The sequence below is a fragment of the Methylomonas sp. BG-2 genome, assembly GCF_057766305.1.
The window spans coordinates 1-55,522 of the sequence record NZ_JBYMAP010000001.1 but is presented as its reverse complement, the minus strand read 5'-3'; the positions used below and the strand labels follow the sequence as shown (position 1 = coordinate 55,522).

At 57.5% G+C, this 55,522-nt stretch carries 61 protein-coding genes and 2 tRNA genes (1 of these 63 cut by a window edge); 15 read left to right on the top strand and 48 right to left on the bottom strand.

Annotated elements, in window-relative coordinates:
• From AC3B8H_RS00315 to AC3B8H_RS00265, 11 genes are all read right to left on the bottom strand, one after another.
• Positions 1-645: the 5' portion of an AI-2E family transporter gene (locus AC3B8H_RS00315; RefSeq protein ID WP_488439634.1), read on the bottom strand. The gene continues 450 nt to the left of window position 1, outside the view; only the first 645 of its 1,095 coding nucleotides appear in the window; its start codon is at positions 643-645; the stop codon falls past the left edge of the window.
• 103 nt (positions 646-748) lie between these two features.
• Positions 749-1,804 (bottom strand): protein-glutamate methylesterase/protein-glutamine glutaminase, encoded by a 1,056-nt coding sequence (locus tag AC3B8H_RS00310; RefSeq protein WP_488439633.1) that lies wholly within the window; start codon positions 1,802-1,804, stop codon positions 749-751.
• 6 nt (positions 1,805-1,810) lie between these two features.
• Complete coding sequence (locus tag AC3B8H_RS00305) at positions 1,811-2,452, bottom strand: chemoreceptor glutamine deamidase CheD (RefSeq protein ID WP_488439632.1); 642 nt, start codon at positions 2,450-2,452, stop codon at positions 1,811-1,813.
• Complete coding sequence (locus AC3B8H_RS00300) at positions 2,449-3,291, bottom strand: CheR family methyltransferase (RefSeq protein WP_488439631.1); 843 nt, start codon at positions 3,289-3,291, stop codon at positions 2,449-2,451. The genes AC3B8H_RS00305 and AC3B8H_RS00300 overlap by 4 nt, the downstream gene beginning before the upstream one ends.
• Positions 3,292-3,324: 33 nt before the next feature.
• Positions 3,325-3,798 carry an STAS domain-containing protein gene (locus tag AC3B8H_RS00295; RefSeq protein WP_488439630.1) on the bottom strand — a complete coding sequence of 158 codons (474 nt, stop codon included), beginning with the start codon at positions 3,796-3,798 and terminating at the stop codon, positions 3,325-3,327.
• Positions 3,798-4,559 (bottom strand): ParA family protein, encoded by a 762-nt coding sequence (locus tag AC3B8H_RS00290; protein WP_488439629.1) that lies wholly within the window; start codon positions 4,557-4,559, stop codon positions 3,798-3,800. Before AC3B8H_RS00290 ends, AC3B8H_RS00295 begins: the two co-directional genes overlap by 1 nt.
• Entirely contained in the window at positions 4,556-5,047 is a 492-nt protein-coding gene (locus AC3B8H_RS00285; protein ID WP_488439628.1) for a chemotaxis protein CheW, read from the bottom strand. Before AC3B8H_RS00285 ends, AC3B8H_RS00290 begins: the two co-directional genes overlap by 4 nt.
• A gap of 39 nt (positions 5,048-5,086) precedes the next feature.
• Entirely contained in the window at positions 5,087-7,420 is a 2,334-nt protein-coding gene (locus AC3B8H_RS00280) for a methyl-accepting chemotaxis protein (protein WP_488439627.1), read from the bottom strand.
• A gap of 33 nt (positions 7,421-7,453) precedes the next feature.
• Positions 7,454-7,960, bottom strand: a complete 507-nt coding sequence (locus AC3B8H_RS00275; RefSeq protein WP_488439626.1) for a chemotaxis protein CheW — start codon at positions 7,958-7,960, stop codon at positions 7,454-7,456.
• Positions 7,961-7,990: 30 nt separating this feature from the next.
• Positions 7,991-10,045 carry a chemotaxis protein CheA gene (locus AC3B8H_RS00270; RefSeq protein ID WP_488439625.1) on the bottom strand — a complete coding sequence of 685 codons (2,055 nt, stop codon included), beginning with the start codon at positions 10,043-10,045 and terminating at the stop codon, positions 7,991-7,993.
• A 21-nt stretch (positions 10,046-10,066) separates the two neighbouring features.
• Positions 10,067-10,429: a response regulator gene (locus tag AC3B8H_RS00265; protein WP_488439624.1), complete on the bottom strand. Its 363-nt coding sequence runs from the start codon at positions 10,427-10,429 to the stop codon at positions 10,067-10,069.
• 612 nt (positions 10,430-11,041) lie between these two features.
• On the opposite strand from AC3B8H_RS00265, the gene AC3B8H_RS00260 reads away from it, so the two are divergent.
• Together AC3B8H_RS00260 and AC3B8H_RS00255 are read left to right on the top strand one after the other, a co-directional pair.
• On the top strand, positions 11,042-11,212 hold the full coding sequence (locus AC3B8H_RS00260) for a hypothetical protein (protein WP_488439623.1): 171 nt from the start codon (positions 11,042-11,044) through the stop codon (positions 11,210-11,212).
• Between the two features lie 47 nt (positions 11,213-11,259).
• Positions 11,260-11,334, top strand: a tRNA-Gly gene (locus AC3B8H_RS00255).
• 69 nt (positions 11,335-11,403) lie between these two features.
• Here AC3B8H_RS00255 and AC3B8H_RS00250 read toward each other — a convergent pair.
• The 4 genes from AC3B8H_RS00250 to AC3B8H_RS00235 all read right to left on the bottom strand — a co-directional run bounded on the left by AC3B8H_RS00250 (position 11,404) and on the right by AC3B8H_RS00235 (position 13,788).
• On the bottom strand, positions 11,404-11,682 hold the full coding sequence (locus AC3B8H_RS00250; RefSeq protein WP_488439622.1) for a hypothetical protein: 279 nt from the start codon (positions 11,680-11,682) through the stop codon (positions 11,404-11,406).
• 94 nt (positions 11,683-11,776) lie between these two features.
• Positions 11,777-11,853: transfer RNA gene (locus AC3B8H_RS00245), tRNA-Met, on the bottom strand.
• 50 nt (positions 11,854-11,903) lie between these two features.
• Complete coding sequence (gene ychF / locus AC3B8H_RS00240; RefSeq protein ID WP_488439621.1) at positions 11,904-12,995, bottom strand: redox-regulated ATPase YchF; 1,092 nt, start codon at positions 12,993-12,995, stop codon at positions 11,904-11,906.
• 199 nt (positions 12,996-13,194) lie between these two features.
• The gene (locus AC3B8H_RS00235) at positions 13,195-13,788 is read right to left on the bottom strand and encodes a tetratricopeptide repeat protein (RefSeq protein ID WP_488439620.1); all 594 of its coding nucleotides are present in this window, start codon (positions 13,786-13,788) and stop codon (positions 13,195-13,197) included.
• 166 nt (positions 13,789-13,954) lie between these two features.
• Here AC3B8H_RS00235 and AC3B8H_RS00230 point away from each other — a divergent pair, with 166 nt between their 5' ends.
• Positions 13,955-14,818 (top strand): hypothetical protein, encoded by an 864-nt coding sequence (locus AC3B8H_RS00230; RefSeq protein ID WP_488439619.1) that lies wholly within the window; start codon positions 13,955-13,957, stop codon positions 14,816-14,818.
• A gap of 59 nt (positions 14,819-14,877) precedes the next feature.
• On the opposite strand, the gene AC3B8H_RS00225 is transcribed toward AC3B8H_RS00230, so the two are convergent.
• The 3 genes from AC3B8H_RS00225 to AC3B8H_RS00215 are packed head-to-tail and all read right to left on the bottom strand — an operon-like array spanning position 14,878 to position 17,380.
• The gene (locus AC3B8H_RS00225) at positions 14,878-16,080 is read right to left on the bottom strand and encodes a sensor domain-containing diguanylate cyclase (RefSeq protein ID WP_488439618.1); all 1,203 of its coding nucleotides are present in this window, start codon (positions 16,078-16,080) and stop codon (positions 14,878-14,880) included.
• Positions 16,080-16,934: an HDOD domain-containing protein gene (locus AC3B8H_RS00220; RefSeq protein ID WP_488439617.1), complete on the bottom strand. Its 855-nt coding sequence runs from the start codon at positions 16,932-16,934 to the stop codon at positions 16,080-16,082. The genes AC3B8H_RS00225 and AC3B8H_RS00220 overlap by 1 nt, the downstream gene beginning before the upstream one ends.
• A 14-nt stretch (positions 16,935-16,948) precedes the next feature.
• Positions 16,949-17,380: a protein YgfX gene (locus AC3B8H_RS00215; RefSeq protein WP_488439616.1), complete on the bottom strand. Its 432-nt coding sequence runs from the start codon at positions 17,378-17,380 to the stop codon at positions 16,949-16,951.
• Between the two features lie 63 nt (positions 17,381-17,443).
• On the opposite strand from AC3B8H_RS00215, the gene ygfZ reads away from it, so the two are divergent.
• The 4 genes from ygfZ to AC3B8H_RS00195 all read left to right on the top strand — a co-directional run bounded on the left by ygfZ (position 17,444) and on the right by AC3B8H_RS00195 (position 22,057).
• On the top strand, positions 17,444-18,373 hold the full coding sequence (gene ygfZ, locus AC3B8H_RS00210) for a CAF17-like 4Fe-4S cluster assembly/insertion protein YgfZ (protein WP_488439615.1): 930 nt from the start codon (positions 17,444-17,446) through the stop codon (positions 18,371-18,373).
• A gap of 11 nt (positions 18,374-18,384) precedes the next feature.
• Complete coding sequence (locus tag AC3B8H_RS00205) at positions 18,385-19,227, top strand: HDOD domain-containing protein (protein WP_488439614.1); 843 nt, start codon at positions 18,385-18,387, stop codon at positions 19,225-19,227.
• 7 nt (positions 19,228-19,234) lie between these two features.
• Positions 19,235-20,209 carry a COX15/CtaA family protein gene (locus tag AC3B8H_RS00200; protein WP_488439613.1) on the top strand — a complete coding sequence of 325 codons (975 nt, stop codon included), beginning with the start codon at positions 19,235-19,237 and terminating at the stop codon, positions 20,207-20,209.
• A gap of 120 nt (positions 20,210-20,329) precedes the next feature.
• Complete coding sequence (locus AC3B8H_RS00195; RefSeq protein ID WP_488439612.1) at positions 20,330-22,057, top strand: DEAD/DEAH box helicase; 1,728 nt, start codon at positions 20,330-20,332, stop codon at positions 22,055-22,057.
• A 27-nt stretch (positions 22,058-22,084) separates the two neighbouring features.
• Here AC3B8H_RS00195 and nirD read toward each other — a convergent pair whose 3' ends face one another.
• Entirely contained in the window at positions 22,085-22,420 is a 336-nt protein-coding gene (gene nirD / locus AC3B8H_RS00190) for a nitrite reductase small subunit NirD (RefSeq protein WP_488439611.1), read from the bottom strand.
• Positions 22,420-24,960, bottom strand: coding sequence for a nitrite reductase large subunit NirB (nirB, locus tag AC3B8H_RS00185; protein ID WP_488439610.1), 2,541 nt, complete (start codon positions 24,958-24,960; stop codon positions 22,420-22,422). The genes nirD and nirB overlap by 1 nt, the downstream gene beginning before the upstream one ends.
• A 488-nt stretch (positions 24,961-25,448) precedes the next feature.
• Between nirB and AC3B8H_RS00180 the strand changes: the two genes are divergently transcribed.
• Both AC3B8H_RS00180 and AC3B8H_RS00175 read left to right on the top strand, forming a co-directional pair.
• Entirely contained in the window at positions 25,449-26,927 is a 1,479-nt protein-coding gene (locus AC3B8H_RS00180; RefSeq protein WP_488439609.1) for an MFS transporter, read from the top strand.
• 2 nt (positions 26,928-26,929) lie between these two features.
• The gene (locus AC3B8H_RS00175; protein WP_488439608.1) at positions 26,930-27,538 is read left to right on the top strand and encodes an ANTAR domain-containing response regulator; all 609 of its coding nucleotides are present in this window, start codon (positions 26,930-26,932) and stop codon (positions 27,536-27,538) included.
• Between the two features lie 5 nt (positions 27,539-27,543).
• Here AC3B8H_RS00175 and AC3B8H_RS00170 read toward each other — a convergent pair whose 3' ends face one another.
• Together AC3B8H_RS00170 and AC3B8H_RS00165 are read right to left on the bottom strand one after the other, a co-directional pair.
• On the bottom strand, positions 27,544-27,744 hold the full coding sequence (locus tag AC3B8H_RS00170) for a hypothetical protein (RefSeq protein WP_488439607.1): 201 nt from the start codon (positions 27,742-27,744) through the stop codon (positions 27,544-27,546).
• Between the two features lie 48 nt (positions 27,745-27,792).
• Positions 27,793-27,969 (bottom strand): hypothetical protein, encoded by a 177-nt coding sequence (locus AC3B8H_RS00165; protein WP_488439606.1) that lies wholly within the window; start codon positions 27,967-27,969, stop codon positions 27,793-27,795.
• A 134-nt stretch (positions 27,970-28,103) separates the two neighbouring features.
• Here AC3B8H_RS00165 and AC3B8H_RS00160 point away from each other — a divergent pair, with 134 nt between their 5' ends.
• Entirely contained in the window at positions 28,104-28,418 is a 315-nt protein-coding gene (locus tag AC3B8H_RS00160) for a glycine zipper 2TM domain-containing protein (RefSeq protein ID WP_488439605.1), read from the top strand.
• Between the two features lie 222 nt (positions 28,419-28,640).
• Here the strand turns inward: AC3B8H_RS00160 and AC3B8H_RS00155 are convergent, their stop codons facing one another.
• From AC3B8H_RS00155 to AC3B8H_RS00100, 12 genes are all read right to left on the bottom strand, one after another.
• Positions 28,641-29,285, bottom strand: a complete 645-nt coding sequence (locus tag AC3B8H_RS00155) for a HEAT repeat domain-containing protein (protein ID WP_488439604.1) — start codon at positions 29,283-29,285, stop codon at positions 28,641-28,643.
• A gap of 40 nt (positions 29,286-29,325) precedes the next feature.
• Positions 29,326-30,126, bottom strand: a complete 801-nt coding sequence (locus AC3B8H_RS00150; RefSeq protein WP_488439603.1) for a GlcG/HbpS family heme-binding protein — start codon at positions 30,124-30,126, stop codon at positions 29,326-29,328.
• Positions 30,127-30,230: 104 nt separating this feature from the next.
• Complete coding sequence (locus tag AC3B8H_RS00145; protein WP_488439602.1) at positions 30,231-30,746, bottom strand: phosphatidylglycerophosphatase A family protein; 516 nt, start codon at positions 30,744-30,746, stop codon at positions 30,231-30,233.
• Positions 30,730-31,671 carry a thiamine-phosphate kinase gene (thiL, locus tag AC3B8H_RS00140; RefSeq protein ID WP_488439601.1) on the bottom strand — a complete coding sequence of 314 codons (942 nt, stop codon included), beginning with the start codon at positions 31,669-31,671 and terminating at the stop codon, positions 30,730-30,732. The genes AC3B8H_RS00145 and thiL overlap by 17 nt, the downstream gene beginning before the upstream one ends.
• 31 nt (positions 31,672-31,702) lie before the next feature.
• Positions 31,703-32,146 (bottom strand): transcription antitermination factor NusB, encoded by a 444-nt coding sequence (nusB, locus tag AC3B8H_RS00135; protein ID WP_488439600.1) that lies wholly within the window; start codon positions 32,144-32,146, stop codon positions 31,703-31,705.
• Complete coding sequence (gene ribH, locus AC3B8H_RS00130) at positions 32,146-32,619, bottom strand: 6,7-dimethyl-8-ribityllumazine synthase (RefSeq protein ID WP_488439599.1); 474 nt, start codon at positions 32,617-32,619, stop codon at positions 32,146-32,148. Before ribH ends, nusB begins: the two co-directional genes overlap by 1 nt.
• A 124-nt stretch (positions 32,620-32,743) precedes the next feature.
• Positions 32,744-33,850 carry a bifunctional 3,4-dihydroxy-2-butanone-4-phosphate synthase/GTP cyclohydrolase II gene (gene ribBA, locus AC3B8H_RS00125; RefSeq protein WP_488439598.1) on the bottom strand — a complete coding sequence of 369 codons (1,107 nt, stop codon included), beginning with the start codon at positions 33,848-33,850 and terminating at the stop codon, positions 32,744-32,746.
• Positions 33,847-34,503, bottom strand: a complete 657-nt coding sequence (locus AC3B8H_RS00120) for a riboflavin synthase (RefSeq protein WP_488439597.1) — start codon at positions 34,501-34,503, stop codon at positions 33,847-33,849. The genes ribBA and AC3B8H_RS00120 overlap by 4 nt, the downstream gene beginning before the upstream one ends.
• 4 nt (positions 34,504-34,507) lie before the next feature.
• Positions 34,508-34,771 (bottom strand): hypothetical protein, encoded by a 264-nt coding sequence (locus AC3B8H_RS00115; RefSeq protein WP_488439596.1) that lies wholly within the window; start codon positions 34,769-34,771, stop codon positions 34,508-34,510.
• A gap of 2 nt (positions 34,772-34,773) precedes the next feature.
• A complete protein-coding gene (ribD, locus tag AC3B8H_RS00110; protein WP_488439595.1) occupies positions 34,774-35,868 on the bottom strand; it encodes a bifunctional diaminohydroxyphosphoribosylaminopyrimidine deaminase/5-amino-6-(5-phosphoribosylamino)uracil reductase RibD in 1,095 nt (364 codons plus the stop codon).
• Complete coding sequence (gene nrdR, locus AC3B8H_RS00105) at positions 35,855-36,316, bottom strand: transcriptional regulator NrdR (RefSeq protein WP_488439594.1); 462 nt, start codon at positions 36,314-36,316, stop codon at positions 35,855-35,857. The genes ribD and nrdR overlap by 14 nt, the downstream gene beginning before the upstream one ends.
• Positions 36,317-36,385: 69 nt before the next feature.
• The gene (locus tag AC3B8H_RS00100) at positions 36,386-39,766 is read right to left on the bottom strand and encodes a mechanosensitive ion channel domain-containing protein (protein WP_488439593.1); all 3,381 of its coding nucleotides are present in this window, start codon (positions 39,764-39,766) and stop codon (positions 36,386-36,388) included.
• Positions 39,767-39,805: 39 nt separating this feature from the next.
• On the opposite strand from AC3B8H_RS00100, the gene AC3B8H_RS00095 reads away from it, so the two are divergent.
• A complete protein-coding gene (locus AC3B8H_RS00095; RefSeq protein ID WP_488439592.1) occupies positions 39,806-40,456 on the top strand; it encodes a class II aldolase/adducin family protein in 651 nt (216 codons plus the stop codon).
• Positions 40,457-40,492: 36 nt separating this feature from the next.
• Complete coding sequence (grxC, locus tag AC3B8H_RS00090; RefSeq protein ID WP_488439591.1) at positions 40,493-40,747, top strand: glutaredoxin 3; 255 nt, start codon at positions 40,493-40,495, stop codon at positions 40,745-40,747.
• An 8-nt stretch (positions 40,748-40,755) separates the two neighbouring features.
• On the opposite strand, the gene AC3B8H_RS00085 is transcribed toward grxC, so the two are convergent.
• From AC3B8H_RS00085 to smpB, 14 genes are all read right to left on the bottom strand, one after another.
• Positions 40,756-41,331, bottom strand: a complete 576-nt coding sequence (locus AC3B8H_RS00085; RefSeq protein ID WP_488439590.1) for a PilZ domain-containing protein — start codon at positions 41,329-41,331, stop codon at positions 40,756-40,758.
• A 48-nt stretch (positions 41,332-41,379) separates the two neighbouring features.
• Positions 41,380-42,612 (bottom strand): O-succinylhomoserine sulfhydrylase, encoded by a 1,233-nt coding sequence (locus AC3B8H_RS00080; protein WP_488439589.1) that lies wholly within the window; start codon positions 42,610-42,612, stop codon positions 41,380-41,382.
• Entirely contained in the window at positions 42,612-44,120 is a 1,509-nt protein-coding gene (gene purF / locus AC3B8H_RS00075) for an amidophosphoribosyltransferase (protein ID WP_488439588.1), read from the bottom strand. Before purF ends, AC3B8H_RS00080 begins: the two co-directional genes overlap by 1 nt.
• A gap of 12 nt (positions 44,121-44,132) precedes the next feature.
• The gene (locus tag AC3B8H_RS00070) at positions 44,133-44,651 is read right to left on the bottom strand and encodes a CvpA family protein (RefSeq protein ID WP_488439587.1); all 519 of its coding nucleotides are present in this window, start codon (positions 44,649-44,651) and stop codon (positions 44,133-44,135) included.
• 23 nt (positions 44,652-44,674) lie between these two features.
• Entirely contained in the window at positions 44,675-45,529 is an 855-nt protein-coding gene (locus tag AC3B8H_RS00065) for an SPOR domain-containing protein (RefSeq protein ID WP_488439586.1), read from the bottom strand.
• 2 nt (positions 45,530-45,531) lie between these two features.
• Positions 45,532-46,806 (bottom strand): bifunctional tetrahydrofolate synthase/dihydrofolate synthase, encoded by a 1,275-nt coding sequence (gene folC, locus AC3B8H_RS00060; protein ID WP_488439585.1) that lies wholly within the window; start codon positions 46,804-46,806, stop codon positions 45,532-45,534.
• 11 nt (positions 46,807-46,817) lie between these two features.
• On the bottom strand, positions 46,818-47,741 hold the full coding sequence (accD, locus tag AC3B8H_RS00055; RefSeq protein ID WP_488439584.1) for an acetyl-CoA carboxylase, carboxyltransferase subunit beta: 924 nt from the start codon (positions 47,739-47,741) through the stop codon (positions 46,818-46,820).
• Positions 47,742-47,767: 26 nt separating this feature from the next.
• Positions 47,768-48,571 (bottom strand): tryptophan synthase subunit alpha, encoded by an 804-nt coding sequence (trpA, locus tag AC3B8H_RS00050; RefSeq protein ID WP_488439583.1) that lies wholly within the window; start codon positions 48,569-48,571, stop codon positions 47,768-47,770.
• Complete coding sequence (trpB, locus tag AC3B8H_RS00045; protein ID WP_488439582.1) at positions 48,568-49,770, bottom strand: tryptophan synthase subunit beta; 1,203 nt, start codon at positions 49,768-49,770, stop codon at positions 48,568-48,570. The genes trpA and trpB overlap by 4 nt, the downstream gene beginning before the upstream one ends.
• Positions 49,767-50,396: a phosphoribosylanthranilate isomerase gene (locus tag AC3B8H_RS00040; protein ID WP_488439581.1), complete on the bottom strand. Its 630-nt coding sequence runs from the start codon at positions 50,394-50,396 to the stop codon at positions 49,767-49,769. Before AC3B8H_RS00040 ends, trpB begins: the two co-directional genes overlap by 4 nt.
• A gap of 120 nt (positions 50,397-50,516) precedes the next feature.
• Positions 50,517-51,203, bottom strand: coding sequence for a DUF2231 domain-containing protein (locus tag AC3B8H_RS00035; protein ID WP_488439580.1), 687 nt, complete (start codon positions 51,201-51,203; stop codon positions 50,517-50,519).
• Positions 51,204-51,256: 53 nt separating this feature from the next.
• On the bottom strand, positions 51,257-52,279 hold the full coding sequence (locus AC3B8H_RS00030) for an FAD:protein FMN transferase (protein ID WP_488439579.1): 1,023 nt from the start codon (positions 52,277-52,279) through the stop codon (positions 51,257-51,259).
• 35 nt (positions 52,280-52,314) lie between these two features.
• Positions 52,315-52,890 carry an isochorismatase family protein gene (locus tag AC3B8H_RS00025; RefSeq protein ID WP_488439578.1) on the bottom strand — a complete coding sequence of 192 codons (576 nt, stop codon included), beginning with the start codon at positions 52,888-52,890 and terminating at the stop codon, positions 52,315-52,317.
• A 4-nt stretch (positions 52,891-52,894) separates the two neighbouring features.
• Complete coding sequence (smpB, locus tag AC3B8H_RS00020; RefSeq protein ID WP_064026282.1) at positions 52,895-53,377, bottom strand: SsrA-binding protein SmpB; 483 nt, start codon at positions 53,375-53,377, stop codon at positions 52,895-52,897.
• Positions 53,378-53,473: 96 nt separating this feature from the next.
• Between smpB and AC3B8H_RS00015 the strand changes: the two genes are divergently transcribed.
• The 3 genes from AC3B8H_RS00015 to AC3B8H_RS00005 form a co-directional block, all read left to right on the top strand.
• Positions 53,474-54,832, top strand: a complete 1,359-nt coding sequence (locus AC3B8H_RS00015) for a sodium-dependent transporter (protein WP_488439577.1) — start codon at positions 53,474-53,476, stop codon at positions 54,830-54,832.
• Positions 54,832-55,266, top strand: coding sequence for a type II toxin-antitoxin system RatA family toxin (locus AC3B8H_RS00010; protein WP_082885402.1), 435 nt, complete (start codon positions 54,832-54,834; stop codon positions 55,264-55,266). The genes AC3B8H_RS00015 and AC3B8H_RS00010 overlap by 1 nt, the downstream gene beginning before the upstream one ends.
• Positions 55,259-55,522: RnfH family protein (locus AC3B8H_RS00005; protein ID WP_488439576.1), on the top strand; the 264-nt coding region annotated here is incomplete at its 3' end. The genes AC3B8H_RS00010 and AC3B8H_RS00005, both read left to right, overlap by 8 nt.

The following is a 55,522-nucleotide window of genomic DNA, read 5'->3' as shown; positions in this document are numbered from 1 at the left end:
CTGCCTATCGACCTCTCGCCATACTCGCAAGCTTAAATGGCGATCTTTCGGCAAAAACTGTTGAAACCAATTCAGCAAGACTGCCTTATCCTTGAGCAGAAAAAACACCATCATCGGCACCAGAAACAGATAGATCACCAGCGCCACTAAGCCGACGAAGGACTGAGCCGACCCGGAAATTAAGTCCTGACTGTATTTCAGCAAGTCCTGCTGAACCGAAAACATCAGTTGGCGTATCCGCGCCTCGGTAATCAACTCCGGGTGACGCTCGGGAAACCGCATGATTTCGGTTTCAGCGCTGTGTATGAAGTCGGGAATATGCTGGACCAGTTGCACGGTTTGTTCAGAGACGACCGGAACGAGCACGAACAAGACGAAGCCGAATACGGTCAGAAACGTGAAATACACCAGATGCACCGCCACGATGCGGCTGACTTTCCGCTCGGCCTTCACCACCATGCCCTCGAGCAAATACGCCAATACGATTGCGACGAACACCGGCATCAACAGGCCCAACAGGCTGTAGATCAAGACCGAGCCGACCAGTAAGATGATGGCCAACGATACGGCTTGAGAATTGGGCAAAATCCGCTTTAATAACCGCGTCAGCAGCCGGGAATTGGCGTGGTCGCCGTATATCATCATTCAAAATCTCCAGGTGGCGGCCGCAACCGCCACCGCGGTCGGACACCGCCAAGTAAAGCGGAAAAGAAACACGATGGCCGATTTGGCGCTGGTCGAAACTCGGTCAACGCGTCAAGGCCAAGATTTGCGCGGCGATCCGTTCCAGCGGCACCACGTGGTGAGCCGCTCCCAAGCGATAGGCTTCGCCGGGCATCCCCCAAACCACGCTAGTGGCTTCATCCTGTACGATATTGACAGCGCCGGCGTCGCGCATCTCCACCATGGCCTTGGCGCCGTCCGCTCCCATGCCGGTCAACATCACGCCGATCGCGGCCGAGCCGGCCTGCTCCGCGACCGACCTGAACAAGACCTCCACCGACGGTTTATGCCGATTGACCGGCGGCCCATCCAACAAGCGGCAAACCCAACCTTGCCGCTCCAACGCCAAGGCCAGATGCCGATCGCCTGGCGCGATGTAGATATGGCCCGCCATCACCGGTTCGCCGTCGCTGGCCAGACCCGCCCGCATCTCGGTCGCGTCGTTGACATGTTTGGCAAACGAAGCACTGAAGGCAACCGGCAAATGCTGTACGACCAGAATGGCGGGCGCGGTGCTGGGCAAACCGCCCACCAGCAAACGCAAGGCTTCGGTACCGCCGGTTGACGAGCCTAACGCGACAATTTTGCGAGACGATGCCGTAAACCGCCGGCCGGTCTCCGAGGCAGGCGCAGTCGCGGACTCCGCCGCGCGCGCTCGATTGACATCCCACACCTTCATGTTCGCTTTTGCAGCTGTTCTTATTTTGTTAACGATTTCATCGGCGTATTGCCGCAGGTTTTCGGCGCTGTTCAATTGCGGCTTGGTAACAAAGTCCACCGCGCCCAGAGCCAACGCCGCCATCGTCGCCTCCGCGCCCCGCTCGGTCAAAGTCGAAACCATCAATACCGGCATCGGCCTTAGCCGCATCAAATTGCCCAGGAAGGTCAAGCCATCCATCCTGGGCATTTCAATATCTAACGTTAACACATCCGGATTCAGCGCCTTGATTTTTTCCCTGGCTTCGTAAGGGTCGCCGGCGGTTCCAACCACTTGGATATCATCAACTTCTTCGACGATTTTTACCAATAGCTGCCGAATCAATGCAGAATCGTCGACGATCAATAATTTTATTTTCTTCATCCCATATTACCCCGTGAACAGTTCGACACTACCTTCCGACACCGTGCCGTTGACAATTTGCTGGTAACTGGACTCGCGCCGCACGATCGTATCGTTGTTCAATTGTTCGAGCGTTTTAAGCTTCACCGAACCGGTGCGCGGATCGAAGATAATCTTGCGCGGAAAAACACCGCCCAAGTCGCAGGACACCAATGTCAGGCCTTCCCGTTCGACATAGGCCAACACGAATTCGACATTGCTGACGCCGACCCCACCTAGGTTCGCAACGACGCTGGCGCCGCCAAACAACTTGATTTCCAGGTCCTGCCGACATCCACCAAAATGCAAAACGCCGTTGATCAAGAACTCCATCGCGAAATTCCCGTAACGCGAGGCCTTGCCGAGGAATTCTTCCTCGGGCGTGGCAAAACGGCCGTGGCCGGTGCGCGGCAACATGAAATGATTCATGCCGCCGACGCCGGTGCCTCGATGATAAACGCAAGCCGCGACACAGGAACCCAAGACTGTCGTGATCAGCTCCGCCCGGTCGGTAACATAATAGTCACCGGGCAACAGCTTGGCGGCCAGTATCCCGCGCTGGCGGTCCCAGTAGCGATTGATGTGTTCGAATCCTTGAATCGGCGGCTCCTCGAAAGTACCCGCCGTCATCGCTCCGACTTGCGGTAAACCGTCTGCCCCAACGCTTCGAATCCAGTATCGAGCTGGTGTAGCGACTCCGAATGACCGATGAACAAATACCCGCCGGGTCGTAGCGCTTGCCAATAACGCTTCGCCAACGTTTCCTTGGTGGTCCGATCAAAGTAAATCAGCACGTTTCGGCAAAAAATCAAATCGAAGCCGCTCAGCTCCGGCCAATCCCGCATCAGATTAAGCTGGCGAAACTCAATGGCTTCGCGCAACGCGGCTTTGACTCTCACTCTGCGATCTTGCCGACCGACACCCTTTTGAAACCACTGCCTCAGCCGCCGTTCGTCCACGCTCGCGACCGCTTCGAGCGGATAAACTCCGTCGGCGGCCGTCCGCAGAACTTGAGTATCCAAATCGGTTGCCAGTATTTGACACCGCCAATCCGTCGGCAAATGTTCTTGTAACGTCATTGCCAACGAATAGGGCTCCTCGCCGGTCGAGCAACCGGCCGACCACGCCCTCAGAGTCTTTCGCCCGACGGATTGCCGACAAATTTGCGGCAATGCCTGTTTTGCCAGAAATTCGAAATGATGGTTCTCGCGAAAAAAAGCCGTGAGATTGGTCGTCACCGAATTGATAAATTCGGTAAATTCGCGGTCGGGATGGGCGCTCAAATAGTCGGCGTAGGACCGAAACGACGATAGGCCCAAAGTGCGTAAGCGTTTGACCAGACGGGAATAAAACATGTCGAACTTGTCGTCGGATACCTGAATGCCGGAATAGTCGCGAGACAGCTGTCTAAGCCGGTCGAAATCGGCGCGCGTGTAGGCGAATTCGCGCTGGCTATCGCGCACGGACATTGGACTGTCGGTCAAATCCGGCACCCGACCCGCTTAGAAAAAACCGGCGTAAGTCTGATCGACTTCCAACAACTCGGCAATGCCGAGCAATTGGGCAGCCTCGACAAAACGGTCCGACGGGAAATCGAAACTGACTCGCTTGCCGGCTTCCAGCGCGGCCCGCTTCAACACCAACAGTAGTTGCAAGGTCGCGGTATCGACCAGGGTCACCGCCGACGCATCCACTTCGATGTCCCCGGCTTCCGCCATCGCCGTTATCAGCCGTTCGCGCAAATCGCAAACGTTCTGGATGTTTTGTACCGCCTCCAAACTGATGCGCGCGACACCGGCCGTCGTCTTTGGCGACGTTCCGGCGGCGTTTTCGGCTTCCGCTTCCGCCAAGACCGGCGCGCTGGACAGCGGGATAGCCAAAGCCTGGCTCGGATCGGGCAAGTTCTCGGCGCCAGACTCGCGCAACCAAGCCAAGGGGTCGTAACCGATCAAACTGGGTTCGCGTTTATCCGCCATCAGATCACCGTTCCGGTCAAAAAATCACGCGCCAACGCGTTGAAATCCCGCGCCGAGCGACAACCCGGCCGGTACTCGAATATCGTCTTGCCAAAACTCGGGCATTCCGCCAGAAATGCGGTTTCGCGTATTGGTGTCGCCAATATCTTGCCGCTGAAATACTCGCGCAGGGTCCGCAACACATCTTGCGACAAACGCCGCGTCGGCACGTAGCGGGACATGATCAAGCGCAGCAAATAGCGTTTGTTTAGAGCCGCCTCGAATTTCAGCAAGGTCCCCATCAAATGCGACAAACCCTGCAAGGCGAGATAATCGCTGGTCATCGGGATCAAAATCTCGTCGGCGGCCATCAATGCGTTCGCCACCAGAATGCCGGACGACGGTGGGCAATCGATGACCACGAAGTCGACCTCCATCAAACTGCCGGCCAGCGCGATGGCCAACAAGTCGCCCCGGTGAGTTTCGCCCTGACTGAGTTGTTCGATTTGCTGCAAACGCGGCCCCGGCGGAATCAACAACAAGTTTTCCCGAGCCGTGACCGCGCAAGCATCCAGCTTGGCGCCGCCAAGCATCGCTTCGTCCACGCCCAGCGGATTGTTGGCGGTGACACCCAACGATACGGAGAGATGGCATTGCGGGTCTAAATCGATCACGGCTATCCGATTCCCCATCCTAGCCAGGGCATGGCAAAGATTGACCGCCGTCGTGGTTTTGCCAACGCCACCTTTCTGATTCAGAATCGCGATGATGCGCCGGCTCATGGCGCGGCGCCGAGATCGACAAATTCTTCCGGATTCAGCAATTTATCGACATCCAGGACCATCACCATTTGCTGTTTGGCCACGTAAATACCACGCATGTAGCGAGTGTCAATCCTGGTCCCCAGATTCGGCGCCGATTTGATATCGGCGGGATCGACATCCAGCACATCCGAAACCGCGTCGGCAATAACACCCATGACCGCTTGCTCGCCTTCGGCTGTCTCCACGCACGTCACAATCACCACCGTGGTCGGCGTATATTCGACTCGCTCAATTCCGAAGCGTATCCGCAAATCAAGAACCGGCACAATGGTCCCGCGCAAGTTGAGCGCCCCGACGACACACGCCGGCGTATCAGGTAATTTACGTACCGGCTCCCAGCCGCGAATTTCCTGGACTTTCAAGATGCTCAGCGCATAGGCGTCGCCGGCCAATTCGAAAGTCAAAAATTGTTCGATGTTTCGGTCGACTACGTTATTGTCGTTCATGGGGAATTACCCGGTTGATTCGGCGATCACTGCTTTCGATTAGAAATCTTGCCACTCGTCATCGCTGGTCGCCGACTTGAATACCGGGGAACTGGGGCGCTTGCTGATGCCCGACGCGGCGCTTTTCGTGATTGATTCAATACTTGCCGCCGGCTTTTGCGGTACGCCGACCTGCCGTTCGTCCAGCTTAAAAAACGATAACAGCTCCACCATATTCATCGACAAATCGCTCATCGATACGCTGGCCGCCGAGGCTTGTTCGGCCAACGCGGCGTTTTGTTGAGTGATCTCGTCCATTTGCGCCACCGCCTGATTGACCTGAGCAATGCCGGCCGATTGCTCGGCACTGGCGTTCGCGATTTCAGCGACGATATCGCCGACTTTTTTGACACTGGCGACAATCTCGACCAGCGCCTTACCGGTTTGATTGACAAAATCGGTCCCAACCCGAACTTTTTGCACGCTGGACTGAATCAGCTCCTTGCTTTCTCGCGCGGCGGTAGCGCTGCGTTGCGCCAAATTTCTCACTTCGGTCGCGACCACCGAGAACCCGCGGCCTTGTTCGCCGGCTCTGGCCGCTTCGACCGACGCATTCAGCGCCAGCAGATTGGTCTGAAAGGCAATTTCGTCGATAACGCCGATGATGTCGGCAATTTTATTGCTGCTTTCATTGATATCCTGCATGGCCTTGACGGCGGCAGTGACGACACTTCCTCCCTTCTCGGCGAGTTCTCTGGCATTGTCCGCCACCTGATTCGCCTGCTGGGCATTCTCGGCGTTGTTTTTGACGGTGCTGGTCAACTCTTCCATGCTGGCCGCGGTTTCCTCCAGGTTGGCGGCCTGTTGTTCGGCGCGTTGCGACAGATTGTTGTTGCCGCTGGCGATTTCCCGCGACGAATTGTTAATGAAATTCGCCGATTCGGTGACCTCGCCGAAGATGTCGCCCAGCTTGTCGATCGTACTATTGATATCGTTTTTGCACGCCAGGTAGACGCCCTGATAATCGCTGGTAATTCGATTGCTCAGATTGCCTTCGGCCATGCTTTTCATCGTGCTGCCGACTTCTTCGAAGACCCGCTCGATCACATCGGTCAGGTCATTGATTTCTTGACTTAGCTTGGCGAAAAAGCCTTGTTTGTCGTCGAGCGCCAAACGCTTGTCCAATTGCCCGATCTTGACGCTTTGGACGATGGCCTCGATTTCCCGTTCTACCTTGACCTCGCGCGTGCGATCGAGCCACTCGACCACGACGCCAATACGAGAGCCTTCGTCGTTGACGACCGGGTTGGCGACGATATTCATATGCCGACCACCGATAACCAATTGCGAGCTAAAGGTTTTTGCCAAACCGGCCATTAATCCGCGCTGATGCGCCGGGTTTTGGTGGAACTGATCGATATTGGCGCCAAGCAAGGCGTCGGCGTCGAAATTCGGGAGTTGCCGACGAATGTCGGCCTCGGCGTTTTTGAACATGGCCTTGACGGTGTTATTCATGTAAATGATGTCCAAATCGTTATTGGCCACCATCACGCAAGACTCGACATTGTCCAACGCCTGTTTGATTCGCGTGGCTTCGTAGGCGACCTGTTTCGAATAGGCTAAATCGGCGATCAGTTTGACTTGGGTGGTGTACAACGCCCGGTTGAACGCGCCGATCTGATCGTTGCAGTTTAATTCGATCGAATTCCTGAATTGATCGTCGGCCAAGCGGTAACAAATCCGGGTGGATTCGCGCAAATGTTCGCGGATGCGGCGTACCACCGATAGGCCTATCCAACCCCCAACCGCCATCGTGGCGCCGGCCGCGACCGCCATCTGATATGCATGGTCGGCAATCGCCAACGCAATCCAAATCAACGAGGGCAATGCCAATAGCCCCCCGGCGATCGCCAATTTGGTACCGATGCCAATGTCGGCCAATTTCGCCCACGCCGCCCGCGCCCCCACCGGTCGGATCGTGGCCTGTTTGTTCGCCAATTTTTCGTAGAATGCTTCGGCATGACTGATCTGTTCGCGGCTGGGCGCGTAGCGGACCGACAAATATTCGTAAACCTTACCGTTTTTTTGAACCGGCGTGACGTTAGCCTCGACCCAGTAAAAATCGCCGGATTTGGTGCGATTCTTGACCGGCGCGGTCCAGGGACGCCCCGCCTTGAGGCATTGCCAAAGATCGGCGAACGCCGCCTCCGGCATGTCGGGATGGCGGACCAGATTGTGGTTGGCGCCAATCAATTCGTCCTTACTGAAACCGCTGATTTCAATGAACGCTTCGTTGGCGTAAGTGATGATGCCCTTCAAGTTGGTCCGCGTCACCAGCACCGTACCCGGTGTCATCGTGACTTCGCGGTCGGTCACAGGTTGGTTCACTCTCATTGCAATTTCTCCGTTGAAATTCGGCCTTACGCATCACTGAGTCCGACTTTCGTCGGCGGCATCTAAAACTTCGAGCTTTAACAAGCGATCGACGTCGAGCAACATCACCATCTCGTTGCGCACCGACGCAAGTCCCGATAGAAATTCGGTACTGACCTTGGTGCCAAAATGCGGCGCGCTTTGGATTGTGCTTTTTTCGACGTCGACGACATCGGAAACCGCATCCACGACCACGCCCATGACTTTTACCGATGCCCCGGCATTGACCTGCAACACCACCACAACGGTCATCGGACCGACTTGACCTGTACCCAGCTGAAAGCGCTCGCGCAAATCGATGATGGGTACGATGGCGCCCCGCAAGTTGACAACACCCTTTTCGTAAGACGGTACGTTGGGTATCCGCGACACCGGCTCCCAGCAACGTAGCTCCTGCACCCGCAGAATATCGACGCCGTAGAGCTCCTCGCCCAAAACGAAAGTCAGAAATTGCCGAATATCGCCGGACTTATTGGCGACTGCTGGCGCTGCATCGCTCATATTGCCTCCGTTACCATTCGCAAGTTTCGTTCATTGATTGGCCAAGGCCACCAATCCCGGAATATCCAGAATTAGCGCCACCGAACCGTCGCCCAGAATCGTCGCGCCGGATACGCCGTCCACCCGTCGATAATTGGCTTCCAGCGACTTAATCACCACTTGTTGCTGGCCGAGCAGATCGTCGACGAATAGACCGCAACGCACGCCATGGCTTTCCACGACCACCAACAGCCCATCGGTCAATTTCGTCGCTTTGGCGCCCGGCACCTGAAAAATTCGATGCAGGCGGATGATCGGCAAATATTGGCTGCGCAGGTGGAAGGTCTCGCCCTTACCAGCCACCCGATTGACTCTGTCGTCGCTGATATTCAACGACTCGACAATCGCGCCGAGGGGCAGGATATAGGTCTCCTCTCCCACCGCAACCGATTGGCCATCCAGTATCGCCAAGGTCAGCGGCAAATAGATCGCGAAGGTGGAACCCTTGCCCAATTCCGAAACAATTTCGATATTGCCGCCCAAGGCTTGAATATTGCGCCGCACCACGTCCATGCCGACGCCGCGTCCGGAAATGTCGGTCAGCTTGTCCGCGGTCGAAAAGCCGGGCAGGAAGATCAGTTCGTACAACTGCCGTTCGGATAAAACGGCGTCCGCGCTAATCAAGCCTTTTTCAACCGCTTTCGCGCGCAACTTGGTGCCATCCAAACCCTGACCGTCGTCCTTGACTTCGATGACGATATTGCCGCCGCGGTGGTAAGCCTGCAACGTCACGGTACCGATCTCCGGCTTGCCAGCCGCCTGACGAACCTGGGGCATTTCGATGCCATGATCCAAGCTGTTGCGAACCAAATGGACCAAGGGATCGGCCAATAATTCGACCACGGTCTTATCAACCTCGGTGTGTTCGCCAATCAGCTTCAATTCGATTTTCTTGCCGAGTTTAGTACTGAGATCATGCACCAAACGCGGAAAACGGCTGAACACAAAACTAACCGGCAACATCCGGATGTTCATGACGCTTTCCTGCAATTCGCGAGTGTGGCGCTCAAGTTGGGTCAAACCGTTGCGTAATTGGTCCAGTTTGCCGGCTTCGAAACGCTCGCCGACCAAACTCAGCATCGATTGGGTGATGACCAGTTCGCCAACCATGTTGATCAAATGATCGATTTTCGCGATATCCACTCGAATCGAACCGGTGTTTTTCGCGGCTGGCTTGGCTTCTTCGTGAACCGACACCGGCTCGGCGCTTTTAGAGGGGACTGGAGTAAATGGCGGCTGGGCGGGTGTCGCGGCCGCACCCACTTCGCCCTGCCGATCCTCGGCCATGGTGGGCACCGAATCGCGTTTTGCTAACGGGTAGATCGCAAGATCGCAATCATTTTCCACCCAGTCGAACACCTCCGCGACATCATCGCGCCCCAGATTGCCTGTTAAAGCCAATGTCCAGGACAGGTAGCATTCCTCGGGATCCAAATCGAAAAAGCTCGGTACGCCCTGCAAATCGACAGTAACCTTCATATCGCCCAAGCCGGCCAGTTCGCGGAACATCCGTACCGGTTCGTTGCCGGTTTTCAGTAAATGCCGATGCGGGCTGAACGCGATCGCCCACCCGCTTGCCGCGAAATCGCTCGTGTCGGCCTCATTGGGTTGAGGAGCGGCAGCAGAGTCACTGCCGCCTTCTAGGGTATCGGAATGCTCGCCGGCTAGTTCGGCTGCCAACACGGCTTTGGTTTGACCGATGCGCGTTTGATTCAACGGCTCGGCATTTTTCAAGCATCCAAGCATGTCTCTGAGGCAATCTACCGATTCCAGCAAAGCCCTCACGGTCCCTTCGGTCACTTGCCGACGACCGTCGCGCATTTCGTCAAGCAAGGTTTCCATGCCGTGAGTAAAGTCGGAGACTTCGGCAAAGCCGAATGTCCCGCTGCCACCCTTGATCGAGTGTGCAGCCCGGAATAAGGTATTGATCGATTCGGCATCCACCGAACCAACATCAAGGCTTAACAACCCGGATTCCATCACATCAAGCCCTTCGAAACTTTCTTCGAAGAAGACTTGATGAAACTGGGACATGTCGATAGTCAACGGCGCCTCTCAAGCAGTGGCTTAACCCAATACCTTTTGGATCGTTTTCAACAACTGCTCCGGATTAAACGGCTTGACGATCCAGCCGGTTGCCCCAGCCTCCTTACCCTGTTGCTTTCTATCCATGCCGGCCTCGGTGGTCAGCATCAGCAACGGCGTGAATTTGTAGTTCGGCAGAGCGCGCAAATCCCTGATCAGTTGTATACCATCCTTGTTCGGCATGTTGACATCGGTGACAACACAATCGAAGGCTTGGCTTTTCGCTTTATTGAGCCCGTCGACGCCATCGACGGCCTCCACGACGTCGTAACCCGCTCCTTTCAAGGTAAAACACACCATTTGGCGCATCGACGCGGAATCGTCCACTGCAAGTATCGTGGCCACTGAGATCTCCCCCATAAATACTGAATTTGACATCCGCCGCTGGCAAACCGGCGAAGCGTTTTATTGCCTGGAATAGACAAACTGGCGATATCAACCTAGGTTAATCGCCAGTATAGTTAACTGTAACAAGATTTCCGGCGAAGCTCATGCGCCCCTCAGGCCCATGACCCGAATTTTGCGAAGCAGTCGTCAGATACATAATCAAAACTGGTCATTGGCCTCCTTGCTGCCTTCAAAAAGGCCGCTTGCCATCGAAGTAGACTCCTCAAGCGGACTCACTCGATCGTATCCGTTAGCATTGATGCACTCGGGGTAAAAGCCATTCATCGCGTCTAAAGCCTGAGGAAGGCGTCCGCTGGCGAAAGGCCCCTGATCCGCCAAACCATTAAAACTCCGGTAATCACTTATAAAGTCCGCCGTATCAATCGCACTACTCGTTCTACCATTCGGCATAAAGACCATGCCTTAACTAACTGATTGAATTAACGTTACAATTTCGCTACTTTTGTTGTAAATAAACATATTGAAATCCTCAGCGAAAGTCTTGAAACTGGCAGCCCACCCCCTGAAAGTCGGTCGTTTCTAATCTAACCAAGCCCAACGGAGGACAATATGAAAGTCGTTTTAATGCTGTTTGCCGGATTATCGATCGGCGCAATCTTAGCGGTTGCCACAATTCAATTATTTCGGGCACTTTATCTGGAACTCAGCTCCTTTTTCCTTGAAGCGTGGCATAGCGCCGATACGCAGTCGCCACGATCAACGACTTGCGATAGAATCTAATAAAGGCGGCTTGCGGACTGACATGCCGGCCGGTTGCTTACTGTCTAGCGGGCGTCGTATAACGGCCATTACCTTGGCTTCCCAAGCCAAAGACGTGGGTTCGACTCCCATCGCCCGCTCCAAGCGTCTAGCGCAAAGTTTAGGCTCTCTGCCTCTTGAAAAGATGGCATTCGACGTTCGGCATTTTTGAGTTAGATTCCGTTGCATGCAATCGTTGGGTTGTTTGCTGAAATCGTCAAATCCATTGCCGCGCTGTCAAAACCAGCATGGTAGGCACAAATCCCCAAATAGCCAATAAAGTGACGCTGGATCGTTAGCTTGCGCACTTCCGAGCCAAGCAGCACGCGGAACGTAGCCGACAAACCGCCGCTCCAAAGAGGATATTGGCTTCCCAGAGCTTTATTGCTCATGGCATTAAAAGGCTGCACGGAAAACACTGGAATCCAAACTGCTTCATCGATTGACGACATCGAATCGAACTTAATCGATCAGGCAATAAAAAACCCGCCAAGCCTTACAGCTTGCGGGTTTCTGATCTTCCTTGAGCTTCTCTGAATCGAGAAATGGTGGCGACACCGGGAATCGAACCTGGAACCTCGGGGTTATGAATCCCGCGCTCTAACCGGTTGAGCTATGTCGCCACTGACATCAACTCAAGAGCCGCATAGTGTATGACAAGCTGGATTTAGTGTCAAACATTGAAGCGGAAATGCATGACATCCCCGTCTTGCACCTTATACTCCTTGCCTTCCAAACGCCATTTTCCAGCATCCTTAGCTCCCTGCTCGCCGTTATAGCTGACAAAATCTTGATAAGAAATTACTTCAGCCCGAATAAAGCCTTTTTCGAAATCGGAGTGGATGACACCGGCAGCTTGCGGCGCGGTGGCGTTCACTGGAATCGTCCAAGCCCGGACTTCCTTTACTCCAGCAGTAAAATACGTGGACAGGTTCAACAATTGGTAGGCTGCGCGAACCACGCGATCCAATCCGGGCTCGTCCAAACCAAGATCCTGCAAAAACTCCTTTTTCTCTTCGTCCTCGAGCTGGGCGATTTCGGCCTCGATTGCCGCGCAGACCGGGACAACCGAGGAGCCTTCCTTGTCCGCGAACGCCCTGACTTGATCCAGCATCGGGTTATCGTCAAAGCCGTCGTCCTGGACGTTGGCGATGTATAGAGTCGGCTTGATTGTGATCAAGCATAACTCCTTGATCAACTTGGCTTCATCGTCACTCAAGCCAAGCGTGCGAACCGGCTCCCCTCGATTCAAATGCCCCAATACGCGTTCCAACACATCTTTTCTGGCCAATTCGTCCTTATTGCCGGACTTGGCGATTTTCGCCGCTTTCTGCAAGGCCTTTTCGACCGATGCCATATCGGCCAATGCCAATTCGGTATTGATGACCTCAATATCGCCGATTGGATCAACCTTGCCCGCCACATGAATAACGTTGTCGTCTTCAAAGCATCTGACGACATGGACAACGGCATCGGTTTCGCGAATATTGCCAAGAAATTGGTTGCCCAAACCTTCGCCTTTGGAAGCACCGGCCACCAATCCGGCGATATCGACGAATTCTATCGTCGTCGGCAATATGCGCTCGGGCTTGACGATTTCCGCCAGTTTATCCATACGCGGATCGGGAACAGGTACAACGCCGACGTTGGGATCGATGGTGCAAAAAGGATAGTTTTCGGCGGCGATCGTGGCTTTGGTCAACGCATTGAACAAAGTCGATTTACCAACGTTGGGCAAGCCAACGATTCCGCAATGAAGTGCCATGGCAATAATTCAGCTGAGATGAGATTCGATAAAACCCGGCAGAACCGGAGTAAAAAAGTCGCGGAATTATAGCAAGGAATGGGCCAGCAAACATCAGGACAAACGCGGCAACGCGGCATCTTGATGCCAAAACTTCAGATGAAAGGCGCTGGTTCCTAGAGGTCGATAGTTAATAAAGGCGACCATAGCCGCCGAATACTCAATAGTTGTAATACCAGCGCCCGGCGTCCCAACGCCAATGATAGTTATAGCCGCTCGACCAATAGTTGTAAAAGGTGGAACGCCAGCGATCCCAATAACGATAGTTGCTTTGCACGGCTTGCCGGGCTTGCGTGGCTTCCTTCAGCAGCGCCCGCGCCTCTTTGTCGCCCTTGCTCGCGGTCATGCTCAACCATTTTTCCGCCTCGCCTGGGTCCGAGCCCATTTCGCCCAAGCCGGTCAAATACAAACGCCCCAACGCTTTCTGGGCTTCGAAATGCCCGCGTTCGCCGGCACTGCGCATCCATTCCACTGATTTATGCGTATTTTGCTTGATGCCGTCGCCGCGAAATAGCCGCAACGCCAAGTCGTAAGCGGCGGAAGGGTCTTTTTCGGCAATAGCCTCCAAAGCCGACATTTGTTGACTGGCCGCCTCTTCCTCCGGCGTGCGTTTGGCCGGATCGAAACTCGCGTAATTCCTGGGCCGGTCGGCGCAACCGCTTTCGTCGCAAATGGTGACGGTGTTGACGTTCGCAACGGGTGGCGGCGTCTGCGTACACCCCGGCAACATAGCGATTTGCAAAAGAATTGCCATCCAAAACGATGCTTTCATATTTGTCGGTCTCATTATCGCGTTAGTTTCTAACTTGAGCTATCATGCCGGCCTATCTTATTTGCTAATCGGCGCGTTAGACAACTGGTTTTCACGTTCACCCCGTGTATTTTCAAAGAGAATTGACCCACACAACTGAGGAGTTTTTATGAGCAAACGGCCCACTAACAAAATCTGGCTATCGGCTGTCATGGCGACCCTGAGCGCCTGCGCCACGCAGCAAGCGGGATTGCAAACGGGCGGTAGCAGCCAGATGGTAACCGGTTCCGCAGGGGGGGCAACCAGTGTGAATGCGAATAAATCCTTGGAGCGTTGCACAACCCCGCTGGGCACCTTGGCCGTCGCCGACGGTCGCTTCAGCGGCTCCAGCAACGTAACCACGGTCGAACCGTTGATTCGGCTGGCGGTGCAACAATCAAATTGCTTCGTTCTGACCTCTATCGGTAACCGCGCCACGCGAGCGCTGATTAACGAAATCACCGGTGAACAGCGCGATTCCGGCGAATACCGCTCCGGTTCCAAACAACACAAAGGCCAACGCGTCGCCGCCGACTATTTGCTCGATCCGCAAGTCATTGTCGCCAACGAAGCCACCAGCGGCAACAGCAATAACCTCGGCGCCGGTCTGGTAGGGATTGGTCTGAGCGCGGCCGGCCTAGGTGCGTTGGGCGCCGCTGCGGGCGCCTTGTCGAACTCGGTGGAAACCAGAACCTCGGATGTGGCATTGACCTTGACGGACATCCGTTCCACCGTTCAGGTTGCGATTTCCTCGGGTAGCGCGACCGCCAACAATACCAATTTTTCCGCAGCCGCCGGGATCGGCGGCTGGGGTTATCTGCTCGGCGGCGGCGTAGGCGGCGGTGTCAGTTCCTTCTCGCGCACGCCGGAAGGCCAAGCCATCGCGGCGGCATTCTTCGATGCTTACAACAACATGGTGATCGCCGTACGTAACTACAAAGCTCAAGACGTACAAGACGGTTTGGGTACCGGCGGTTCGTTGAAAGTAAAATAACGCCGGACGGGCACTCGCTAAAGGCGCTTAACCGGCGCCTTTTTGCTGCCGCGGCGAATTCAGCAGTCCGTGGTCGATCCGTTGGAATACACCACGATACGGTCCCTGCCGCTGGTTTTGGCTTGATAAAGCGCCAAGTCGGCGCAATGAATGATGTCGTCGATATCGATGGCCTCGTGGGTATCATGGTAACCGCTATCGACGCAATGCAAGCCCACGCTCAACGTGACGCTGACCGACTCCAAACCGACATGCCAACGCAAGGTCTTGATTTCTTGCCGGATACGTTCCGCCAACGCGTAGCCGCCCTCGCAACAGGTATTGGTGAACACCAGCACGAACTCCTCTCCCCCAAACCGAACCAGGATATCGCTGGCCCTCACCAGTTTTTTGAGTGCTTCGGACACCCCCACCAGGACTTCATCCCCAAACAAGTGCCCATGGCGATCATTGATACGCTTGAAGAAGTCGATATCCATGACCAACAGGCAGAAGCTGTTCCGATAGCGTTTGTGATGAGAGATTGCGATTTCCACCTGATCGTAAAAGTAACGGCGATTGTGCAACCCCGTCAGTTGATCCAGCATCGACATGCTGGCGAAATGGTCTTTGAGTTGCTTGGTTTCGGCAACCAGGGACTCCAGTTGCGAGGTTCGTAGCGCAATCTGCTGATCCATTTGCCGCAGCAAACGCCGCGTCGTAATCAATTGGCCCAGCATATTCTTGTAAATTTCCAGCAAGCGCATATGCCAATCGGTGAAGAAATACGGCAGCGGATGCGAAACGTTCAAGACGCCTATCAATTGTTCGTCGCAAGTGAACACCGGAACGCTGATCAACGAGCCAGGCATCGCGGCATTGCCGCTTTCAGAGCTAAAGCGCTCATCCTCCAAACAATTCTGGCAATACTGCAATTGCCCCGTCGACGCGGCCAAACCGATCACACCGTCCCCGACCTTGAATCGGGTCGTGTCTCCGGCCGGCACCTCTGGTAAATTCAGTTCGACAAAACTCAGGCCGACCACGTTAGTCAACCAACCGTCGCCGTCCACCGCGAAAAACGAACAACGCTCCATATCCTGATTTTGGATCAAACTGGCCAACGCCCGGCGTATCAATTGTTTTTCATCGTCGGCCTGATAGCCAACTTCCGACAATTCCTTAATGGTCGAAAGCGCATTGAACAAGTCCACGACCAGATCGTGCATGCCAAATCCGTATACACCGTCCGCAGTCTCCGAACCGTAGCTATTCTCGTCCATCAGTTCCCCATCACGTAGGCCAATTGCTGCATTGCAATCCGGCTTTCCAGCAACTGCTCGGCGATCCCGCTCAAAGTATCCATCGGCAACTGCAACGCCTGACAGCTCGACAAATACGCGGCCGGCTCGAACTCGACCTCCGATGCGAACTCCGCGCTAAGCCGCCGGCAAAGGCGCAACAAAACCAATAAAGACTGCTCCTGCCCCGCATAATCCCGGTGTTGATACTCGGACAAGACCATCTGATACAGCTCCGGCAGATGCCATTTTTTTAACAGGGCCGCGCCGATCTCAAAATGACTGAGACCGAACTGGCCGCTGACCAAATCGGCAACTCGTTCCGGACCGCGTTCGGCCGCGATAAAGATATCGTTAAGCTGATCCGGCGCCAGAAAACCTAGGGCCAACAGGCCGATGTCCAACAGCAAGCCGCTGGTATATACCGAGGAAGGTGCCAGATGCTGCAGCGCGCCAATTTCCGAGGCCAATTTTTGCGCGGCTACCGCGGTGACCAGTGAGCGCATCCAAAAATAGTCGCTTTCAAAGGTTTGGCATTTTCGGGTATCAAACTGGACGTTAAAAATCACGCCCAACGCCAAACCCTTCACCAAATCCAAACCCAAAACTTGAAACACCGCGCTGCGGATGTCGGTAATCGTCTTTCCCCTTGAAAAATACGCGGAATTGGCCAACCCCAACAGCCGGGCCACCAAACTCGGCGATGTCGAAAGCGCGCCGACCAGGCGATCAATGGAGATATCCGGCGTGTTGATCGCTTGCAGAATTTGCAAGCTGGCTTGGGGCAATACCGGCAAATTTTTCAGCGCGCCGACTTGCAACTGCAAGGTTTTCATTGCATTCACCGGCGTCAATCCCGCGAAAACCCGGAAACCCTGAGACTGACGATTAAGCGGCGATAGTCGTTCTCGGGTAGCGCATCGTGAAAAATCGGCAGAGTCTCGACAATTCCACCATCCTTCCGATAATGCAAAATAGTCAGCATCCGAGTTGTCACCGTAGTTGATTCGATTCGTATCGGCTGAAATGCTTGGAACTCCGTCCCCATTTCCCAACCGCAGCCCGGAGTATAGCGCAGAAAAATTGGCCGTGTTTTTAGAAACACGCCGCTGTTTACCGCCATCCACGCCAATATACCAACCGCCGCCAGCCGGTAAACCAAGGGCATGCCATTCTCGAGGCCGGCATACAACGCCATGGCGTGTAGACCATACAGCAACCCGGCCCTCCATCGAGAATCGAGGACGGCAAAGTGCAAGGGTGCTTCGAAATTTCGCTTCATAAAAACGATCTCGCGATCAGGCTACGGTAAACTAATGGCGAAATACCACCCTTAAACCTGGACATGAACACCGATACAATAGCCCAACCGACCGGCAACCTTGATCCGCGTGGCGAGCTCGCCATACATTACCCCGCCACCGGGCTGGCCGCGATCGAGATCAGCGGCGGAGACAGCACTCGGTTTTTGCAGGGTCAGCTGACTTGCGACATTCAGCAGATCAGCGAAACCCGAGCCAGTATCGCGGCATTTTGCAACGCCAAGGGCCGGGTCATCAGCACCTTGCTGGTGATTAAAAACGCCAACGGTTATTGGTTGGTGCTGCCAAGCACGCTACTCACCCCTGTCATCGAAAAATTGCGCAAATACGTGTTGCGCGCCGCGGTGACAATCAGCGATGGCAGCGACCGCGTCAGCGTCGCCGGGCTGGGAATTCCGGCCGGCAGCGAATTCCCAGCGTTTACATTGCCGGACAACGATTGGTCGGTCAGCCATGAACCGCTCACGATAGTCAAACTGCCCTGCCCCAACCGGTTTTTGATCTTGGAAAACCACGGTAACGCCATACTAACAGACTTGGTTAGCCGACCTGAAACGGCTTGGCGCTACCGGGATGTGGTTGACGGCTTACCTTGGTTCGATGCGTCGCAATCCGAGCAACATGTGCCGCAAATGCTCAACCTGGACGGCCTAGGCGGCATCAGTTTCAGCAAGGGCTGCTATACAGGCCAGGAAATTGTCGCCCGAAGCCATTATCTGGGCAAGGTGAAACGACAACTGTACGTTGGTGGCTGCGCCGGCGAATTGCCTATCGCGCCGGGCACGCCGGTATTGGATGCCGTCACTGGCCAAACCGCCGGCAACGTGCTGGCCGCCGCCAGCGACGGCGAAACCCGCATGCTACTGGTGTTACACGTGCTTGAAGGCGAGTCAAAACGCTTTATACTTGGCGACGAACATCAGACGCCGGTTAGTTTAATCCTCCCCCAGTAGGGCACAGCCTCATGCAATTCAAATCCGTCAACGACTTTTTAGCCCATGTTCAAGCGGAACTGGATGCCAACCGTTTGGTGCTGCCGACTCTGCCGGACGTGGCGATCAAGGTGCGCGACGCCGTCAGCAAGGGTGACGTGACCGCGCAAAGTCTGGCGGAGATCATCGCCACCGACGCGGCGATTTCCGCGCGCTTGATCCAAGTCGCCAACAGCCCGCTCTATCGCGGAGCGATGGAAATCAAAAACATCCAAATGGCGGTGACTCGACTGGGTAACAACACCATCCGGACTTTGGTCACCAGCCTGATCATGCAACAAATGTTTGCCCCTAAATCGGCATTGCTGGAAAGTTATTTCCGAACGATCTGGGAGCAAGGCGTCAACGTGTCCGCGATTTGCCGGGCATTGGCCGGTTTCGCCCCCCATCTAAACGCCGACGAAGCCATGCTGGCCGGCTTGATACACCAAATCGGCAAACTGCCGATACTCAGTCTGGTCGAGAATATCCCGGAATTTCGAGACAGTCCGTCCCGCCTGGATAAATTGTTGGAAAAAGCCCACCCCCACGTCGGCAAAATCATCATGGACACCTGGCATTTTCCCGAGGAACTTAAGCCGGTGCCCTCCGAATACGTCGATTTTCAACGCGATTCGGGGCCGAAAGCCGATTACGTCGATTTGGTGCAAGTCGCGTTTCTGCAAAGCGTGGCCGGTACCGATCATCCGGCCTGCCGGGTCGATTGGCATTCGGTGCCGGCTTTCGCCAAACTCGGGCTGGCCGGCGATGCCGAAATTCTCGAAATCGAAGGCGTATCCGAGGAAATCGAACTCGCTCAATCCCTATTTTTATAGATCACCGATGATAGACCCGCTTGCCGCCGCCCGCTTTCGCCGCTTGGGCACATTAACCATCTTTGCCGTTTACTTTGTGATCCTGGTCGGCGGCATCGTCCGCGCGTCGGGTGCCGGCATGGGCTGTCCGGACTGGCCCACCTGCTTCGGCCAATGGGTACCGCCGACCGACGAAGCGCAATTACCCGCCAATTACCACGAAATCTACGCCCAGCGCGGCTACCAGAACACTACCTTCAACCCGGTAAAAACCTGGACCGAATACACCAACCGCTTGATCGGCGCCAGCACCGGGTTGCTGGTGCTGCTGACCGCGTGGGCTTCGCGTATTTATCTGAAAGGCGACAAGGGCATCTTCCATCTGGCCGTCACGGTATTCTTGCTGGTCGGATTTCAGGGCTGGCTGGGATCGGCCGTCGTCGCCAGCAATCTAAAGCCGTTGATGATCACCTTACATATGCTGCTGGCACTGGGGATCGTCGCGTTGCTGATCTACGCCATCGCCCGCTCTCAGCAACCGTTACTGGCGCGACTGGACGGCGGATGGCAGACGCCGAGTTTCGGCTTGGTCCTCAAAACCGCGATCGGCATGACCTTGATACAAATCGCGATGGGAACCCAAGTCAGGGAATCGGTGGATTTCATCGCCCACCAGCATAGCTACATCGACCGCCAATTCTGGCGGGATAGCTTTCCAGTGATTTTTTACGTACACCGCTCGTTCTCGTCGATTATTCTATTCACCAACCTATGGCTGGCCTGGCAAATCGTCAAACACACCACGCGCGGCAATCTGCTGCGATACATGGCATACGGCCTGACCGGGCTGATCGTTACCGCGATTCTGGCCGGCGTCAGCCTGGATCGCCTGGGTTTCCCGGCGGTCGCCCAGCCGGTACATTTGCTGATGGCGAATCTGATTTTCGGCGCTCAATTTTTCATTTGGATTTGCCTGAAATACGCGGCCGGACGCCCCGCGTGATCTCTGGACGTTTTATCCAAATTATCAATAAGTTAAAAATAAACCCGCCAAACTGAGGTACAATGGTCGGGTGACCCCATGCCAATCGGGTCGATCTCTTTTATTCCACAGGTAAATTTAATGTCCGAAACCCCCGCCGTCACGCCTTCCTTCAAAGACCTAGCGCTATCCGACCCCATTCTCAAAGCGTTAGAGGGCATCGGTTACGAAACCCCCTCGCCGATTCAGGCCCAAATTATTCCCTTCGTGATGTCCGGCCGAGACGTGCTGGGCCAAGCCCAGACCGGTACCGGCAAGACCGCCGCCTTCGCGTTGCCGATACTGACCCGAATCGATCTGAAACAAAAAGACCCGCAAGCCTTGGTGCTAGCCCCCACCCGGGAACTGGCCATCCAGGTCGCCGAGGCCTTTCAAAGCTACGCGGCGCATATCAAGGGCTTTCACGTGTTGCCGATTTACGGCGGCCAGGATTACACCAGCCAACTGCGGCAATTGAATCGCGGCGCGCACGTGATCGTCGGCACGCCAGGCCGGGTCATGGATCACATGCGGCGCGGCACCTTAAAGCTGGATCAATTGACGACGCTGGTACTCGACGAAGCGGACGAAATGCTGCGGATGGGCTTCATCGACGACGTCGAATGGATTCTGGAGCAAACCCCGCCGACCCGGCAAACCGCGCTGTTCTCGGCGACAATGCCGGCTGAAATCCGCAAAATCGCCCAGCGCTACCTGAATCAGCCCGAACAAATCACGATCAAGGTCAAAACCACGACCGCCGAGAACATTCGCCAGCGTTACTGCTTCGTCAACGGTCAACATAAAATGGACGCATTGACCCGGATTCTGGAAGCCGAGAACTTCGACGGCATGATCATTTTCGTCCGCACCAAGACCGCTACCGTCGAAGTCGCCGAAAAACTGGAAGCTCGCGGTTTTTCCGCCGCCGCCATCAACGGCGATATGTCGCAGGCCCTGCGAGAGCGGGCTATCGACCATTTGAAAAGCGGCAAGCTGGATATTCTGATCGCCACCGACGTGGCCGCGCGCGGCCTGGACGTGGATAGGATTACCCACGTCGTGAACTACGACATTCCCTACGACACCGAATCCTACGTCCACCGCATCGGCCGCACCGGCCGCGCCGGCCGCACCGGCGACGCGATACTGTTCGTTTCGCCGCGCGAAAAACGCTTGCTGGCCAATATCGAACAAGCCACCCGCCAGAAAGTCGCGGAAATGCAATTACCGTCCACCGAGTTCATCAACAATGCCCGGGTGATCCGCTTTAAACAGAGGATTACCGACACGCTGGCGTCGGCGGAGCTGAGCTTTTTTCATCAGCTGATCAGTCAGTACCAAGTGGAACACGACGTGCCGGCCATCGACATTGCCGCCGCGCTGGCGCAATTGCTGCAGGGCGACACCCCATTATTACTCAAGGATTCCGGAAAAAAACCCGCCCGGCCGGCCGACGACAGACCCCGCGAACGCAGCGAGCGCGGCCCGCAACGCGAACGCGGCCGGGGCGCCAGCCAAGTCGAAATGGAATTGTTCCGAATTGAAATCGGCCGTAACGACGGCGTCAAACCGGGCAATATTGTCGGCGCGATTGCCAACGAGACCGGCATCGACGGCGAGCATATCGCCCGGATTAAAATCGAGGAAACCTACAGTACCGTCGAGTTGCCGGCCGGCATGCCCAAGGACCTGTTTCAGGCGCTGAAAAAGGTCAGGGTCGTCGGCAAACCGCTCAACATTTCCCACTTCGACCCGGCAGCCATCAAAAAAGCCAAAAGCAAAAAACGGGTCGGCTCGCCGTCGAAACGCGGCAAGCCGCAGGAATGAGGCACGGACCGGCGGCCCCGATGCCGGTCAATCCGCCGCGCTGCTGACCTCCACTCGGCCTTGTTCGATGCGGGCCTGAAACACCGGCACCCGCACTGCGGCGTCCTCTAGGCAAATTCCGCTCCGCAAGCTGAAATGCTGCTTGTACATCGGCGAGGCCACCATTGGCTCGCCGCCGATGTCGCCCACCATCCCGCGCGACAATACATTGGCTTGGCTGAAGGGGTCGCGGTTGCCGATCGCGAACACCGCGTTCAAGCGAGGCAGAAAGAACAACGCGATTTGCTTACCGGCCAAGCGGGCGCAAATGCCGGAATCGGCTTGCAAATCCTCGGCTCGGCATATCTCTATCCAATGGCTCATCAGGCGGCCTCCTCAATCAGTTTAAAATGTTTGCGTTCTTCAGGATCGGCCGGCCGAATTTGACCCCGTTCTTCCACAAACACGATATCCTCGTCGCCCAGGTCGCTGTTGACGAAATGGCGGAAGCGTTTTAAGTGGTTTTCGTCGGCGAGAGTGGTTTTCCACTCACATTGATAAGTATCGATGACATGGTGCATTTGCCGCTCCAGATCGGCGGCGATCCCGAGCTTGTCGGCAATTACCACTTCCTTGAGATACGCCAGACCGCCGTCGAGATTTTCCAGCCACACCGAGGTACGCTGCAGGCGCGCGGCGGTCCGCACGTAAAAAATCAGCAACCGGTCGATGTAGCGAATCAAGGTTTCCCTATCCAGATTGGTCGCGAACAGATCGGCGTGGCGCGGTTTCATGCCGCCGTTACCGCACACGTACAAATTCCAGCCGTTCTCGGTGGCGATCACGCCGATGTCCTTACCCTGCGCTTCGGCGCATTCCCGGGTGCAGCCGGAAACCGCCATTTTGATTTTATGCGGCGCCCGCAAGCCTTTGTAACGATTTTCCAATTCAATCGCCAGCCCGACGCTGTCATCGACGCCGTAGCGGCACCAGGTGCTGCCGACGCAGGATTTGACCGTGCGTAGCGATTTACCGTAGGCGTGACCGGACTCGAAGCCGGCCGCGATCAATTCCCGCCAAATCGCCGGCAACTGCTCGACCCTGGCGCCGAACAAATCGACACGCTGGCCGCCGGTGATCTTGGTATACAAGCGATATTTTTTAGCGACTTGGCCCAGCACGATCAACATTTCCGGAGTAATTTCGCCGCCGGCAATACGCGGCACCACTGAGTAGGTGCCGTCTTTTTGGATATTGGCCAAAAAGGTGTCGTTGGTATCTTGCAAACCCACATGCGGTTTTTCCAGGATGTAGTCGTTCCAATACGAGGCCAAGATCGAGCCAACCGCTTGCTTGCAAATATCGCAACCCAGACCGCGTCCGTGCCGGTCCAACAATTCGTCAAAGGTCTTGATCTGGCCGACCATTACCAAATGGTACAAATCCTGGCGGGTATGCGGAAAATGCTCGCAAATATCCGTGCTGACCGCGACGCCGAGTTTGGTCAATTCGCTGTCCAATACCGACTTCAACAACGCGCCGCAACCGCCGCAACCGGTGCCGGCCTTGGTGGCGGCCTTTAGTTCGCCGATGCTGGCGCAACCGGCGGCGACCGCGTCGCACACCTGCCCCTTACTGACATTGTGGCAAGAGCAAATCTGGGCGCTAGCCGGCAACGCATCGGCGCCGAGACCGGCCGGCGCGTCGCCGCGCGTCGGTAAAATCAGCGTATCCGGTTGCGCCGGCAATTCAATGCCGTTCAAGCAATATTGCAACAAGGTGCCGTAGTCGGCCGCATCGCCGACCAGCACCGCCCCCAGCAAGTGCCGGTTGTCCTCGCTGACGACCAACCGTTTATAGATTTCGCCGGCACCGTCCTGATAGCTGTAGACCAACGCCCCCGGCGTCCGGGCCTGCGCATCGCCGATGCTCGCCACATCGACGCCCATCAGCTTCAATTTGGTACTCATATCGGCGCCGGTAAACGCCGCCTCGGTTTCGGCCAGATCGGCCAGCACGGTTCTAGCCATCGCATATCCGGGCGCGACCAAACCGAAGATCTGGCCGTTCCAGCACGCGCATTCGCCGATCGCGTAAATATCCGGATCGGAAGTCCGGCACTGATTGTCTATCGCAATCCCGCCGCGCGCTCCAGCCGCGAGACCGCAGGCGCCGGCGAGCTCGTCGCGCGGACGAATCCCGGCGGAAAACAACACAATATCGGTTTCCAGATGGCTGCCGTCGGCGAAGGTCATCCGGTGCAGAGCCGTTTCGCCATCGACGATCGCAGTAGTATTTTTATTCAAATGGGTAACGACGCCCAAGGCCTCGATTTTCCGTTTCAACATCGCGGCGCCGCCGTCGTCGAGTTGCACCGCCATTAGCCGCGAGGCGAATTCCACGACATGGGTTTCCAGCCCTAAGTCCTTCAGCGCCTTGGCCGCTTCCAGCCCCAACAAACCGCCGCCGACCACGGCACCGATTCGCGATTGCGCCGCCGCGGCCTTGATCGCTTCCAGATCCTCTATCGTCCGATACACCAGACAACGCGGCCGGTCGCGGCCGGCAATCAGCGGCACGAACGGATACGAACCGGTCGCCAAGACCAACTTATCGTAGTCGATGATCGCACCGTTGGCGGAAATCACCTGCCTGCGCTCGCGATCGATTCCGATCGCCTTGTCGCCCAGATGAATGTCAATCCCGTGCCGTTCGAAAAATCCGCTCTCGACCAAGGACAAGTCCTCGGCGGTCTTACCGGCGAAATAAGCCGATAGATGTACCCGGTCGTAGGCCGGCCTAGGCTCTTCGCAAAAAGTGACCACGCGGTAGCGAGAAAGGACTTCGCTCTCGACCAGGCCAGCCAAAAAGTGTTGGCCGACCATACCGTTACCGATCACGACCAAGGTTTGTTGCGTACTCATCCGCGACTCCTGTAATTTGGGCTTAATTGCTCCGAATCCACTCGCGTTACGCTCGAATTCGGGTCCGGTCGTCGCGAAACTTTTGTTCAGGCCAAAAAAAAGGCGCCCTGGCGAATGATTGACATCATTCGCGCAGGACGCCTTTGTCCAGGTCTAAAGCGGGGCAAGTCCAACGACGAGACTTGACGATAGGCAATCAACTTCCATGCCAGATTTATCTAGCCATTGATTTAAAACGTTTTTATAAAATTCACCCTACCTCGCCGCGACGATTGGCGCACCCAAATAATGCAAACCTTTTCGCATTCCGCACCAAACTGGCCCAATATTGGCCGGTATCCGCGCCGAGCACCTCCCCTTCCATCGACATCAAACGGATGAAGCCGCCGCCGCGCGGCCGTACCCACAATGCCACCCGCCCGAGTCGCCCAGGTCGCTGGCATGCTATCTGCTTTCCGCTTATCCAAATTCAATCGACCGGATCTTTCATGACCTTTACGCCGTTCAAGTTGCTGTCGCTACAAGGCAAGGCCAAAGTGCTACATATGAGTTGGATGGCCTTCTTCATCAGCTTCGTGGTCTGGTTTAACCATGCTTCGCTGCTGGTTTTGATTCAGCAAGACCTGGGCATCAGCCAAACCGAAATCGACATTTTGCTGCTGCTTAACGTGGCGTTGACGATACCCGCCAGAGTCGCGACCGGCATGCTGGTGGATCGGTTTGGTGCAAAAATCAGCTACAGCGTGTTGTTGGCGGTTTGTAGCATTCCCTGCTTTATGTTCGCGGCCGCCGACAATTTCGCCGAATTGGCTTGGTCGCGGTTCCTGCTGGGGTTTATCGGCGCAGGCTTCGTAGTCGGCGTGCGGATCATCGGCGACTGGTTCCCGGCAAGCCAGGTTGGTACCGCCGAAGGTATTTACGCCGGCTGGGGCAATTTTGGCTCGGCGTTCGCGGCAATCTTTCTGCCGGGCCTGGCGTTTTATTTCGGCGCCGAGCACGGCTGGCGCTACGCGGTGGCGCTGACCGGCGCGATCGCGCTGCTTTACTCGGTGGTTTATTACTTCAGTGTCGAGAATTTACCGCCCGAACTGGCCGGCCTGAAAACCCGCCGACCTCTGGCGATGGAAGTCTCCAGCATCCGCGATCTGTTTTTATACATGCTGAGCCTGATACCTTTGTACGCGACGATTTCGTTGCTGGCCTGGAAGCTGGCGACACCGACAACGCCGGTATTGAGCCAGGGTTGGTATCTGGGGATTCAATTCACCGTCTGGCTGCTATTCCTGACTCACGCCTATCAACTCGTCAACCACAACGCCGATAAACTGAGCGCTCCCATCCCGAGCATCCATCACTACCGCTATCAGCAAGTCTTCATTCTGGCGATCGCCTACTTGGTCACGTTCGGGTCCAAATTGGCGGTACTATCGATGTTGCCGATGTTTTTCTTCCACACCTTTCACGAGACTCAAGGTATCGACATGCTGGACGCCGGCCTGTTGGCCTCCAGTTTCGTCGTCACCAATGTCGTCGCGCGACCGGCCGGCGGCTGGCTTAGCGACAAGATCGGCCGCAAGCTTTCGCTGACGCTGTTCGTGGCCGGACTCGCGGTCGGCTACCTGCTGATGGCCTGGATTTCGCCGGATTGGTCCATAGCCTTGAGCGTGACGGTCACGTTGATTTGCTCGGTGTTCATGCAAGCGGCCGAAGGCGCCATCTTTGCGTTCGTGCCGTTGATCAAGCGTTCGATTACCGGCGAAGTCGCCGGCATCGTCGGCGCCTACGGCAATGCCGGAGCTATCGTGTTTCTGATCTTGTTGACCTTCGTTTCCACGTTCAGCTTTTTTCTGATGTTGGGCGGCACCTGTGCAATCTTGCTAGGGCTGATTTATTTTTTGAGGGAACCGAAAAACTTTATTACCGAAATCATGCCGGACGGCAGCTTGGTACAAATCGAGCTGGACTAACGATGGCCGCATTGAATGTCTTGATCGTGGACGAATTCGATAGCGACCGCATGCTGGAGCGCACGCTACGCCAACACGGCTGCGAGGTCGCCACGCTGAACCTGCGGGAATTGGATATGCTAAGCATCGTTCAAACCTTGCACCCGGACGTCGTGGTACTCAATCTTTACGCTCCGACCGAGGCGATTTTAAAAACCATCGTCGAAATCAACCAGAGTTACTCGTTGCCGGTGGTGATGTTCGCGGAGGACCAACAAACCGAAACCATCAACAAAGTCATCAAGGCCGGCGTCAGCGCATATATCGTCGACGGCCTGGAAGCGAAGCGCATCAAATCCATCGTCGATATCGCCATCGCCCGTTTCAAGGAACATCAGGCGCTCAAGGACGAATTAAAGAAAACCAAGACACAGTTGGAAGACCGCAAATTGGTCGACCGCGCGAAAGCGATCCTAATGAAATCGCAAGGCTTTAGCGAAGAGGACGCCTACCATGCCCTACGCAAATTAGCGATGGACCGCAACATGGCAATCGGCGAAATGGCGAAAAACGTGATTTCGATGGCCGAATTGTTCAAGTCGAGCCAACCAAGCTCGCCCAAGCCGGGCTAGTCGCGTTACTCAGCGGATGCCAACACGCTGAGGCCGTCCGGACCGCCAATACCCGACCCGCCAAACACCCGGTCGATGGGCCGCACCGATAGCGCCTCGGCGCGAACGCTCGGCGACAAACCCAACGATATCAACAATATACCGGCCACCACCAGCACTAGGCGGCTAATTGCCGCAACTACTCGATTTCGATTGCGTATCAACATGGACAGCTCCGACAAAAATCATTGAAATCCAAGCGTTTACGCGGCGGCTTAGCCGCCGCCGCAACAAACGCGGCACCAGGACAGTTGTAATATAATCGATTCGCCACCATAAAGCCCACCAAAAAATCGATCACGTGGATTGATATCCGATAAAACGATGGCGTTGATCAGCGCACCAGTCAACTGAGCAAAAATGCTAACACGTTTCCAGGCGGTTGTGTTCATTGAAGCCATTTTCGGTAAAAAGTCCCGACCTAGCTAAGGCCCCGTTGGTTTTAATCGATTCCTAATGGTTTATTCATTCGGGATTCAACTTGCGAGGCTAGACTTTTCCTTGGCAATTTTGAAATGGAGTCATCATGTTGAAAATCACACTGGCAGTCTGCGTCGGATTCGTTTTTTCCGGTTTGGCGATGGCCGACGGGCACGAGCACGGGCACCGCAAACACGGTCACCATCACCGCGAGGGGCACGCTTACCAGCCGGCGCCGATCGTCGAGTACGCGCCACAGCCGCCTCGCGCGAATCCGGGGAATGATCGACGCTCGACCGAAGGCTTGGTAGGCGGCGCGCTCGGCAGCGCGGTCGGCTATGAAATCAGCCAGGGTAACCCGCTGGGCGCGGGCTTGGGCGCCGCCGCCGGCGCGTGGATAGGCAACGGCATCGCCCGCTAAGCCGTGATGGGCCAAAACCGCTTTCGCGACACTAACGTTCGGGAGGGAGTCTTGAAAACTAAAACATCCAAAGTATCGACCGGGCATCTGGCCGTCGAGAGACTGTTGAACGTATTGTTGTTTTTTATTGTGTTTTATTACAGTTATTACGTATTTTGCTTGGCCTAATTCCGCGGCAATACTCACGCCGCTCGTCGGGCTAGCCGGCCGAACAGCACGCGGTCAAAGCGACTGGTCTTGCAAATAGCTCTCGACCGCTTCGCGGCTATCGGCGGGCAGTTTCTTGGATTTCAAGGTCTGTTTTAATTTCGCCTGCAGTCTCACCAGCAATTTGGGCTGGTCCGCCAGCTTATCCATCAGTGTTTGCAGCGCATTGAAGGCATTGAACCGAACCGCTTCGTCGGGGTCTCGCAACGCTGCTATCAAGGCATCGTAAATCGGCAACGCGGGTTGGTCGAAATACCCCAGACTTTCCGCCGCCGCCGCGCGAACCTCTCCGATTCGATCTTGCCGCAAAGCCGCCAACAGATAGCGACCGGCTTCCGGCGTGGGATAGGCCGCCAATTGTTGGGCACCCGCCATACGTTGCGCGGGATCGTTATCACCGAGCCACTGCCTGGCGGTTTCCACCTGTTCACGGTCGACACTCTGTTCTTCAGCGGTCTGCTCCGGCGTTGCCGCCGCCCCGCCGCCGGCTTCGGCCAACGAAGCCAGTTGATGCAAGTCCGGCATTGGCCGGAACGCCTGGACTGCACCCGTCGCCGGGCATGGCCGAACAGTGCGGGCCTGTTGCAAAACCGGCAACAGGCCCAGTGCGAGATAGGGCGCCGCCAGCAACGCCCCCACCAGGACTGGCGATATTCTCATTACCGATGGACGGCGGGTGCTCGACACCCGCCTTGATCAATTAAGGCGCTTGCAAAGTACCGTTGGCCGTCGTTGCCGCCGGCGTGGAGTTCGGACAGGCCGGTTGCGACCAGGCGTCCCAATAGCCGCCGCTCCCAGTCAGAATCATTTCGTCGCCCTTGGCCGCCCCGGTCAACGCCGTTTGCACGGTACCGGCCGCGTTCATGTTGGACGTGGTGATGCCGGTACCGGAAGGATGCATGCCCAATGCCTCGCGAACCCGCCAAGCGTACGCATGATCGCGACAGGAGGTATCGCCGGAGACACCGATCGCGCCCACTTTATGGCCGCCGCTGTAGATCGCCAATCCTCCACCGAACACGTTCACGCCGCCGACCCGTTTGTTTTTCAACGGATCGCTGTTGGTGCCGTAGGAGTTCGGGCTACCCGCGTAAACCCGGCTGGCATCCACCGGATTACTGTGCTGCAGACCATACAGGCTGCCGCCGGGTTGCACGGCCGAATACAAATTCGCGGTGGAAATCGCGTAGCCGTCCAGACTGAACGCGTTCGCGGTGTTGGCTTTTTGCGCGGAAATGATCCGGCTACCCAGCCATTCGGAATTGCCGGCCGCGGCGCCGGTGGTACCACTGGTGGCAACGTGGCAGACTTTTCCGGTCTCGTCGACCACGGTCACCCACATGTTCAGTCCATAGCCTCCGGTGCTTGCGGCTTCCGCGGCACTAATCGCGTCGGTCAATGCCGAGCGCGAAACGTCGCTGCATGCCGCGGAAGCGGTTTGCGCGGACAAAGCCAGCGCGGCGCTACCCAGGCTTAAGGCCAAAAGTTTTTTTGTTTTCATAGTTGCTTCTCTCGTTATTTGATTATTCTGGAATGGCCCCGCGCTACGAGCGGGATTTGCTTTATAGCAAAGGCCCGCCACCCTGTCTAACGCTTTAGCGTGCACTAATATTGAAGCATCCACGGCGCGCACAACACCAACGCGAGCGCCGCGAACAACCCCGCAACCACATCGTCCAGCATGATGCCCAAACCGCCGTGGACCCGCCGGTCCAGCCAGCCGATCGGCCACGGCTTGACAATGTCGAAGAATCTGAACAGTACAAAGCCCAACGCCAAGTTCCGCCACGAAAACGGCACCCAAGCCATCGTCAACAACAAACCGGCGACTTCGTCCCAAACGATGCCGCCGAAGTCGTGAACTTGCAAACGCGCGGCGGCGTAATCGCACAAATGAATGCCGACCACGATCACCGTCAAGGTCGCCAGCCAGTAACCCCAAAAACCGGTTTGAGACAACACCGCGTAAACCGGCAAGGCCGCCAGCGTGCCGAAGGTACCCGGCGCGCGTTTGACCAAACCGGCACCGAAACCGAACGCCAGGAACAGCCTGAAATCGCGCGCGATGTCGCCGGCGGATAAACCAGCCTTGCCGTAGGATGCTCTAAAGAAAATGCTCATAACCGGTGAACTCCAGCAATTCGATACAGCCGCCGCGCCGCAGGCGCAAACCGGGCTCGGCTTCGATAACGCCGATGTTCCGGCAACCGTCCGGGATCCGGGCTGCCAACTCGGGCGGCACGGTAAAACACAATTGGTAATCGTCGCCGGCGGTGAGCGGCAGGCGCCAGCCGCCGGTTTCGGCCACATAGCGGCTCACCGCGTCGGACAGCGGCAAGCGCTCCCAGTCCAGACAGGCGCCAACCCGGCTTTGCGTCAGGATATGGCCTAAATCGGCGGCCAAACCGTCGGACACATCGATACAGGCACCAGCAACGCCGCGCAACGCCAAACCCAGCGCGACTCTGGGCTCGGGCCGGTGAAAACAGCGCAGTGGAATTTCGGGGGACGCGCAGCGATAGCCTTGCTTGATTTTCAAACCCAAGCCGGCATCACCGACCGGGCCGCTCAGATAGACCAAATCGCCAACGTTTGCCGCCGAGCGGGTCAGCGCCGCCCCGCTCGGCACGGCTCCCATGGCCTGCACGGTCAGCGTCAACGGCCCCGACGTGGTGTCGCCGCCGATCAAATCCACGTTGAAGCGGCGCGCCAGCGCCAAAAAACCGCGCGAAAACGCAGCCAGCCAATCCGGATCGATCTGGGGCAAAGTCAGAGCCAAGGTGACCGCGAACGGCTCGGCACCCATCGCCGCGAGATCGCTGAGGTTGACGGCCAGCAGTTTGTGGCCCAAATCCTCCGGAGCGACATCGGCAAAGAAATGCACATTTTCGACCATGGTGTCGGCGGTAATCGCCAAGTGCTGGCCGGGCGGCAGACTCAGCAGCGCGCAGTCGTCGCCGATACCTAGCCGGTTATTGGGATGGCGCGGCGCGTCCACCGCGAAATAACGGCGAATCAGATCGAATTCGCCCAGTCGCTCCGGCATCAGCTACCCTGGGCGTCGCGCCGAACCGCCATCAGATTTTCGGCAGCCCTTGCTTGGCGGCGATTTCGACCGCTCGCTGAGTCTGGGAGACTTTGTCAAGAATGCCGTTGACGTATTTGTGGCTGCCTTCCGCGCCGAAGCACTTGGCCAAGTTGACGGCTTCGTTGATGATGACCTTGTAAGGCGTTTCCAATCGGTAAATCAGCTCGTAAGCGCCGATCCGCAGTATCGCCCGCTCGACCGGATCGATTTTTTCGATGGGCCGATCGACAAAGCCGGCCAGCGCCGCATCGACGATGTCCAGTTGCTTGGGCACGCCGTGAAAAATCTCGCTGAAATAACTTTTCTGCGCACCCTTAAGATGCTCTTCTTCCAGAAAATAGGTTTCGATGCGGCTCAGGCTATCGCCCGACATCTGCCATTGATACAGCGCCTGAACCGCGCATTTTCTGGCGTTGGTTTTGGCTTGACTCATTAAAGGCTCAGGTTATTGAACAGACTGACCATTTCGATGGCCGACAAGGCCGCTTCGGCGCCCTTGTTGCCGGCCTTGGTGCCGGCGCGTTCGATCGCTTGTTCGATGCTGTCCACCGTCAACACGCCGAAGCTGACCGGCACGTCGTACTGCAACGCGACTTGGGCGATACCCTTGACGCATTCGCCGGCCACGTATTCGAAATGCGGAGTACCGCCGCGAATCACCGCGCCCAGCACGATGATCGCATCGAATTTTTTCACGGCCGCGATGCGTTGCACCGCCACCGGCAATTCGAACGCGCCCGGCACTTTAATCAACTTGATGTCGGCTTCGGCGGCGCCGTGGCGAACCAACGCGTCGATGGCGCCGGCTTCCAACTGGCCGACGATGAAGCTGTTGAAACGCGAGGAAACGATGCAAAACTTGCCGCCCTGAGCGGACAAATGGCCTTCTACGATACTGACTGACATAAGTTATCCAATAGGTTGAGCGATCACGACGCGGCGGCCGACCCAAGTAAAACCGGCCGCCACGCAAATAAAAAAGGCACTAAGTTTACGCGGTTTCGAAGCAAGCCGCCCCGAAAAATCGTACTCAGCCGCCGAACTCGACTTGCTCGACGATCTCCAGATCGAAACCGGCCAAACCGATGTAATTTTTCTTGGCCCCCATCACCTTCAGGCGGCGCACGCCCAAATCGGCCAGGATTCGCGAACCGGTGCCGGTCGTGCGCCAACCGACTTCGGCACTGGCTTGGCTTTTGATGCCGTTATCCTGCATTTGGTAGGCGTGGATCAGTTCGACCAGCGCCTTGTTATTCTCGTTCTGGCGGATCAACACCAGTACCCCTCGCCCGGCTTCGGCGATCCGCCGCATGGCCTCGCGAATCGGCAGACTGCAATCGCTGCGCTTGGAGCAAAACAGATCGTCGACGACGTTGCGGGCATGCACCCGCACCAAGACCGGTTCGTCACCGGCCACCTCGCCCAGCACCAGGGCCAGATGCACGTTGTCGTCGTTACGGTCTTGGTAGGCATAGAGCCGAAAATCGCCGAATTCGGTCGGATACGCGCATTCGGCAATCCGCTCCAAGGTGTTTTCGTGCTTGATCCGGTAATGGATCAAATCGGCGATGGTGCCGATTTTCAAGTGATGCTGCTCGGCGAAGGCTTCCAGATCGGGCCGGCGCGCCATCGAGCCGTCGTCGTTCAAGATCTCGACGATGACGGCCGCCGGCTCGACGCCGGCCAAGCGGGCCAGATCGCAACCGGCCTCGGTATGGCCGGCCCGGTTCAATACGCCGCCGGCCTGGGCCATCAGCGGAAAAATGTGGCCGGGCTGCACCAAGTCGCCGGGCTGGGCGTTCGGCGCGACCGCGCGTTGCACCGTCAAGGCCCGATCGGCGGCGGAAATGCCGGTGGTCACGCCCTCGGCGGCCTCGATCGATAGCGTGAAATTCGTTGTATAGGGCGTTTTGTTGTCGTTGACCATCAGCGGCAAGCGTAATTGCTGGCAGCGCTCGCGGGTCAGCGTCAGGCAGATCAGGCCGCGGCCGTATTTGGCCATGAAATTGATGTCCTCCGGCCGGGCAAACGCGGCCGCCATCAGCAAATCGCCCTCGTTTTCCCGGTCCTCGTCGTCCATGATGATGACCATTTTGCCGAGTCGCAGGTCTTCGATAATTTCTTCGGTTGTGTTCATTGCATGAATCCCGCGTTGTGTAACAAGGCTTCGGTAACGCCACCGCCGCAACGGGCCGCCGCCTCGCCCTTCATCAGCCGTTCCAGATAGCGGGCCAGCAAATCGACTTCCAGGTTAACTTTGCCGCCGACTTCAGTCCGGCCGAGCGTGGTTTCCGCCAAGGTATGCGGTACGATGTTGACCGAAAAAAACGCGCCGTCGACACTGTTGACGGTCAAGCTAATGCCGTCGATACAAATCGAGCCTTTCTCGGCGATATATTTGGCCAATTCGTCCGGCGCCTTGAATTTGAAACGGATCGACCGGCCGTCCGGCTGTTTTTCGACGACAGCGCCGATACCGTCCACGTGGCCGCTGACGATGTGGCCGCCAAGACGGCTGGATGGCGTCAGCGCCAACTCCAGGTTGACCGGAGTGCCGGCCACGGCGTTTTTCAAGGTAGTACGCGATAAGGTTTCGTTGGACACGTCGGCGACGAAATGGTGTTCGCCGAGTTCCACCGCCGTCAGGCAGACGCCGTTGACGGCAATGCTGTCGCCGAGCGCGGCCCCCGCCAGCGACAATTTGCCGGTTTGAATTCGCAGACGACAGTCCCCACCGCGGGCTTGTATCGCGTCAATACGACCCACCGCTAAAATGATTCCGGTAAACATGATTTTATTTCAGGGATTTGCGATCCGCCGCCGAGCCGCTATCGGGAGTGGAAACAGCGGCATCCGACTGGGATTTGGGTTTGCGGAAAACCGTGACGGTTTGATATACGCCGCTATGGTAATCGTAAATTTCAATTTCGTGTTCTTCCCCGACCAATTTGCCTCGCTCTATGGTCAGCTTATTGGTCACGCCCGTCGCTTCCTCTTCGACCGCATACGCAACAACAGCAAAGGAAAAGCCCAACAATATCAAAGATAACGATTGCATTTTCATAGCGATTGACTGGAATAACGTAAACGCAGATCCGGACCGACTTGGCGAGTTTCGAGCAGGTGCAAGGCTTTTTTGTCCCGCAGGCTTTGTAGGCCCGGCAAGTGAAACAAGCCCAAACCCTCGCTACCCAAAACGCAGGGCGCCATGTAAAACAACCATTCGTCAACCAGTCCGCTGTCCAGCAAGGCGCCGTTCAAGGTCGCGCCGGCCTCGACCCAGACGCTGTTGATTTGCTGCTCGGCCAACAAACGGAAGGCTTGCGGCAAATCGACACGTCCGTTGCTGGCGCCGATCTGAAACATCCGGCAGCCGACCGCGCGCAAGCGCTCGGCCCTCTCGGTGTCTTCGCTACAAGTCAAAACCCAGACCTCGGCGCCGGCCTCGAACAGCTTCGCGGTCGGCGGCAAGCGCAAGCGGGAATCCAACACCACCTTAACCGGCGGCTCCAAGTCGAAATCGACACGGGCGCTCAAGCGCGGATCGTCGGCCAGCACCGTCGCGATGCCGGTGACGATCGCGCTGCTGGCGGCTCGCCAGCGCTGCACGTCGGCACGGGCTTGCGGCGACGTGATCCACTGGCTTTCACCGCTGGCCATCGCGGTGCGGCCGTCCAGGCTCATCGCCAGTTTGCTGCGTATCCACGGCAGACCGGACCGCATCCGTTTGAAAAAGCCTGGGTTGAGCTTTTCGGCTTCGGCTTGCAAAACGCCGCAGCAGACCTCGACGCCGGCGTCGCGCAGCTGTTGCAAGCCGCGTCCGGCCACCAGCGGATTGGGATCGACCATCGCCACGACGACCCTGGCGATACCGGCGGCCAGCAACGCGTCGGTGCAAGGGCCGGTCTTGCCGTGGTGGCTGCAAGGCTCCAGCGTTACGTACGCGGTCGCGCCGCGGGCGTCGGCGGCTTTGCTCAACGCATCGACCTCGGCATGGGCGAAGCCGGCCCGCTGCGTCCAGCCTTCGCCGAGGATTTCGCCGTCCCTGACCAATACGCAACCGACATGGGGATTGGGATCGGTCGTGTACCGCCCGCGCTCGGCCAACTTGATCGCGCGCGCCATGAAATAGGCGTCCGAACTAATCTGAGTCATGCTGTTGCAGCGTCTCTATCATCCGGGTGAATTCGCTGACATCCTGAAAACTGCGATAAACCGACGCGAAGCGCACGAAGGCGACGTGATCGAGTTGGCTGAGTTCCTGCATCACCAGTTCACCCAAGGCCAACGCCGGAATTTCCCGCTCGCCGCGGGTGACCAGTACCTTCTTGATCCGGCTGATCGCCGCTTCAACCGCATCGACTTGAACCGGCCGTTTTTCCAACGCCCGCAACATGCCGGCCCGCAACTTGTTTTCGTCGAAGCTCTGTCTGGCGCCGCTACGCTTGACGATGCGCGGCAGCGCCAATTCGACCACTTCGAAGGTGGTAAAGCGCTCCTTACAGGCCACGCATTCGCGGCGGCGCTTGACCTGATCGCCATCGTCGGCCAAGCGGGTATCGATGACGCGGGTGTCTTGCGCGGCACAAAACGGACAACGCATATCGGCAAACTATCCAGACTAAAAGCCGGCCATTCTATTACATAACCGGTTTTTCTCGAAATCCGCCGCTCAAGACATGCCGCGATCCGGCAGAACGCCGTCGGCGATCGAACGGATATGCACGTCGCGTTGCGGGTAGGGAATCTCGATATGATGGGATTGCAACGCCTTGTAGATGCCGACGTGCAATTGGTGGGTCACCGTCGCCCGCTCGGCGAGTTCGCTGACAAATACCTGGATTTTGAAGTCCAGAGAACTCTCGCCGAAACCGACGAAATTCACCGCCGGCTCCGGCTCCGGCAACACCAGCTCGGTTGCCGTGATGGCCTCGCGCAAGATCCGCTCGACAGTCTCGATATCGCTGCCGTAGGCCACGCTGACCGGAACCATCACCCGGGTGACGGTATCGGACAGGGTCCAGTTAATCAAACGGTCGGTGATAAAGGTTTTATTCGGCACCACCAGTTCCTTGCGATCCCAATCGACGATGTGGGTCGCGCGCATCTGAATCCGGCTGACCCGGCCGGTGACATCGCCGACCGTGACGGTATCGCCAACCCGAATCGGCCGCTCGAACAGCAAGATAATACCCGACACCATATTGGCGAAAATTTCCTGCAAGCCAAAGCCCAGGCCGACCGACAGCGCCGCGACCAGCCATTGCACTTGCGACCAACTGCCGCCGAGTTCGTTGGCCACCGCCAGAAAGGTAATCGCGGTCAGCGTGTAACGCACCAGTTGGATCAGGGCGTAGCGGCTGCCGGCCGTCATCGCGAATTTGCCGACCGTCAGCAGATCGACCAAGGCCGGGAAATTGCTGGCGAACACGAAGGCCAAACCGCCGTAGAGCAAGCAAATCAGCAAATTGATCAGCGTGACCGGTTGCGGCACCTCCTTGCCGTCAACGACCTGGCCGTATTGCCAAAGCACCACGTTATCGAATACCGAAAAGGCCGGCAGAATGTCGCTCCAGATCGCCCAAAAGCCGATCAGCATCGTCGCCATGACCAGCGTCGTCAACAGCTTGCGCCCCTGCTGATTGATCTTGGTGATGTCCAGCAAATCCTTGTCGGGCGCGAAAGCCTCGTCCGCGGCGCTGCTGGTTTGCACTTGCTCGGCCTGCTTGCGCTTTTGCTTGGCGTTGCGCAAGGCCAATTGCCGCTCGGTATGCCGAAACCAACGTAAAATCAGCGCATACAGCAATGCCGTGGCGAACATCAGCCGCAAGCTGAAGACCAGTTTTTCGTACAGCTCCAGCGCGCTTTGGTAATATCCCGCCACCGCAAAGCCGACGATGACCAGCGGAGTCAACACCGCGATCGCGTACCAAACGAAGCGCAAGCGGCTCAACCAACCGTGCGACAGCCGGTAAAAACTCTTGGCCAGACCGGTTTGCGGCTGGGCCAGACAATGAAACACGTAGGTAAACGCCAGCATCAACACGATCAGCGCGGTGCGTCCCAATGCGTAGCTGTGCTCCGAAAACAAATCGCTACCGGTCATCGCGGTCACAAACACGCTGGGCACCAGCAAAAACCGTAACCATTTGATTTGGCGGTACAGCAACTGCGTGACTTGGTTGGGCCACTGAAACAAGCTTTCCGCGACGCCGGCCGGCTTGAACAAGCGAAACGAAAATTGCGCCACGCACAGCGCAGACGCGGTGGAAAGCAGCCCTTCCGCGAACGAGCGGCTAAAGAAATCGGCGCGCGCATTCAGCGCCAGCACGCCACCTATCCAGGCCATCAGCAGCGCGCCGTACAAGGACAGCAAGCCCAGGTAAATCAATGCCGACAAGGTTTCGCCGACGCTGGCATTGACGGTATTGCCTTGCAATAAGCCCTCCAGCCGGCGCTTGACCGAGTTGCGAAACCGCCAATGCAGCACGACGATGGCCAAGCCGACCAGCACCGATACCGGATTGTGAACCAATCCCTCCCCAAACCCTTGGGCGACCTGCCGCCAATTTCCCGGGTTAAAGAACCAAGCGACCGAATGCACAATGTCCTTCAGATACTGCTGATCGATGACCGGCGCGCTCGGCACCCACAGCAAGCGCTGATCCAGATAGGCGCCGAATTTGTCCGCGATGCCCAGCATTTGCTGCAAACTGAAATCGACATCCCCCAACACGCGCGCGTATTCGGTGTAAGCCCCAGCCAAGCGGACCACCAAATCCTTCTGGTCGTTCAACAGCAAACGCAGCTCGGTACGGATTCGGAGCTTCTCGGCATCGTCGGTATCGGCCGGCAATTGCGCCACCCGGTTCAACAAGGTCTGATTGATATCGGACAGATTTTTCTTGGCTTCGTCGAGCTTGAAGCTTTCCAGGCTGGCCAGCGCGATCTGGTCTTGGATCTCGTCGTTCAGCGCGCCGAACTGCTTATGTTGCGGAATGTTGCGCCGCTGCTCGCGCAATAGATTCCCCAGCGCCGGACTCAAGCCCGCCAGCGAGATTTTTTGCTCCGCGCTCTGGTAGTCCTTTTCCAATTGCTTGTAACGGGCATCCATCTCGTTTTTTTGAATCAGATATTGCTCCATGTTCTTGTTGACCGACTGCAGGCTGCGGTTGTAGCGCATGTTTTCCTTGGTGGCCTCGCGGATCAACGGATGCTTGCCTTCGGCGTCCTTCTCCGCTTGCAACAGTTCGTCGCGCTCCTTGTCGATCAATTGCTGGCGGCGGTCCAATAGGTGATTGTCCAGATCGGCAATCAACATGGCCAGTTGTTCGCGCTGCAAATTCAATAGGTGAATTCGGTCCTTTTGCGCCTGCAAGCGTAGCGGATTGCTGATATTTTCCAGCTCCAGCGTCTTCAAGGTGCTGTTCAGCAACTTCAGCCGGGTTTCCAGCTGAATTTGACCGGCCTCTTTTTCGTAAAGATTGTCACCGCCCCGGCTAGCGAGCAATTGCTGTTCCTGCTGACTGCTGGCCTGCTTGCCCTTCAGCTCCGAAACCTTCTCCCTGAGTAATTGCGGCCGATTCATCAATTCGCCGATCTGCGCCTCTACCCGGCTGATTTCGGCATCCAAATCGCTGAGCTTGGTTTTTTCGATAATCAAACGCTGCTCCAGCTCGTCGGTCGGAAACAGCGTCCACCGTTCCGGCCGGCGATTCTTCAAGCTGGCTTCGGCTTCCTCGATCTGCTTGGCAATGCGCTTGGTTTCCAGCGGCAAGCTATTTAAAGCCTGCTTGAACGACTCGGCTTGAGCATCCTGGGCTTCGGTTTCGTTAAGGTTGTCCTCGCTTTCGTAATACGCGGACAGGATGCGGTTTTTCAGGTCCTCGCCCAGATTCTGCTTATCCTTGACGAACTGAATCCGCTGTTTGATGTCGGCAACCGACACCGGCTTGATGGCCGGCTTTTGATTTGCGGCGTGAGCAAGCGTTACACTGAAAAACAAAAATAGCAGCGGCCAAACCAGGCCGATTTTGAACGAATGTGGCTTCATGCGCGGTTCGAAAAACTTGAAAATAAACGGAAAATCATCATGAGCGACCGCGAAGGCGTGATCAAATACCGGCTGGAGCATCTGGCGGCGGAGCTGCCGACCGATTTCGGCTTCGCGGAGCTGAACGCCTGGCGGACCGTCATGCATCGCTTGGGCCTGATCGGCCGATTCGCCGACCGTTACGACGGGCTGGGCTTCGGCAACATCAGCCGGCGACTGGTTCCCGGCCGCGACGAATTTATCATTTCCGGCACCCAAACCGGCCATTTGCCGCGACTCGAGGCGGAGCAATTCGTCTGGGTCGTCGAGGCCGCTCCCGAGCAAAACCGGCTCTGTTCGCGCGGCGCCTGCCAACCGTCCTCGGAAGCGCTGACCCATGCCGGTGTGTATCGCGAATGCACTGAAGTACAGGCCGTCATCCACGTGCACAGCCCGGAGATCTGGCGGCAAACCGCCGCGTTGGCCCTGCCTCACACCGGCGCCGACGTTCCCTACGGCACGCCGGAAATGGCGGCGGCGGTCCAGGCGCTGTTAGCCGACCGGCAATTACAAAGCCTACCGCTGTTTACGATGCTGGGCCATCTCGACGGCGTCGTCGCGTTCGGTCCCAGCCTGGCAGACGCGGCCGGCGTACTAATCGGCCAATTGAGCCGGGCGATTGCTATTGAGCAATGCTCTCTAGCCCGCTAAAATGCCAGCATCCATTAGCATTTAATAATTTTTACCATGCCCGAAATCATCATTTATACCGCCAAGCTCTGCCCGTATTGCACGATGGCCAAGCGTTTATTCGACAAAAAAGGCGCAAGCTACACTGAAATCGACGTCGACAGCGAACCCGGCTTGCGCCAGGAAGTCATGGAAAAAACCCGCCGCCGCACCGTGCCGCAAATATACATTGGCGACCGCCACGTCGGCGGCTTCGACGACCTGTATGCGTTGGACGTGGACCGGGAACTCGACCCGTTGTTACAGGCTTGAAGGCTCTGCTATTTGATAATGACCAGTTGCACGCCGAAGCGGCAAGCCAAATCGTTCGACTCCACCCAAACCACCTTGCCGAGCGCGCTAAAACCCAATTGATTGACTTGCAGTTTGACCGGGGCGCCGATCTTCACCGAGGCCGGCCCCTGGATGCGCAAGCACATCCCCTCGGTCGAGCGATTGATGCCCTCGGCCGTGTAGCGGTCCTTATCGACGAATAGATCGACCTCGAAACTTTCAGACTTCCGATAGCCTCGCCGCCGCCGCCAAAGCTTCTGGGCGTTATGCACGACATCGCGAAACTCCAGCCCCATCATGATCCGGTTGCGTTCGCGCTTGACCCAAACGATATCGACCTCGCCGGCCAGCGACAGGGCTTCGACAAAGATCTCGGCGCGGCGATCCTCGGCCAACAGGCTCTCGAACTCGGCGATACCGCTGAGCAGTTCGCCGGGCTCCACTTCGATCATCGCGCCTTTCAACGAAACATCGTAACAACCGAGCTTCAATACCTCGCCGCCGACATATAAAAAACCCTCGGCGCTAAAGTTTTTCCGGTATTCCTTGCGGTCTTGAAACATACTGAAAATCCAGGTGGTAGATCGGACAAAGATAGCCGATATTTCGCGCTACGCTGAACCGGCCACTGTCGCGGAACCGGCCGTCGCAAGGTTAGCGGCCGATAAGCCCGTCAGCAAGTCGGCCTTGATGTCGTCGAGATTCTCCAGCCCGACCGAAATCCGCACCAAGCTGTCCTTGATGCCGGCTTCGGCGCGGGCTTCCGGCGTCAGGCGACCGTGGGTGGTCGTGGCGGGATGGGTGATCGTGGTTTTAACGTCGCCCAGATTGGCGGTAATCGACAGCATCCGGGTCGAATCGATCAGGCCCCAGGCCTCGTCCTTACCGCCGCGCAATTCGAAACTGACGACGGCGCCGAAGTGGCTTTGCTGGCGTCGGGCCAGTTCGTGCTGGGCATGCGAGACCAGTCCGGGATAATGCACCTTGGCCACCGCCGGCTGGCTCTCCAGCCACTGGGCCAATTCGAACGCGCGATCGCAATGCGCCTGCATCCGCACCGCCAAGGTTTCCAGACCGGACAAAAACACCCAGGCGTTGAACGGACTCATCGTCGCGCCGCCGGTCCGCAGATAGGGATAGACCTCTTTTTCGATCAAAGCCTCGCTACCCACCACCGCGCCGCCGACGCAACGCCCCTGGCCGTCAATATATTTGGTGGCCGAATGCACGACCAGATCCGCGCCCAACGTCAACGGCCGTTGCAGTATCGGCGTGCAAAACACGTTGTCCACCACCAACAAGGCCCCGTGGCGATGGGCAATATCGGCCAACGCGCGAATGTCGGCAATCTCGATCAGCGGGTTGGACGGGGTCTCCAGGAACAAAAACCGGGTATTCGGCTTGATCGCCGCCTCCCAGGCGGCCGGATCGGTCAAGGTCACGAAGTCGGTTTCAACGCCGAATTTGCCGAAATAATTCTGAAAGGCCAACACGGTGTTGCCGAATACGCTGCGCGAGCACACCACGTGGTCGCCGGCCTTCAGCAAGGCCATACCGACCGCCATGATGGCCGCCATTCCGGAGGCAAACGCCAAACAGCGTTCGCCGTGCTCCAACAAGGCCAGCCGCTCCTGGAAGGCCGCGACCGTCGGGTTGGTAAACCGCGAATATATATTGCCGGGCTGCTTGCCGGTAAAGCGCAACGCGGCTTGTTCGGCGGACTGAAACACGTAGCTGGAGGTCGTGAATATCGGCATGCTGTGCTCGTCTTCGTGGCTTCGGCGGTGGCCGGCCCGAATCGCCTGAGTTTCCGGCCCGAAGTCTTGCCAATCGAATTCGCTCATTATTTGGCTACCTGCATGTCGATGATGAAGTTGCTGCCGTTGCGCTGCGACTGTGCATGATCGTTGCGCAAGGCCTCGATACGCGCCAGATACGCCATGTCGATGTCGCCGGTGATGTATTCGCTGCTAAAGCACGATGTGTCGAAATGCTTGATGTTGGGATTGCCCCTGCCCACCGCTTCGATCAAATCGCTCAGATCTTGAAATATCAATTTGTCGGCGCCCAGGGCCTTGCAAACGTCCTCCTCGCTACGGTCGTGGGCGATCAACTCGCGCGCCGCCGGCATGTCGATGCCGTAGACGTTGGGATAGCGCACCGGCGGGGCCGCAGACGCGAAATAGACCTTCTTGGCGCCGGCATCGCGCGCCATTTGAATAATCTGTTCGGACGTGGTGCCGCGCACGATCGAATCGTCGACCAGCAACACGTTCTTGCCGTCGAATTCCAGCGAAATCGCGTTCAGCTTCTGCTTGACCGATTTTTTGCGCATCTTCTGGCCGGGCATGATGAAGGTCCGACCGATATAACGGTTTTTCATGAAGCCTTCGCGGAACTTGACTCCCAGATCATGGGCGATCTGGGAGGCGGCGGTCCGGCTGGTATCCGGGATCGGAATCACCACGTCGATGTCGTGATCCGGCCATTCCCGCTGAATTTTTTCGGCCAGCTTCTTGCCCATCCGCATTCTGGCCTTGTAGACCGAGATATTGTCGATGATCGAGTCGGGGCGCGCGAAATAAACGTATTCGAAAATGCACGGACAATGGTCGGTGGTTTCGGCGCATTGGCGGGTATGCAGTTTGCCGGAAGCTTCGATGAACACTGCTTCGCCGGGCGCCAAGTCGCGAATCAAGCGAAAATCCAACACGTCCAGCGCCACGCTTTCCGAGGCTATCATGTATTCGGTGCCTTCATCCGACTTGCGCTCGCCGAACACGATAGGGCGAATGCCGTGCGGATCGCGAAAACCCAACACGCCGAAACCGGCGATCATCACGACCACCGCATAGGCGCCCCGGCAGCGTTTGTGGACCGCGCTGACCGCCTGAAACACATCGTCGACGGTCAAACGCAGCTTGCCGAATTGTTGCAGCTCGTGGGCGAACACGTTCAGCAACACCTCGGAGTCCGAGTCGGTGTTGATATGGCGTTGATCGTCCACGAATACCTGCCGCTTCAATTCCTCGGTGTTGGTCAGGTTGCCGTTGTGCGCCAGGGTCAGGCCGAACGGCGAGTTGACGTAAAACGGTTGGGCTTCGGCCGAACTGGTGCAACCGGCGGTCGGGTAGCGAACATGGGCGATGCCCATATTGCCTTTCAGCTTCATCATTTGCTCGGTTGAAAACACGTCGCGCGCCAGGCCATTGTCCTTGCGCAGATGCAAGCGCCCGCCGTCGCAGGTGACAATGCCGGCGGCGTCCTGGCCGCGATGCTGCAACACCGTCAAGGCATCGTAGAGATCCTGGTTAACGCTTTGATAAGAAACGATTGCCGCAATACCACACATAGCTGTTCCGATTTAACGATAATGAATGTAATCCGCCAAGCCCGCCGGCATATGGTTTTTCAACCACACGGCCAGGGCTTGGAACGGCGGAATGAGAACCGACTGTTTCCACCAGGGGTCTTCCGGCAGCGGCGTGACGCCGGCCATCATCACCAACAAGGCCACCAGCACCGAACCGCGCACGATGCCGAACAGCATACCCAACAAGCGATCGCTACCGGTCAATCCGGTGGATTCGATCAACTGGCTCAACAAAAAGCTGATCAAACTGCCCAGAATCAAGGTCGCGAAAAACAGTAACGCAAACGCGGCGGCGGCGCGGGCCGACGGATAGCTGATCGTCGACTGCAACAGCACCGCCACATCGTGGCTGTAGTGCACGCCGACCCAGACCGCGACCGACCATATCGTCAGCGCGAAGGCCTCCTTGACGAAGCCGCGAAACAAACCCATCAGGGCCGAGCCGCCGACGATGACGATAATCAGGTAATCGACCCACAGCATTTGCCGCCAAGGCACAAAATCCAGCATCGTTTAAGCCAGGCCCGTTTAGTTTACTCGTCCGGTGAAACGAAACTATTGACGTTGATTTGCGCCAGTTTAGCCTTGATCGCTTGAGCCTTGACCTTATCGACGATCGGTCCGATGCGGACCTTGAAAACCGAGCCCTTGTCGGTGGCGTACTCCTTGACCGACGCGGCGAAGCCTTGTTGTTTCAGGCTGTCTTGCAACGCGGCCGCATTGGGTTTCTGGCTAAACGTACCCACCTGCAGATACCAGCGATTATTTTCGTCGGCCCCGACCGGCGCTTTAACCGCCGGCGCCGGGCTGGCGATCACCGGCGCGGCGGCCTCGGGCTTGGGTTCCGGCAGTTTGGCCGGCTTGGGCTTGGCAATGGCGCTGGGCGCCACCTGAGCCAAGGGCTGTACCACCGGTGCCGTGGTCGGCGCTGACAATTTGGTCGGACGCGGCGGCGGCACGTCTTCGGCTTCGGCCACCACCGGCTCTTCGTCGTCGCCCACGACCGGCGTCGGCGCGCGGGTCGGGGCCGGCACTGGGGCCACTTTCTTGGGAATCGGCAAAGTTTCCCGAGCGCCCAGTTTCAATTGCGGCTTCGGCGCTTCGAGAGCCGCTTCGCCTTCGCCTTCGTCCACTACTCGCGCGCCAGCGGCCGGCTCGCTGCCCACCGGTTCATTCGGCGCCTGAGCGTCCACGACCGCTTCGGGTTTGTCGGGCAACGGCATGAATTCGACATCCTGAGTCTTGGCCGGCACTTCCGGGATTTTCAATTCGTTGATGGTTTTACCGGTTTCGTCGATCGGGTCATCGAACAACATCGGCACGAAGATGGCGGCCAGCGCAGTAATCACCGCGGCTCCAATCAAACGTTGCTTTAACTCCTGATCCATACTCAATCACCTCTGGGAAAATTAGATAAATATTCGGATACCAGAAAAAAAGAACCGAAAACCAGCGTCAATTCGCCGGGCGCGGCCTGCCCGCTGGCGGCGCGGTAGGCGGCGGAGAAATCCGGATAACCGTCGCGAACGCGGCCGCGCAGTTCGGGCGGAAACAGCGCCGCGATCGCTTCGGGCGAGGCGGCGCGCGGATTGGTCAACGGCGCCAGATACCACTCGGCCACCCGATCGGCCATGATCCGAATCACGCCGGCGATGTCCTTGTCCTTCATCATCGCGAACACCGCGCGAATCTTGGTATTGGGGAAGCGTTCGCTCAGATACTCCAGCAAGGTCCCCACCGCCTGCGGATTATGACCGACATCCAGCAACACCGGATGGCTGCCGTCGATCAGTTGAAACCGGCCATTCAAACGGGCCTCGGCCAGGCCTCGCCGTATCGCCTCGTCGCCGACCGGCAGGCGATCGTTCAAGGCCCGAACGCCGGCGATGACCGCCGATGCGTTGCGGTATTGGTGTTCGCCCTGCAAGGCCGGCACCGGCAATCCGCTCAGTTCGGCGGATTCGCTCAGCCAATCCCAGACTTCGCCCTGTTTCCGATAACGGTAGGCGGCTCCGATGCGCAAGGTCAGCGCACCGGTTTCCGATGCGGTCGCCAATAGCGAAGCCGGCGGATGTTCGTCACCGATGATGGCCGGAACGCCGGCCCGAAATATACCGGCTTTTTCGCGACCGATGGCTTCAACGGTATTGCCCAGCCAATCGACGTGATCCAGCGCGATCGTCGTCACTAAAGCCGCGTCGGGATCAACGATGTTGACCGCATCCAACCGGCCACCAAGACCCACTTCCAGCAATTGCACATCGACACCGGCGCGGGAAAACAAATCCAGCGCCGCCAGCGTGCCGAATTCGAAATAACTTAGACTGGTCTCGCCGCGCGCGGCATCGATGCGGGCGAAGGCGTCGCAAATCTCCGCATCGCCGGCCGGCCGGCCGGCGATGCGGATACGTTCGTTATAACGCAGAATATGCGGCGACGTGTAAGCCCCGACTTTATAGCCCTGAGCGCGGTATATCGCTTCCAAAAACGCCACGCAGGAGCCTTTGCCGTTGGTGCCCGCGACCGTCACGGTCAGCGGTTTGGCGCCCGGCCGTCCGAGCTTGGAATAGACGCCGGCCACCCTGGCCAACCCCAGGTCGATGGACTTAGGATGAAGTTGTTCCTGCCAGTTTAGCCATGCCTGAAGCGTCTCGAAGCGCGCCATTGCGACCGCGACTACCCCAGACCTGTCCCGGCATCGCCGGAATCCGCGGAACTCTCGCCGCTCCCCGCCGCGCCGGCCGAACGGCCAAAGCGCAACATCGCCAGAATCGACGCAATTTTTTCGCGCATTTCCCGGCGATCGATAATCAGGTCAATCGCGCCGTGTTCTTGCAGAAATTCACTACGCTGAAAACCTTCCGGCAGTTTTTCACGGACGGTCTGCTCGATCACGCGCGGCCCGGCGAAACCGATCAGAGCTTCCGGCTCGGCGGCATTGATGTCGCCCAGCATCGCCAAACTGGCGGATACGCCGCCCATCGTCGGATCGGTCATGAACGAGATATAGGGAATCCCGGCATCCGCCAATTTGGTCAGAGCCGCACTGGTCTTGGTCATTTGGAACAACGAATACAGCGACTCCTGCATGCGCGCACCGCCGCTGGCGGTAAACACGATAAAAGGAAAGCCGGTCCGCAAGCTTTCGTTGACGCCGCGCACAAAGCGTTCGCCCACCACCGAGCCCATTGAACCGCCCATGAAGCCGAAGTCGAAGGCCGCCGCGACGATGCCCTCGCCCATCAACTTGCCGCGCATCGTGACCAATGCATCGTTTTCGTTACTTTGCTTCTGCGCCTGCTTGATGCGGTCCTTGTAACTCTTGCTGTCCTTGAATCGCAGAGGGTCGCTGGGTTTCAGGCCGGCGCCGATTTCGACGCGCTCGCCTTCGTCCAAAAAGATGTCCAGCCGTGCCCGCGCCGAGATGCGCAAATGGTGGCTGCATTTCGGGCAAACATGGAAATTCTTGACCAACTCGGCATTGAACAAAATTGCGTCGCAACGCGGACACTTGCTCCACAGACCTTCGGGCACCGAGGTACGCTTCGGAGTACTTTCGGTCCGGATCACCGAGGGAACTAATTTTTCAAACCAACTCATGCGTAGACTACTCCGCTAACCACTGTTCAACTATCCATCGCTTGGCGCATGGACTTCAACAAACCGATGATTTCACGCCGGGCCTGCTCCGGATCATCGAGATTCGCCTCGATCTTGCTGATCAACGCGCTGCCGACCACCACCCCGTCGGCGATATTGGCAATGATTTTCGCGGTTTCGGCATCCTTGACGCCGAAGCCCACGCCCACCGGCAGATCGGTGTTGGCTTTGATCAATTGCAGTTTTTGCTCGACATCGGCGGTATCCAAATGGCCGGCGCCGGTGACGCCTTTCAACGAAACGTAATACAAGTAACCGCTACCGACCGCGTGCATCTTTTGAATCCGCTCGGCGGTCGTGTTCGGCGCCAATAAAAAGATCTGGTCCACGCCTCGTTCGCGCAACAGCGCGACGCACTCGTCCGACTCTTCCGGCGGCAAATCGACGGTCAACACGCCATCGACGTCGGCGCGTTGCACCGCATTGGCAAAACCTTCGTAACCCATGATTTCGATCGGGTTCAGATAACCCATCAACACCAGCGGCGTGGTTTGGTCGGTCTTGCGAAATTCCATCGCCATCGCCAACACCTTGCGCAAGCCAACATGGTGAGCCAGGGCGCGTTCGCTGGCCCGTTGTATCACCGGACCGTCGGCCATCGGATCGGAAAACGGCACGCCGAGTTCGATCACGTCTGCGCCGGCGGCGACCATTTCGTGCAACAACGGCACCGTGAATTCGGGATAGGGATCGCCGGCGGTAATGAACGGGATCAGCGCCTTGCGGCCGGCGGCCTTCAGTTCGGCGAATTTGGCGGCTAAACGGCTCATAGACTGATTCCCTCGCGTTGCATGATGGTGTGCATGTCCTTGTCGCCGCGACCGGACAAATTAACGATGATCACTTGATCCTTGGCCATCGTCGGCGCCAATTTCATCGTGTACGCCAATGCGTGGCTGGATTCCAACGCCGGAATGATGCCTTCCATCCGGGTCAAGGCGTGAAAGCCCGCCAAGGCTTCGTCGTCGGTGATGTTGGGATATTCCGCGCGGCCGGTGTCTTTCAGCCAAGCGTGCTCGGGGCCAACGCCGGGATAGTCCAGACCGGCCGAAATCGAATGGGTTTCGATGATTTCGCCGTCGTCGTCGGCCATCAGATAGGTGCGGTTGCCGTGCAGCACGCCGGGCCGGCCGGCCGACAGCGGCGCGGAATGGCGGCCGGTGGCGATGCCGTCGCCGGCCGCTTCGACGCCGTACATTTTGACGCCGGCATCGTCGATGAAGTGGTAGAACAAGCCGATGGCATTGGATCCGCCACCCACGCAGGCGACCAACGCGTCCGGCAATTTGCCGGCTTGGGCAAGACATTGTTGCCGCGCTTCGCGGCCGATCACGGCCTGGAAGTCGCGCACCATCGCCGGATAAGGGTGAGGGCCGGCCACGGTGCCGATGATGTAAAAGGTGTTGTCGATGTTGGTGACCCAGTCGCGCAAGGCTTCGTTTAGCGCGTCCTTCAGGGTTTTGGAGCCCGATTCGACCGGCACCACGGTGGCGCCCAGCAACTTCATCCGGTAAACGTTCAGCGCCTGGCGGGCCACGTCCACCGCGCCCATGTAGACCACGCATTCCAAGCCCAGCCGCGCCGCGACGGTCGCGGTCGCCACGCCGTGCTGGCCGGCGCCGGTTTCGGCGATGATGCGGGTCTTGCCCATGCGCTTGGCCAGCAAGGCCTGGCCGACGGTGTTATTGACCTTGTGGGCGCCGGTATGGTTAAGGTCTTCGCGCTTCAGATAGATTTGAGCGCCGCCCAAATGTTGGCTCCAGCGCTGGGCGTGGTACAGCGGCGACGGCCGGCCGACGTAATCGCGCAAATCGGCGTCCAATTCGGCGATGAAATCCGGGTCGCGGATATAGCGCTGATAGGCTTCGTTGAGCTCGGTGATGGCCGGCATCAACGTTTCCGCCACGAAAATACCGCCGTAAGGCCCGAAATGGCCCCGGGCGTCCGGCATCTGGTACTTGTCAGTCATAGTTCTAATGTCGCTTGGTTGGTTGTTCTTACAAAGTCAGCCATTTTCGCCGCATCCTTGACACCCTTGCCCGCCTCGACGCCGCTGCTGACATCCAGCGCATAAGGCCGCACCGCGCGCACCGCGTCGCCGGCATTTTCCGGCGTCAAACCGCCGGCCAGAATCAAAGGCAGTTGCCTGCCAGACGGGATCAAATCCCAATCGAAACGCTGGCCGCTGCCGCCCGGCATGCCGGGATGGTAAGCGTCCAACAACAATCCGGCCGCATCGGCGTAACGCCGTTGAAGTGCTTCAAGATCGCTATCCGCCGTCATCCGCACCGCCTTGATGTAGGATTTATCGTAGATTCCGCAAGCTTCCGGCGCTTCGTCGCCGTGAAACTGCAGGCAATCGAGTCGAACCCGGCTCAACGCCTCTCGCACGAAATCCGCTTCCGCATCGACGAACAATCCGACCACCGACACGAAGGCCGGCAAGGCTCGGGCTATCGCCGCCGCCGCGTCGAGAGCGACGTGGCGCGGACTGGGCGGATAGAACACCAATCCGATCGCATCGACCCCCAATGCCGCCGCGTAAAGCGCGTCTTCTACCCGGGTAAAGCCGCAAATTTTAATGCGGGTCCGCATCGAATCGCCTCTGAAAAAAAGCGGCGTAGGATAACACACCTACCCGCCGAGTCGGGCTAGGCGCCATCAAAAAAGGCCGAGACCGGCTGGACCCGAACCCGCGTTCCGGCCGTCGCGCCTTCAGTGGGCATGGCCGCCATGGTCTTCGGAAGAATGATCGTCGGCGTCCTCGGCTTCGCCCTCATGCCGGTGCAACTGGGCGGCGCCCTGGTTGACCTGGTCGGCGGCGCGAACGGCAACCCCGAACTTGTAAACCATCAAGCCGCCCAAGTCGGCGGTGAATACCAACAAGCCGGCAAGTACCAGCGACAACAAACCAAAGAGTTGATTGGCCGGTCCGCCGATCAACCCTCTGGCGATCAAGCGCCAAGCCGACAACAGCGTTGCCAAGATCAATACCGATATTCCCAGATGCTCATGATTTTCCATGATTTCATGGACATTCCCGCCGTGCGCGACATTGGCCGCGGCGATCAAACCCGCCGCGACCGTCGCGGCCGCGAATAGCGTACCGGCATATAAAAACCAACTGGCCGCGCCGCGCCAGGCCGGCTTGCCGGCCAAGCTGGCGACGATGTCGATCACGACGAATAAGAACAACAGCGCAATCGGAAAATGCACCAGCAATGGATGCCAGTTTTCCATCGCGGCGATTCCCGGTAGCAACTCGGCGAAATTTTCGCCGGGCGACCGGCCCGCCGCTGTTTCCAGCGCGGCCAGCCAAGCGGCCACGCTTCCGGCAATGCCGCCGCCACTATCGGCACCGCCATGTACCGCCATCGTCAAATGCTGTTGCCATCCCAACATACGTCCCCCGTTTTCGTTGAGCCTATCTCGATCCGGGCTTCCCAACCCGAACGTCAGTTAATTGCGATTTGCGCCGATGTCGTTAATGCCCGAGTCTTGCTTTCGGTAAATTCGGTGCCTTGCTGGCGCACGAACAGGGCTTGCAACTTTTCCTCGTCCGCCACCTTCATGCCCTCTTCGTGCCCCAAGCACAACAAGGCGGTGGACCAAGCGTCCGCGACCGTCGGATCGGCGTGAAACACGCTGACCGCAACCAAATCGTGATTCACCGGCCGACCGGTGCGGGCATCCAAAATATGACTGTAACGCTGGCCCTTGACGTCGAAAAAGTGCCGGTAAGTGCCGGAGGTCATCACCGCCATCGCCTCGTCCTTGGGCAGCGTCACGACCTTGTGCAACTCGCGCTCACCCGGCAACGGTTTTTCCACCGCGATCCGCCAGGACTTGCCGTCCGGTTTGTGGCCGTGGGTTTTCAATTCGCCGCCGATCTCCACCAGATAATCGACGACGCCTAATTGTTCCATGACTTCGCTGATTTTGCCGACGCTGTAACCTTGGGCGATCGACGACAAATCGATTCTGACCTTGGCCAGATGCTTGCGGATATGGTTGTCGTCCACCACCGCGATCTTGTCCATGCCGACGTTGACCATCGCATCTTGAATCGCGGCGTCTTCGGGGATCGCCAATTTGTCGTCCTTGAATCCCCACAAGTCGAACAAGGGCTTGATGGTCAAGTCGTAGCAACCGTGGCTGAGATGGCTGACTCGGTCGGCGGTTCGGAGCAAGCTCACGATTTGCGGATCGACGGTTTGACTTTCGGTGGACGGGTTGGCGTTAAATTGTTCGATCGACGAATCCGGCCGGTAATTGGACAGCACCTTGTCCAGATCGGTGAACGTCTGATTGACCGCGGCCTCGACTTGCTTGGCATCGACCGGCGCCGGCGACCAATAGCTAATGTTATAAGTCGTGCCCTGCGCGAAGCCGCTCAACTTTTCGATTGGCGGTAGCGGTTCCTGACAACCCGCCAACATCAACGCTTCCAGCAGCCCCACCATCCACAAGTACCGCATGCATCCCCCTTTTCGTTTATCCGTGACGATTATTATTAAATTTTTTCGCGCAACAGCGCCGACACCACTTTGAATTGCGGATGAGCGGCATCGCCCAACCATTCGAACAAAACCGATTCATGATTGGTCACGATCACTTGTCGAGCCTGCAAACGCCGCAGCGCCGATGCTTTGTGCTCGGAATTTCGGGAACAAACCGCATCGCCGACCACCTGCACCCGGTAACCCAGCTCCAACAAGTCGTAGGCCGACTGCAAGACGCAGACGTGGGCCTCCTGCCCGACCAGCACGACTTGCCGGCGACCTGTCGCGGCCAGCGCCTCGACGAAGCCGGCGGCCCGGCAACAGGAAAATCCGGTCTTGGCGAACACCGGCGTAGCGGGCGGCCAAACGGCGGCGATTTCGGACTGGGTCGGTCCCAAACCTTGCGGATATTGCTCGGTCGCCAATACCGGCACGTCCAAGCAGCCGGCGGCTTTCAGCAAGCGCAGCGTCGCGCTGCCGACCCTAGCCGCCTCGTCGCCCGGCATGGCCGCGCTCAAGCGCTGTTGCAAATCGACGACGACCAGCACGCTGTCCGAGCTATCGGCCAAATCCTGATGCGGCGCCATCGGTTTAAGCGTGTTTCATGATGCGGGCTTTCTCGCGTTGCCAATCCTTTTCCTTGGAGGCGACGCGCTTGTCGTGCAATTTCTTACCCTTGGCCAGACCCAGTTTCAGCTTGGCGCGACCGCGTATCCAATACATCGACAGCGGGATCAAGGTATAGCCCTTGCGTTCGACCGAACCGATCAATTTGGCCAGTTCGCGGGCGTGCAGCAGCAATTTCTTGCGGCGCACCGCATCGGGATTGACGTGAGTGGACGCCGACAACATCGGCGAAATGTGGGCGCCGCACAACCAAGCCTCGCCGCGGCGAATCTCGATATAGCTTTCCTTGAGTTGGATGCGGCCGTCGCGCAAGCTCTTGACTTCCCAGCCTTCCAAGACCAAACCGGCTTCGAACTGCTCCTCGATCGTATATTCGTGAGTCGCTTGGCGATTGACGGCGATGGTGTTATCGGTGGCTTTATTGTCCTTTTTTTTCTTGGCGGCCATGACTAGCGACGATGATTAAACTGACTGTAAACTGTAATTTTGATATTTTACCCGCACCCCCATCAAATAACACTTTAAATAACAGGGCCAGCAGCAATGAGCGACAAAACCCAATCCATCCACGGCGCATGGTCGTCCCGCTTCGCCTTTATATTGGCGGCCACCGGGTCGGCGGTCGGTTTGGGCAACATCTGGAAATTCCCCTACATCACCGGCCAAAACGGCGGCGGCGCCTTCGTGATGGTTTACCTGTTTTGCGTGGCGGCCATCGGCGTGCCGATCATGATCGCCGAAATCATGCTGGGCCGGCGCGGCCGGCAAAACCCGATCAACACCATGCAAAGCCTGGCCGCCGAAGCCGGCGCCGATCCGCGCTGGCAATACATGGGCTGGCTGGGCATGGTCGGCGGTTTCCTGATCCTGGGTTACTACAGCGTGATTGCCGGCTGGTCGATGGCCTATATTGTCAAATCCTTTACCGGCCAGTTTTTCGGCTCCGACGCCGGCGACATCAAAGCGCTGTTCGACGACTTGATGGCCAGCCCGATCCAGCAAATCTTCTGGCACACCGTGTTCATGCTGGCGACCATGCAAGTCGTGATGCGCGGCGTCCAGGGCGGTTTGGAAAAATCGGTGCGATTTCTGATGCCGGCCTTGTTTTTCCTGCTGCTGATTCTGGTCGCCTACGCGATGAGTTCCGGCGGCTACGCACAAGGCATCGAATTTCTGTTCAGCCCGGACTTCAGCAAAATCGACGCCGACGCGGTTCTGACCGCGATGGGCCACGCCTTCTTCACGCTGAGCCTGGGCATGGGCGCGATCATGGTTTACGGCTCCTATCTGCCCGGCCATGTATCCATCGCCAAAACCACCTTTTACATCGCCGGCGCCGACACCATCGTTGCGCTGCTGGCCGGTATCGCCATCTTTCCGCTGGTGTTCGCCAATAACCTGGAAGCCGCGGCCGGCCCCGGCCTGATCTTTCAAACCCTGCCGCTGGCTTTCGGCCACATGGGCGGCGGCTGGCTGTTCGGGCTATTGTTTTTTATCCTGCTATTTTTCGCCGCGCTGACCTCGTCGATTTCGATCATCGAGCCGGCCGTGGCCTGGCTGGTGGAGAACAAGGCTCTGCAACGCCGCGAAGCCTGCCTGTGGGCCGGCGGCGCTTGCTGGGCGCTGGGACTGGCGGTGGTGTTTTCGTTCAACATCTGGTCGGAACACAAGTGGTTCGACAAGAATCTGTTCGAGCTGCTCGATTATTTGACCGCCAATTTGATGCTACCGCTCGGCGGCCTGGCGATCGCGATTTTCGCCGGCTGGAAAATGAAACCGGCCCACGCCGAACAGGAACTGGAACTGCCGGCCCAAGGCTTCCAAGCCTGGCAATTTCTGATCAAGTACGTCGCCCCGGCCTCGGTCTTCCTGGTGTTCCTGCATGTGCTGGGGGTGCTGTAATGATCACCGTCGTGCAAAAAAGCGCGCTGGTCAAATTCTCGGCCAAACAGATGTTCGACCTCGTCGACGACATCGAGTCCTACCCCAAATTCCTGCCCTGGTGCGCCGGCAGCAAGGTGCTGAAACGCGAGGGCAACATCGTCGAAGGCCAGATCGACATCGCCAAGGCCGGATTCCACAAATCGTTCACGACCCGCAACAAATCCGATCAAGGCGGCAAGATTCAAATCAGCCTGTTGGACGGGCCGTTCAAATCGCTGGAAGGCTTCTGGAGCTTCATGCCACTACGCGAAGACGCCAGCAAGATTTCGCTGGATTTGGAGTTCGAAATCGCCAGCACCTTCGCCAGCCTGGCCTTCGGCCCGGTGTTCAATCAAATCTGCAATACCATGGTCGGCGCCTTCACCCAACGCGCCAAAGCCGTTTATGGCTAATGATTCGATCGCGGTGGAAGTTGCCTACGCAACCCCGGAGCGGCAAACCGTGATTGCCCTGAGCCTGCCGCCGGGCGCGACGGCCGAACAAGCCATCCAGACATCCGGCATCTTGGCCCGGCATCCGGAAATCGATCTGTCCGTTCAAAAATTCGGCATTTTCGGCGTCGTCGCCAATCCCAACGCAACGCTGGCCGATGGCGACCGAGTGGAGATTTATCGGCCGCTAAAGCAGAATCCAATGGAAGCGCGGCGG

Coding starts and splice junctions, on each gene's coding strand:
- AC3B8H_RS00030 (WP_488439579.1), bottom strand. CDS start 52,279: ATGCGGTACTTGTGGATGGTGGGGCTGCTGGAAGCGTTGATGTTGGCG.
- AC3B8H_RS00205 (WP_488439614.1), top strand. CDS start 18,385: ATGCAATTCAAATCCGTCAACGACTTTTTAGCCCATGTTCAAGCGGAA.
- AC3B8H_RS00025 (WP_488439578.1), bottom strand. CDS start 52,890: ATGGCGCCGCATCAGGATTTGGCCGATAGCTCGGACAGCGTGCTGGTC.
- AC3B8H_RS00305 (WP_488439632.1), bottom strand. CDS start 2,452: ATGACGGCGGGTACTTTCGAGGAGCCGCCGATTCAAGGATTCGAACAC.
- nrdR (WP_488439594.1), bottom strand. CDS start 36,316: ATGCGTTGTCCGTTTTGTGCCGCGCAAGACACCCGCGTCATCGATACC.
- AC3B8H_RS00235 (WP_488439620.1), bottom strand. CDS start 13,788: ATGGCAATTCTTTTGCAAATCGCTATGTTGCCGGGGTGTACGCAGACG.
- AC3B8H_RS00115 (WP_488439596.1), bottom strand. CDS start 34,771: ATGCAATCGTTATCTTTGATATTGTTGGGCTTTTCCTTTGCTGTTGTT.
- nusB (WP_488439600.1), bottom strand. CDS start 32,146: ATGAGTCAAGCCAAAACCAACGCCAGAAAATGCGCGGTTCAGGCGCTG.
- AC3B8H_RS00200 (WP_488439613.1), top strand. CDS start 19,235: ATGATAGACCCGCTTGCCGCCGCCCGCTTTCGCCGCTTGGGCACATTA.
- thiL (WP_488439601.1), bottom strand. CDS start 31,671: ATGCCGGAGCGACTGGGCGAATTCGATCTGATTCGCCGTTATTTCGCG.
- AC3B8H_RS00195 (WP_488439612.1), top strand. CDS start 20,330: ATGTCCGAAACCCCCGCCGTCACGCCTTCCTTCAAAGACCTAGCGCTA.
- AC3B8H_RS00085 (WP_488439590.1), bottom strand. CDS start 41,331: ATGTTTCAAGACCGCAAGGAATACCGGAAAAACTTTAGCGCCGAGGGT.
- smpB (WP_064026282.1), bottom strand. CDS start 53,377: ATGGCCGCCAAGAAAAAAAAGGACAATAAAGCCACCGATAACACCATC.
- ribD (WP_488439595.1), bottom strand. CDS start 35,868: ATGACTCAGATTAGTTCGGACGCCTATTTCATGGCGCGCGCGATCAAG.
- ribBA (WP_488439598.1), bottom strand. CDS start 33,850: ATGAACACAACCGAAGAAATTATCGAAGACCTGCGACTCGGCAAAATG.
- AC3B8H_RS00215 (WP_488439616.1), bottom strand. CDS start 17,380: ATGAAGCGAAATTTCGAAGCACCCTTGCACTTTGCCGTCCTCGATTCT.
- AC3B8H_RS00285 (WP_488439628.1), bottom strand. CDS start 5,047: ATGAACGACAATAACGTAGTCGACCGAAACATCGAACAATTTTTGACT.
- AC3B8H_RS00040 (WP_488439581.1), bottom strand. CDS start 50,396: ATGCGGACCCGCATTAAAATTTGCGGCTTTACCCGGGTAGAAGACGCG.
- AC3B8H_RS00010 (WP_082885402.1), top strand. CDS start 54,832: ATGATCACCGTCGTGCAAAAAAGCGCGCTGGTCAAATTCTCGGCCAAA.
- AC3B8H_RS00250 (WP_488439622.1), bottom strand. CDS start 11,682: ATGTCGTCAATCGATGAAGCAGTTTGGATTCCAGTGTTTTCCGTGCAG.
- AC3B8H_RS00260 (WP_488439623.1), top strand. CDS start 11,042: ATGAAAGTCGTTTTAATGCTGTTTGCCGGATTATCGATCGGCGCAATC.
- nirD (WP_488439611.1), bottom strand. CDS start 22,420: ATGAGCCATTGGATAGAGATATGCCGAGCCGAGGATTTGCAAGCCGAT.
- AC3B8H_RS00065 (WP_488439586.1), bottom strand. CDS start 45,529: ATGGATCAGGAGTTAAAGCAACGTTTGATTGGAGCCGCGGTGATTACT.
- trpB (WP_488439582.1), bottom strand. CDS start 49,770: ATGACTGACAAGTACCAGATGCCGGACGCCCGGGGCCATTTCGGGCCT.
- AC3B8H_RS00300 (WP_488439631.1), bottom strand. CDS start 3,291: ATGTCCGTGCGCGATAGCCAGCGCGAATTCGCCTACACGCGCGCCGAT.
- ychF (WP_488439621.1), bottom strand. CDS start 12,995: ATGGCACTTCATTGCGGAATCGTTGGCTTGCCCAACGTTGGTAAATCG.
- AC3B8H_RS00220 (WP_488439617.1), bottom strand. CDS start 16,934: ATGAAAACCTTGCAGTTGCAAGTCGGCGCGCTGAAAAATTTGCCGGTA.
- AC3B8H_RS00015 (WP_488439577.1), top strand. CDS start 53,474: ATGAGCGACAAAACCCAATCCATCCACGGCGCATGGTCGTCCCGCTTC.
- AC3B8H_RS00175 (WP_488439608.1), top strand. CDS start 26,930: ATGGCCGCATTGAATGTCTTGATCGTGGACGAATTCGATAGCGACCGC.
- AC3B8H_RS00280 (WP_488439627.1), bottom strand. CDS start 7,420: ATGAGAGTGAACCAACCTGTGACCGACCGCGAAGTCACGATGACACCG.
- trpA (WP_488439583.1), bottom strand. CDS start 48,571: ATGAGCCGTTTAGCCGCCAAATTCGCCGAACTGAAGGCCGCCGGCCGC.
- nirB (WP_488439610.1), bottom strand. CDS start 24,960: ATGAGTACGCAACAAACCTTGGTCGTGATCGGTAACGGTATGGTCGGC.
- accD (WP_488439584.1), bottom strand. CDS start 47,741: ATGAGTTGGTTTGAAAAATTAGTTCCCTCGGTGATCCGGACCGAAAGT.
- AC3B8H_RS00310 (WP_488439633.1), bottom strand. CDS start 1,804: ATGAAGAAAATAAAATTATTGATCGTCGACGATTCTGCATTGATTCGG.
- folC (WP_488439585.1), bottom strand. CDS start 46,806: ATGGCGCGCTTCGAGACGCTTCAGGCATGGCTAAACTGGCAGGAACAA.
- AC3B8H_RS00180 (WP_488439609.1), top strand. CDS start 25,449: ATGACCTTTACGCCGTTCAAGTTGCTGTCGCTACAAGGCAAGGCCAAA.
- ygfZ (WP_488439615.1), top strand. CDS start 17,444: ATGAACACCGATACAATAGCCCAACCGACCGGCAACCTTGATCCGCGT.
- AC3B8H_RS00165 (WP_488439606.1), bottom strand. CDS start 27,969: ATGAACACAACCGCCTGGAAACGTGTTAGCATTTTTGCTCAGTTGACT.
- grxC (WP_488439591.1), top strand. CDS start 40,493: ATGCCCGAAATCATCATTTATACCGCCAAGCTCTGCCCGTATTGCACG.
- AC3B8H_RS00155 (WP_488439604.1), bottom strand. CDS start 29,285: ATGAGAATATCGCCAGTCCTGGTGGGGGCGTTGCTGGCGGCGCCCTAT.
- AC3B8H_RS00225 (WP_488439618.1), bottom strand. CDS start 16,080: ATGGACGAGAATAGCTACGGTTCGGAGACTGCGGACGGTGTATACGGA.
- AC3B8H_RS00120 (WP_488439597.1), bottom strand. CDS start 34,503: ATGTTTACCGGAATCATTTTAGCGGTGGGTCGTATTGACGCGATACAA.
- AC3B8H_RS00100 (WP_488439593.1), bottom strand. CDS start 39,766: ATGAAGCCACATTCGTTCAAAATCGGCCTGGTTTGGCCGCTGCTATTT.
- AC3B8H_RS00170 (WP_488439607.1), bottom strand. CDS start 27,744: ATGTTGATACGCAATCGAAATCGAGTAGTTGCGGCAATTAGCCGCCTA.
- AC3B8H_RS00275 (WP_488439626.1), bottom strand. CDS start 7,960: ATGAGCGATGCAGCGCCAGCAGTCGCCAATAAGTCCGGCGATATTCGG.
- AC3B8H_RS00150 (WP_488439603.1), bottom strand. CDS start 30,126: ATGAAAACAAAAAAACTTTTGGCCTTAAGCCTGGGTAGCGCCGCGCTG.
- AC3B8H_RS00145 (WP_488439602.1), bottom strand. CDS start 30,746: ATGAGCATTTTCTTTAGAGCATCCTACGGCAAGGCTGGTTTATCCGCC.
- AC3B8H_RS00160 (WP_488439605.1), top strand. CDS start 28,104: ATGTTGAAAATCACACTGGCAGTCTGCGTCGGATTCGTTTTTTCCGGT.
- AC3B8H_RS00095 (WP_488439592.1), top strand. CDS start 39,806: ATGAGCGACCGCGAAGGCGTGATCAAATACCGGCTGGAGCATCTGGCG.
- AC3B8H_RS00230 (WP_488439619.1), top strand. CDS start 13,955: ATGAGCAAACGGCCCACTAACAAAATCTGGCTATCGGCTGTCATGGCG.
- ribH (WP_488439599.1), bottom strand. CDS start 32,619: ATGTCAGTCAGTATCGTAGAAGGCCATTTGTCCGCTCAGGGCGGCAAG.
- AC3B8H_RS00080 (WP_488439589.1), bottom strand. CDS start 42,612: ATGAGCGAATTCGATTGGCAAGACTTCGGGCCGGAAACTCAGGCGATT.
- purF (WP_488439588.1), bottom strand. CDS start 44,120: ATGTGTGGTATTGCGGCAATCGTTTCTTATCAAAGCGTTAACCAGGAT.
- AC3B8H_RS00070 (WP_488439587.1), bottom strand. CDS start 44,651: ATGCTGGATTTTGTGCCTTGGCGGCAAATGCTGTGGGTCGATTACCTG.
- AC3B8H_RS00035 (WP_488439580.1), bottom strand. CDS start 51,203: ATGTTGGGATGGCAACAGCATTTGACGATGGCGGTACATGGCGGTGCC.
- AC3B8H_RS00290 (WP_488439629.1), bottom strand. CDS start 4,559: ATGAGCCGGCGCATCATCGCGATTCTGAATCAGAAAGGTGGCGTTGGC.
- AC3B8H_RS00295 (WP_488439630.1), bottom strand. CDS start 3,798: ATGGCGGATAAACGCGAACCCAGTTTGATCGGTTACGACCCCTTGGCT.